This window comes from Brevibacillus nitrificans, assembly GCF_003710965.1.
GTDB classification, from domain to species: domain Bacteria; phylum Bacillota; class Bacilli; order Brevibacillales; family Brevibacillaceae; genus Brevibacillus; species Brevibacillus centrosporus.
Genome location: NZ_RHHU01000003.1, coordinates 1,554,206 through 1,611,876, shown reverse-complemented (window position 1 = coordinate 1,611,876; position 57,671 = coordinate 1,554,206). Strand labels below are relative to the sequence as shown.

General features: G+C 51.2%; 52 protein-coding genes, 1 tRNA gene and 2 pseudogenes (2 of these 55 running past the window's edge). 31 read left to right on the top strand and 24 right to left on the bottom strand.

All coding sequences use genetic code 11. The annotated features are described in order from the left end of the window. The 3 genes and pseudogenes from EDM59_RS09590 to EDM59_RS09580 form a co-directional block, all read left to right on the top strand. Positions 1-992, top strand: partial view of a glycosyltransferase family 2 protein gene (locus EDM59_RS09590; protein WP_122923340.1) — the 3' portion only. It extends 247 nt beyond the left edge of the window; the window shows 992 of its 1,239 coding nt (coding positions 248-1,239); its start codon lies beyond the left edge, outside the window; it ends in the stop codon at positions 990-992. A 172-nt stretch (positions 993-1,164) separates the two neighbouring features. Beyond that, a complete protein-coding gene (gene mnmL / locus EDM59_RS09585) occupies positions 1,165-2,139 on the top strand; it encodes a tRNA modification radical SAM protein MnmL/YtqA (RefSeq protein ID WP_122923339.1) in 975 nt (324 codons plus the stop codon). Between the two features lie 126 nt (positions 2,140-2,265). Then, positions 2,266-3,583, top strand: a pseudogene (locus EDM59_RS09580) (IS3 family transposase). A 67-nt stretch (positions 3,584-3,650) separates the two neighbouring features. Here EDM59_RS09580 and EDM59_RS09575 read toward each other — a convergent pair. Together EDM59_RS09575 and EDM59_RS31750 are read right to left on the bottom strand one after the other, a co-directional pair. Next, positions 3,651-4,382: a glycerophosphodiester phosphodiesterase gene (locus tag EDM59_RS09575; protein WP_122923338.1), complete on the bottom strand. Its 732-nt coding sequence runs from the start codon at positions 4,380-4,382 to the stop codon at positions 3,651-3,653. A gap of 104 nt (positions 4,383-4,486) precedes the next feature. Next, on the bottom strand, positions 4,487-4,567 hold the full coding sequence (locus tag EDM59_RS31750; protein ID WP_092267931.1) for a YjcZ family sporulation protein: 81 nt from the start codon (positions 4,565-4,567) through the stop codon (positions 4,487-4,489). 207 nt (positions 4,568-4,774) lie between these two features. Here EDM59_RS31750 and ablB point away from each other — a divergent pair, with 207 nt between their 5' ends. After that, positions 4,775-5,620, top strand: coding sequence for a putative beta-lysine N-acetyltransferase (ablB, locus tag EDM59_RS09565; RefSeq protein ID WP_122923337.1), 846 nt, complete (start codon positions 4,775-4,777; stop codon positions 5,618-5,620). A 5-nt stretch (positions 5,621-5,625) separates the two neighbouring features. Here the strand turns inward: ablB and EDM59_RS09560 are convergent, their stop codons facing one another. Further along, positions 5,626-7,176, bottom strand: coding sequence for a PucR family transcriptional regulator (locus EDM59_RS09560; protein ID WP_122923336.1), 1,551 nt, complete (start codon positions 7,174-7,176; stop codon positions 5,626-5,628). Positions 7,177-7,315: 139 nt separating this feature from the next. Here EDM59_RS09560 and EDM59_RS09555 point away from each other — a divergent pair, with 139 nt between their 5' ends. The 8 genes from EDM59_RS09555 (at position 7,316) to EDM59_RS09515 (ending at position 16,757) form a co-directional block, all read left to right on the top strand. Then, positions 7,316-8,668, top strand: a complete 1,353-nt coding sequence (locus tag EDM59_RS09555) for an aspartate aminotransferase family protein (RefSeq protein WP_122923434.1) — start codon at positions 7,316-7,318, stop codon at positions 8,666-8,668. 16 nt (positions 8,669-8,684) lie between these two features. Beyond that, positions 8,685-9,377: a 3-oxoacid CoA-transferase subunit A gene (locus EDM59_RS09550; protein WP_122923335.1), complete on the top strand. Its 693-nt coding sequence runs from the start codon at positions 8,685-8,687 to the stop codon at positions 9,375-9,377. Beyond that, the gene (locus EDM59_RS09545) at positions 9,359-10,036 is read left to right on the top strand and encodes a 3-oxoacid CoA-transferase subunit B (RefSeq protein WP_092267934.1); all 678 of its coding nucleotides are present in this window, start codon (positions 9,359-9,361) and stop codon (positions 10,034-10,036) included. Before EDM59_RS09550 ends, EDM59_RS09545 begins: the two co-directional genes overlap by 19 nt. A gap of 56 nt (positions 10,037-10,092) precedes the next feature. After that, positions 10,093-11,376: a peptidase gene (locus EDM59_RS09540; RefSeq protein WP_122923334.1), complete on the top strand. Its 1,284-nt coding sequence runs from the start codon at positions 10,093-10,095 to the stop codon at positions 11,374-11,376. 16 nt (positions 11,377-11,392) lie between these two features. After that, the gene (gene gabT / locus EDM59_RS09535) at positions 11,393-12,751 is read left to right on the top strand and encodes a 4-aminobutyrate--2-oxoglutarate transaminase (protein ID WP_122923333.1); all 1,359 of its coding nucleotides are present in this window, start codon (positions 11,393-11,395) and stop codon (positions 12,749-12,751) included. 19 nt (positions 12,752-12,770) lie between these two features. Further along, positions 12,771-14,189, top strand: coding sequence for an aldehyde dehydrogenase family protein (locus tag EDM59_RS09530; RefSeq protein ID WP_122923332.1), 1,419 nt, complete (start codon positions 12,771-12,773; stop codon positions 14,187-14,189). A 250-nt stretch (positions 14,190-14,439) separates the two neighbouring features. Further along, a tRNA-Ser gene (locus tag EDM59_RS09520) sits at positions 14,440-14,528 on the top strand. Positions 14,529-15,185: 657 nt separating this feature from the next. Beyond that, complete coding sequence (locus EDM59_RS09515; RefSeq protein ID WP_122923330.1) at positions 15,186-16,757, top strand: acyl-CoA synthetase; 1,572 nt, start codon at positions 15,186-15,188, stop codon at positions 16,755-16,757. A gap of 68 nt (positions 16,758-16,825) precedes the next feature. On the opposite strand, the gene EDM59_RS09510 is transcribed toward EDM59_RS09515, so the two are convergent. Next, positions 16,826-18,946, bottom strand: coding sequence for an exo-beta-N-acetylmuramidase NamZ domain-containing protein (locus tag EDM59_RS09510; protein WP_122923329.1), 2,121 nt, complete (start codon positions 18,944-18,946; stop codon positions 16,826-16,828). Between the two features lie 235 nt (positions 18,947-19,181). Between EDM59_RS09510 and EDM59_RS09505 the strand changes: the two genes are divergently transcribed. From EDM59_RS09505 to EDM59_RS09475, 7 genes are all read left to right on the top strand, one after another. Then, on the top strand, positions 19,182-19,964 hold the full coding sequence (locus EDM59_RS09505; protein WP_122923328.1) for a copper amine oxidase N-terminal domain-containing protein: 783 nt from the start codon (positions 19,182-19,184) through the stop codon (positions 19,962-19,964). An 85-nt stretch (positions 19,965-20,049) separates the two neighbouring features. After that, a complete protein-coding gene (locus EDM59_RS09500) occupies positions 20,050-20,673 on the top strand; it encodes a sporulation protein (RefSeq protein WP_122923327.1) in 624 nt (207 codons plus the stop codon). A 122-nt stretch (positions 20,674-20,795) separates the two neighbouring features. Then, positions 20,796-23,996: an AfsR/SARP family transcriptional regulator gene (locus tag EDM59_RS09495; RefSeq protein WP_122923326.1), complete on the top strand. Its 3,201-nt coding sequence runs from the start codon at positions 20,796-20,798 to the stop codon at positions 23,994-23,996. A 138-nt stretch (positions 23,997-24,134) separates the two neighbouring features. Further along, entirely contained in the window at positions 24,135-24,716 is a 582-nt protein-coding gene (locus EDM59_RS09490; protein WP_122923325.1) for a TetR/AcrR family transcriptional regulator, read from the top strand. A gap of 39 nt (positions 24,717-24,755) precedes the next feature. After that, positions 24,756-25,946, top strand: a complete 1,191-nt coding sequence (locus tag EDM59_RS09485) for an HlyD family secretion protein (protein ID WP_122923324.1) — start codon at positions 24,756-24,758, stop codon at positions 25,944-25,946. After that, complete coding sequence (locus EDM59_RS09480; RefSeq protein ID WP_122923323.1) at positions 25,939-27,114, top strand: ABC transporter permease; 1,176 nt, start codon at positions 25,939-25,941, stop codon at positions 27,112-27,114. Before EDM59_RS09485 ends, EDM59_RS09480 begins: the two co-directional genes overlap by 8 nt. A gap of 94 nt (positions 27,115-27,208) precedes the next feature. Beyond that, positions 27,209-27,721 carry a DUF3907 family protein gene (locus EDM59_RS09475; protein ID WP_092267944.1) on the top strand — a complete coding sequence of 171 codons (513 nt, stop codon included), beginning with the start codon at positions 27,209-27,211 and terminating at the stop codon, positions 27,719-27,721. A 114-nt stretch (positions 27,722-27,835) separates the two neighbouring features. Here the strand turns inward: EDM59_RS09475 and EDM59_RS09470 are convergent, their stop codons facing one another. The 7 genes from EDM59_RS09470 to EDM59_RS09440 all read right to left on the bottom strand — a co-directional run bounded on the left by EDM59_RS09470 (position 27,836) and on the right by EDM59_RS09440 (position 34,684). Next, positions 27,836-28,429, bottom strand: coding sequence for an NAD(P)H-dependent oxidoreductase (locus EDM59_RS09470; RefSeq protein ID WP_122923322.1), 594 nt, complete (start codon positions 28,427-28,429; stop codon positions 27,836-27,838). Positions 28,430-28,454: 25 nt separating this feature from the next. Next, positions 28,455-29,852 carry a S8 family peptidase gene (locus EDM59_RS09465; protein WP_246010953.1) on the bottom strand — a complete coding sequence of 466 codons (1,398 nt, stop codon included), beginning with the start codon at positions 29,850-29,852 and terminating at the stop codon, positions 28,455-28,457. A 69-nt stretch (positions 29,853-29,921) separates the two neighbouring features. Next, a complete protein-coding gene (locus tag EDM59_RS09460; RefSeq protein WP_122923321.1) occupies positions 29,922-30,569 on the bottom strand; it encodes a trimeric intracellular cation channel family protein in 648 nt (215 codons plus the stop codon). A 22-nt stretch (positions 30,570-30,591) separates the two neighbouring features. Beyond that, positions 30,592-31,365: a Cof-type HAD-IIB family hydrolase gene (locus EDM59_RS09455; RefSeq protein ID WP_122923320.1), complete on the bottom strand. Its 774-nt coding sequence runs from the start codon at positions 31,363-31,365 to the stop codon at positions 30,592-30,594. 129 nt (positions 31,366-31,494) lie between these two features. Beyond that, on the bottom strand, positions 31,495-32,610 hold the full coding sequence (locus tag EDM59_RS09450; protein ID WP_122923319.1) for an ABC transporter ATP-binding protein: 1,116 nt from the start codon (positions 32,608-32,610) through the stop codon (positions 31,495-31,497). A 110-nt stretch (positions 32,611-32,720) separates the two neighbouring features. Next, positions 32,721-33,740 (bottom strand): PucR family transcriptional regulator, encoded by a 1,020-nt coding sequence (locus EDM59_RS09445; protein WP_122923318.1) that lies wholly within the window; start codon positions 33,738-33,740, stop codon positions 32,721-32,723. Positions 33,741-33,778: 38 nt separating this feature from the next. After that, positions 33,779-34,684, bottom strand: coding sequence for a metallophosphoesterase (locus EDM59_RS09440; protein ID WP_122923317.1), 906 nt, complete (start codon positions 34,682-34,684; stop codon positions 33,779-33,781). Positions 34,685-34,848: 164 nt separating this feature from the next. Between EDM59_RS09440 and acsA the strand changes: the two genes are divergently transcribed. After that, positions 34,849-36,564 (top strand): acetate--CoA ligase, encoded by a 1,716-nt coding sequence (gene acsA, locus EDM59_RS09435; RefSeq protein ID WP_122923316.1) that lies wholly within the window; start codon positions 34,849-34,851, stop codon positions 36,562-36,564. Between the two features lie 52 nt (positions 36,565-36,616). Here the strand turns inward: acsA and EDM59_RS09430 are convergent, their stop codons facing one another. From EDM59_RS09430 to EDM59_RS09420, 3 genes are all read right to left on the bottom strand, one after another. Beyond that, complete coding sequence (locus tag EDM59_RS09430; RefSeq protein WP_122923315.1) at positions 36,617-37,633, bottom strand: cation diffusion facilitator family transporter; 1,017 nt, start codon at positions 37,631-37,633, stop codon at positions 36,617-36,619. Further along, on the bottom strand, positions 37,602-38,717 hold the full coding sequence (locus EDM59_RS09425; protein ID WP_122923314.1) for a flavin-containing monooxygenase: 1,116 nt from the start codon (positions 38,715-38,717) through the stop codon (positions 37,602-37,604). The genes EDM59_RS09430 and EDM59_RS09425 overlap by 32 nt, the downstream gene beginning before the upstream one ends. A gap of 141 nt (positions 38,718-38,858) precedes the next feature. Then, positions 38,859-40,220: a hypothetical protein gene (locus EDM59_RS09420; protein ID WP_122923313.1), complete on the bottom strand. Its 1,362-nt coding sequence runs from the start codon at positions 40,218-40,220 to the stop codon at positions 38,859-38,861. Positions 40,221-40,541: 321 nt separating this feature from the next. Here EDM59_RS09420 and EDM59_RS09415 point away from each other — a divergent pair, with 321 nt between their 5' ends. The 3 genes from EDM59_RS09415 (at position 40,542) to EDM59_RS09405 (ending at position 43,482) form a co-directional block, all read left to right on the top strand. Beyond that, positions 40,542-41,291 (top strand): (2Fe-2S)-binding protein, encoded by a 750-nt coding sequence (locus EDM59_RS09415; protein ID WP_122923312.1) that lies wholly within the window; start codon positions 40,542-40,544, stop codon positions 41,289-41,291. Between the two features lie 161 nt (positions 41,292-41,452). Beyond that, positions 41,453-42,457 carry a permease gene (locus EDM59_RS09410; protein WP_122923311.1) on the top strand — a complete coding sequence of 335 codons (1,005 nt, stop codon included), beginning with the start codon at positions 41,453-41,455 and terminating at the stop codon, positions 42,455-42,457. Positions 42,458-42,468: 11 nt separating this feature from the next. After that, positions 42,469-43,482 carry a TIGR03943 family putative permease subunit gene (locus tag EDM59_RS09405; RefSeq protein ID WP_122923310.1) on the top strand — a complete coding sequence of 338 codons (1,014 nt, stop codon included), beginning with the start codon at positions 42,469-42,471 and terminating at the stop codon, positions 43,480-43,482. 37 nt (positions 43,483-43,519) lie between these two features. Here EDM59_RS09405 and EDM59_RS31675 read toward each other — a convergent pair whose 3' ends face one another. The 8 genes and pseudogenes from EDM59_RS31675 to EDM59_RS09370 form a co-directional block, all read right to left on the bottom strand. After that, complete coding sequence (locus tag EDM59_RS31675) at positions 43,520-44,005, bottom strand: NUDIX hydrolase (protein ID WP_342769196.1); 486 nt, start codon at positions 44,003-44,005, stop codon at positions 43,520-43,522. Positions 44,006-44,125: 120 nt separating this feature from the next. Further along, a pseudogene (locus tag EDM59_RS31670) lies at positions 44,126-44,308 on the bottom strand (NIPSNAP family protein); the annotation flags it as partial. A 135-nt stretch (positions 44,309-44,443) separates the two neighbouring features. Beyond that, on the bottom strand, positions 44,444-45,325 hold the full coding sequence (locus tag EDM59_RS09395; RefSeq protein ID WP_122923309.1) for a metal ABC transporter permease: 882 nt from the start codon (positions 45,323-45,325) through the stop codon (positions 44,444-44,446). After that, entirely contained in the window at positions 45,322-46,674 is a 1,353-nt protein-coding gene (locus tag EDM59_RS09390; RefSeq protein ID WP_122923308.1) for a metal ABC transporter permease, read from the bottom strand. The genes EDM59_RS09395 and EDM59_RS09390 overlap by 4 nt, the downstream gene beginning before the upstream one ends. Beyond that, positions 46,671-47,456, bottom strand: coding sequence for a metal ABC transporter ATP-binding protein (locus EDM59_RS09385; protein ID WP_122923431.1), 786 nt, complete (start codon positions 47,454-47,456; stop codon positions 46,671-46,673). The genes EDM59_RS09390 and EDM59_RS09385 overlap by 4 nt, the downstream gene beginning before the upstream one ends. A gap of 34 nt (positions 47,457-47,490) precedes the next feature. Further along, positions 47,491-48,435, bottom strand: coding sequence for a metal ABC transporter solute-binding protein, Zn/Mn family (locus EDM59_RS09380; protein WP_122923307.1), 945 nt, complete (start codon positions 48,433-48,435; stop codon positions 47,491-47,493). Between the two features lie 205 nt (positions 48,436-48,640). Next, positions 48,641-49,291, bottom strand: a complete 651-nt coding sequence (locus tag EDM59_RS09375; RefSeq protein WP_122923306.1) for a response regulator — start codon at positions 49,289-49,291, stop codon at positions 48,641-48,643. Then, positions 49,288-50,094, bottom strand: coding sequence for a sensor histidine kinase (locus tag EDM59_RS09370; RefSeq protein WP_122923305.1), 807 nt, complete (start codon positions 50,092-50,094; stop codon positions 49,288-49,290). Before EDM59_RS09370 ends, EDM59_RS09375 begins: the two co-directional genes overlap by 4 nt. Before the next feature lie 108 nt (positions 50,095-50,202). On the opposite strand from EDM59_RS09370, the gene thiD reads away from it, so the two are divergent. Further along, positions 50,203-51,000 carry a bifunctional hydroxymethylpyrimidine kinase/phosphomethylpyrimidine kinase gene (gene thiD, locus EDM59_RS09365; protein ID WP_122923304.1) on the top strand — a complete coding sequence of 266 codons (798 nt, stop codon included), beginning with the start codon at positions 50,203-50,205 and terminating at the stop codon, positions 50,998-51,000. A 31-nt stretch (positions 51,001-51,031) separates the two neighbouring features. Here the strand turns inward: thiD and EDM59_RS09360 are convergent, their stop codons facing one another. Together EDM59_RS09360 and EDM59_RS09355 are read right to left on the bottom strand one after the other, a co-directional pair. Continuing rightward, a complete protein-coding gene (locus tag EDM59_RS09360) occupies positions 51,032-52,432 on the bottom strand; it encodes a DUF4179 domain-containing protein (protein WP_122923303.1) in 1,401 nt (466 codons plus the stop codon). Positions 52,433-52,435: 3 nt separating this feature from the next. Next, positions 52,436-52,960: a sigma-70 family RNA polymerase sigma factor gene (locus tag EDM59_RS09355; RefSeq protein WP_122923302.1), complete on the bottom strand. Its 525-nt coding sequence runs from the start codon at positions 52,958-52,960 to the stop codon at positions 52,436-52,438. A 134-nt stretch (positions 52,961-53,094) separates the two neighbouring features. Between EDM59_RS09355 and EDM59_RS09350 the strand changes: the two genes are divergently transcribed. The 7 genes from EDM59_RS09350 to EDM59_RS09320 all read left to right on the top strand — a co-directional run. Beyond that, positions 53,095-53,310, top strand: a complete 216-nt coding sequence (locus EDM59_RS09350) for a hypothetical protein (protein ID WP_122923301.1) — start codon at positions 53,095-53,097, stop codon at positions 53,308-53,310. Positions 53,311-53,392: 82 nt separating this feature from the next. Further along, on the top strand, positions 53,393-54,466 hold the full coding sequence (gene splB / locus EDM59_RS09345; RefSeq protein WP_122923300.1) for a spore photoproduct lyase: 1,074 nt from the start codon (positions 53,393-53,395) through the stop codon (positions 54,464-54,466). Between the two features lie 135 nt (positions 54,467-54,601). Next, the gene (locus EDM59_RS09340) at positions 54,602-55,243 is read left to right on the top strand and encodes a deoxynucleoside kinase (RefSeq protein WP_122923430.1); all 642 of its coding nucleotides are present in this window, start codon (positions 54,602-54,604) and stop codon (positions 55,241-55,243) included. A gap of 45 nt (positions 55,244-55,288) precedes the next feature. Beyond that, positions 55,289-55,975 (top strand): deoxynucleoside kinase, encoded by a 687-nt coding sequence (locus EDM59_RS09335; RefSeq protein WP_092267966.1) that lies wholly within the window; start codon positions 55,289-55,291, stop codon positions 55,973-55,975. Between the two features lie 104 nt (positions 55,976-56,079). Next, positions 56,080-56,832, top strand: coding sequence for a class I SAM-dependent methyltransferase (locus EDM59_RS09330; RefSeq protein WP_122923299.1), 753 nt, complete (start codon positions 56,080-56,082; stop codon positions 56,830-56,832). Positions 56,833-56,936: 104 nt separating this feature from the next. Next, positions 56,937-57,260, top strand: a complete 324-nt coding sequence (locus EDM59_RS09325) for a hypothetical protein (protein ID WP_122923298.1) — start codon at positions 56,937-56,939, stop codon at positions 57,258-57,260. Positions 57,261-57,337: 77 nt separating this feature from the next. Next, positions 57,338-57,671 carry the start of a DUF3109 family protein gene (locus EDM59_RS09320; protein ID WP_246010952.1) on the top strand. 353 nt of this gene lie beyond the right edge of the window, so only the first 334 of its 687 coding nucleotides appear in the window; it begins with the start codon at positions 57,338-57,340; its stop codon lies beyond the right edge, outside the window.

Here is a 57,671-nt window from a genome sequence, read left to right as displayed (position 1 = left end):
TTATTTGTGACAACTGTACAGATAACACTGCGGAAATCAGCCGAGCTCATGGCGCGATTGCGTGCGAGCGATTTGACACATCGAAACGAGGAAAAGGCTTCGGGATTGAGTGGATGCTGGAAAATCTTTGGGCACGACCAGAGCAATACGATGCTGTCGTCATGTTTGACGCGGACAATCTGGTAGAGAAAAATTTCCTGCGCGTCATGAACGATCGTCTTTGCAAAGGGGCAAGAGTCATTCAAGGCTACCTCGATTCGAAAAACCCGTTCGATTCTTGGATTACCCTGTCTTACGCCGTGACCTACTGGTTCACCAACCGGATGTGGCAGCTGGCACGTCATAACCTTGGACTGCCGAACACATTGGGGGGGACAGGACTTTGCATCGAGAGCAGCCTGCTCAAGGAAATGGGCTGGGGTGCTACGAGCTTGACGGAAGACCTGGAGTTCGCCACACGCTGCATTGAACGCGGGATTTACCCGACATGGGCTCATGACACCAAGGTTTGGGATGAAAAGCCGATTGACCTGAAATCCTCCATGCGCCAACGTCTGCGTTGGATGCAAGGCCACTACGATGTCGCTGGACGCTACATTGGTTCCGTTTTGAAAAACGGGATTACCAAAGGACGTTTGGGTATGCTGGACGCTGCATTTTATTTGTTCCAGCCGATGTACGTATTGATTGTAACGTTCATGTCTTTGGTGTTCCTGGGTCGATTCTTTGAAATTGATATGTTGATGCCTGCTGCAAGCATTTTACCTAGCTGGTTAGTATATACCTCGACAGCGGTCTTCTATTTGCTGCCGTTCATGGCTCTATATCTGGAAAAAGTGCCTCTTAAGGGGTATCTGGGAATACTGTGTCTCCCGTTCTTTTTCCTCACCTGGCTCCCGATCATGTTTTACGCCTTCTTCACCAAGAAAAATCAGGTGTGGAGTCATACATCTCACAGTCGTGCGATTCGGATCGAGGAGATCCAGCAATAGCAGCTACACATGCAAAAACCACAGGGCAACCTGTGGTTTTCCTGTTTTACGGGGGTGGCAGTGGTTGCCTCCAGTTGGTATAATAATTGGATCGAGTACCGAATCGTTAAACAGGATGGACGTAAGAGAGTGGCGACTGAAAGCAGCTTCGCCACGAGGAGGGAATACAGCAATGACGCTCGCACCAAAGTGTTGCCATAACGAGTCTCCCTTGATGTGGGGAGATAAACGTTATCATACATGGAACTACCATTTGCGAAATACGTTTCACGAAAAAATCTTCAAGGTGCCGCTGGACGGCGGCTTCAGCTGTCCAAACCGAGATGGAAAGGTCGCGACTGGCGGCTGCACGTTTTGCAGTGCCAGAGGATCGGGAGACTTCGCAGGTGATCGCCGGATGGACCTGGAACGTCAATTTCATGATGTGAAGAATCGCATGCATGAAAAGTGGCCGAACGCCAAGTACCTCGGTTTCTTTCAAGCCTACACCAATACGTACGCGCCTGTGGCTGAGCTGCGCGAGATGTATGAAGTCATCCTCAGGCAGGAGGGGGTTGTAGGGCTATCGATTGCGACACGTCCTGACTGCTTGCCGGACGATGTGGTGGAATATTTGGCTGAATTAAACGAGCGGACGTATTTGTGGGTAGAGCTCGGCTTGCAAACCATTCACGAACATACTGCCCAGCTGATCAACCGTGCGCATGACTACGAGTGCTATCTGCAGGCCGTTGAGAAGCTCCGTAAGCACAACATCCGCATCTGCTCCCACATTATTTATGGACTGCCGGGAGAGACGCATGAAGAGATGATGCAGACGGCAAACGCAGTGGCGCATCTGGATGTGCAGGGAATCAAAATCCATCTGCTGCATCTTCTCCGCAAGACGCCGATGGTAAAGCAGTATGAAGCAGGACTCCTGGAGTTCCTGTCGCAAGAAGAATACACCAAGCTGGTCGTGGATTCGCTGGAGGTCTTGCCGCCAGAGATGATCGTGCACCGCATTACCGGCGATGGCCCTCCAGACCTGCTGATTGGTCCTATGTGGAGCCGAAAGAAATGGGAAGTCCTCAATGGCATCGATGCTGAGTTGAAAAATCGCAACTCGTGGCAAGGGAAATTTTTCGTTCCGCAAACGAACGGATGATAAAGCGACATAGCAAAAGGGAGCCCCGATGAAATAAAATGTACCCTATAGAGTAGACACGTTAAAAAAGTCTACCTATAGGGTACTTTTCTGTATAATTAAGAAAAAATCGGGGTTGGGGAAAGTATGAGCAAGAAGATATTTACGGAAAAAGAGATGAACCAACTAAAGCGAAATTCTCACATCAAATCAGTAAGTGCGAAGTCAATTACTTATACCGATGAATTTAAGCGTATTTTTATTGTTGAATACGAAAAAGGAAAATTTCCAAGACAGATCTTTGAGGAATATGGGTTTGATGTGGATGTAATTGGACCACAGAGAGTGAAGTCATCTGCAGATAGATGGCTTAACGCATACCGCGAAAACGGGTTGCTTGGGTTGCATGACAGTAGAACCGAAAACACTGGACGCCCTCGTGACAAGGAACTGACTCTAGAGGAAAAGTACGCTCGTTTAGAGGCTCAAAACAACTTATTAAAAGCCGAAAATGAACTGTTAAAAAAGATTCGTATAGCAGAAAGGGGGCTGAAGGAAAGCCCGTAGTCCTGCCTCCTGGCCAGAAATATATGCTTATCCGTTCCGTCATTGAAAAGTACCAGCTTAAACATATGGTGCGTTATCTTTGTGAAGTAGCAAGTGTGTCTCGTAGCGGTTATTATAATTATTTCTCGGCTAAGTCGCAGGAACAGAGAAAGAAAAAAGACCAGAAGGATGAAATCGCAAAAGAGATCATCTTAAAAGCCTTCCATTTTAAAGGGCGTAAGAAAGGGGCTCGTCAAATTAAAATGACCTTGGCGGGTCAATTTCAAGTTGTCTTCAATTTGAAGCGTATTCGGAGGATTATGAAGAAATTTGCCATCATTTGTCCCATTCGAAAGGCAAATCCATATAGACGAATGATGAAAGCCACACAGGAGCACCGAGTTGTACCCAACCTTTTAAACCGAAAATTTAAACAAAATATTCCTGGGAAAGTGCTTTTAACGGAGGCAAAGGTCAAAAAGCCTATCTATCCACGATAAAAGATGGTTCGACCAATGAGATCTTGGCCTACCATGTGTCAGACCGTATCACCATGGACTTAGCTACGGATACCCTTCTCAAATTAAAAAAGAATCGAAACTTTAAGAGGGCAAAAGATGCCATGATCCACTCCGACCAGGGAACGCATTATACTCACCCTGACTTTCAGAAATTGGTGAAGAAACTTACATTGTGCCAATCGATGTCAAGACGAGGGAACTGTTGGGATAACGCCCCTCAGGAGTCCTTTTTTGGTTATTTTAAAGACGAAGCCTCGATTAAGAAATGTACGAGTCTTGAAGAATTAAAACGTGAAATTAAGCATTACATGACGTACTACAATCACTATAGATACCAATGGAATTTAAAAAAGATGACCCCCGTTCAATACAGGGATCATCTACTGAGAGCTGCCTAGACTTTTTAAAAGTGTCCTTTACAAAGGGTACATTTTAAAAGGGGGGCTCCCTTTTTGTTACAGCTGGTTACGAACGGGCTCGCAGGATCTTTCGTGCTCGCCCGGGGTAATTGGTGATCAGGCCATCGACACCCATATCGAAGGCATCCTGGATGTCCTTGGAGCTGTTCACGGTCCATCCGAGAACAGTGAGGTCATGCTTGTGGGAATCCTTGACCAGCTGAGCGGATAGCTGATCCATGGGGACATGCAGCTGATCGGCAGCATAGCGCTTGGCGACTTCCCAGGGACGCGGGATCGGACCGACATACAGCAGCCCCGTCGTTTGAGCGGGATCCAGCTGTTTGATGCGCAGCAAGCTGTCGAAGTTAAATGAGGAGATGATGGTGCGGTCTGTCAGGTGATAACGTCGGATCTGCTCAATAACGAGCTCCTCCAGATGTGGCTGATCGGAGAGAAAGTTTTTCAGTTCAATGATAAAGTGGAGGGGCGTATCGGCAAAGGCATGAAAGACCTCGCGCAGCGTAGGAATCCTCGCGCGGGAATAACGGGAGGATGAGCCTCTGTCAGCACGAAATTGTCGAAGCTCTTGCAGAGTATGCCTGCGGACAAGACCACTGCCTGTAGTCGTGCGATCCAGTGTATGGTCGTGAATGACGACGAGTTTATCGTCACGGCTCAATTGCACATCCAGCTCGATGCCGTCAGCTCGACGCCGAACAGCCGCGTAAAAAGACTCCATGGTGTTTTCCGGAAAAAGGCCGGAAGCACCGCGGTGGGCGTAGATGAGGGGATTCACGTGAGCTTCCTCCTTTCAAAGGCAGACTTAAATCCACATACTACCATGATATGTAAAAAGCCCCTCGATACTACCGCGATGAGGGGCGCGACGTAAACAGCGAGCTATCCAATTGCGCTGAGCACGATCACCAGAAGGATGAATAGCACCAGTACCAGAGCGAAGTTGTTGTTTCCAATGCTCATGAAAATCCCCTCCTTCCCTGTCTTTGACTGTTCCTTCTATCATGCTATGAGCGGAAGGTACAAATGGCTCTCATCGAATACCTATCTCAAGACAATAGAAGAGGGAAATGATGCTCCGGCACCGAAGCAGGATTTTATACAGATTGGCAGATGACGCAGATTTTCCGTTTGCTACAATGGATAGAGAACGGAAAGGGGGAGTGCGTCATGGTAAATGTAGAGATCATGCTCGCCTCAGGAGATCTGGTCGTGGACCAGCAAAACCGGCGGGTGAAGCTGCACGTATATGACCCGAATCAGGTCGTGGAGCTTGATCAATGGATGAGAAAGCTAGCGCAAGAGACTGGGGCGACGAAGCTCATTGTCTACGGCAAAAAAGCAGATGTGGAAAAATGGACCGCTTTGGGGTACGCGCTGGAAGGTGTCATCGAAGGCTTTTTTCATGGAGAAAATGCACAAATGCTATCTAGCTTTCTGACGAAGGAGCGGGCCACTTCTGTCGCACCTGAGCTCGCGGAAGAAATCCTTGAACTTAGCCTTGGCAAGCAAGGCAGCGGCGAGGAGAAGGCACTGCCGGCAGGCTATTCCATGCGAGAAGCGGGTGAGGCGGACGCGGAGGAGCTTGCGAAGCTGTATGCACTCGTGTTTGCTACCTATCCGACACCGATGGATGACCCTGTCTATGTCCGTAAAACGATGGAGGAAGGGACTCGATACATGGTCGTCGAGTACGAGGGGAAAATCGCTTGTGCTGCATCAGCGGAAGTGAACGAGCGGATGGGCTCTGCCGAAATGACGGATTGCGCCACTCACCCGGATCACGGGGGAAAAGGACTCCTCCAAGCGTTGTTTGTTGCCCTGGAACGCAAAATGGAGGAATCCGGTATTTACTACTTGTATTCGCTTACCCGCGCGCAATCACCAGGGATGAATGTGACTGCCGCAAAAATGGGCTACACGTATCGCGGGAGATTAATCAACAACTGCACGATATTTTCCGGCTACGAAGATATGAATATTTGGGTGAAGCCACTCCGCCCATCCTGGGAGTAAGAAAGCTAGGGCTGCGCCTGTGAAGGATAGAGCTGTTGCTGGAGACTGCGCGCCATGAGAGCGAGCTGCAGCTGCCAGCGTTGATGCGCATCCTCCAGGTGATAGCCCGTTTTTTCTTCAATCTGGGTGAGGCGGTATTTCAGGGTGTGGCGATGAATATATAAGGCTTGGGACGTTTGAAGTCCGTTGCCGTTCTGCTGCAGGTACACGCTTAATGTCTCCAGCAGCTGCTGATTATGCTTGCTATCGTATCCGATCAGTGGTGCGAGCAAAGGCTTCCATAGCTGCTGCAAAGCCTCTTCACTGCGATGGTAAGGAAACAGAAACTGATAGCCTTGCATGTCACGGTAGCGCAAGATCCCCGGAGGTTTTGCGAGCAGCGGGTACGCCTGCAGGGCAAAGGTGGCTTCCTCAGCTGCAGTAGCTACGTCAGAGAGCTGCTGACGAGGGGTGCTCAAGGCTAAGTGGAGCGAATACTCATGGTGCAGCTGCTCCCAGCGTTGCGCAAATAGCTCCAAAACCTGCAGGCTCGCACGATTGTCGGGGAAAACGAACAGTAAATAATGGGGGCGCTCACGGAGCAGGTAGGAGCGCTGCTGACGATCACACAGCCTGCGCATCAGCATGATGGCACTTTGATGCAGTTCGTAGAGACCAGCATCGTCGCTCACATCTACTTTTAGAGCAGCGACCAAATGTCCACCAGCCAAAGGGTAGCCCAGCATCCGACAGCGGCTTTCCAATTCCGAATGGCTCATTTGCTTGCCATTTAACAACTCCTCTACAAAGTCCCCTTTTAACCGCCATTCCGTTGCAGAAACGGCTCGTTCTTTTACATATTCCAAAGCACAGAGGGTCGAGGCGTGCTGCAGTGCCACATCATCGAGCTCTTTCCATGCATGCAAAGGCTTGACCAGCGAAAGAGTGCCAAAATGCTCGCGATTGGCGCGGATCGGGATCGAGTGGGTGCTACCTTCTCCCGCGGCTTCTTCCCTTTGCTCAGTTGTTCCATGCTGAGTTACCTCAAAGCCCAAGGCATCAACCAGTGATACGACTCCTCCCGTGAGCGTTGCCAATTCGGCTGCGATGGCGGCTAATCCTCCCCGGGAGAGAGCGGCGTCAATCATGCGGTTGTGAATGGCTTGCGAATAAGCCAGAGTCTCGAACTGGCGGTTGATAATAGGCTGCAGGATGGCCTTTGTAATCGTCGAAAAATTGATTTCCGCCGGGATTTCAATGAGGGGCAGCTGCAGCTGGTCGGCCACCTCGATAAAGGCTGCCGGGATTTCTCGCAAATAAAATCCGGTATGAATCGCTACCCCGCTCAGCTTTTGGCTGGCAAGGGATGGGATGAAGGAAGAGAGACGCTCCGTGTTGTCAGCAAGCCCAAAGCCTGTCGTGATGAGAAACTCCCCTTCCTGCAGCCTTGTCGCGTCCTCCAGTACTTCTACTATCGTCACCCAGCGAATGGGGTTGTCCAATCCACCAGCGCCGGCGATCAATCTGGTCTGAACCATATCAGGCAATTGAAGGGCCTCCCGAATGGTAATGCTCATAGTGATCCCTCCGAAAAAGTTCTTTATACAAAATGTACAAAAGATTTTGTCTCTTTTCCATGTTTTTTTGCCAGCTCGTCGGATGGCGCTTGCGCTTCGGTCGGATAGGATGAAGGTAGAGAAAAGCGAGGTGGCGACAATGGAAAGAAGTTATGTCATTAAGCCTGAACTGGGAAAGACCTATCCGGTCATCTCTCATGGGAAAGGGATCTATCTCTACGATAAAGAGGGAAAACAATACATCGATGGATGCAGCGGTGCCGTTACAGCCCTCATCGGCCATGCGGTAGACGAAGTCGTGGATGCCATGTATGAGCAAGCCAAGAGCATTTCCTTCGCGTATCGCTCTCATTTCAGCAGTGATGCTGTTGAGCAGCTGGGGAAAAAGCTGGCGGAGTGGGCACCGGGCTCCCTCAACTGGACGTTCTTCGTCAGCAGTGGTTCTGAAGCGACGGAGACGGCACAAAAAATAGCAATTCAATATTGGCAGGAACAAGGCAATTTCACGAAAAACCGCATCATTTCCCGCTGGATGAGCTATCACGGAATCACGATGGGTGCCTTGTCGATGTCCGGGCATGTGCTGCGCCGCAAACGGTTTGTGCCATTGCTCGAAGACTACCCGGCGATCACGGGGCCGTACCCTTACCGTAAGCCAGAAGGACTCAGCCTGGAAGAATACGGGATGCAATGTGCGAACGAGCTGGAGACAGCCATCCTGCGCGTAGGACCCGAGCAGGTAGCCGCCTTCATCGCTGAGCCGGTTATCGGGGCGACTGCGGGTGCTGTGGTTCCTCCACCGGGGTACTTCCAGCGAATCCGTGAAATTTGTGATAAATACAACGTGCTGTTTATTGCCGATGAGGTCATGACAGGCATGGGACGCACAGGAAAAGCATTTGGGATAGATCACTGGGGCGTAGTGCCTGACATGATTACGATCGGAAAAGGTATGAGCGCAGGATATACGCCGATGGCCGCAACGATCGTGACAGAGGAGATCATTGAAGTCATCCAAAAAGGCAGCGCTTCCATCATGGCGGGACATACGTACAGCGCCAACCCACAGTCCGCAGCCGTATCTTTGGCTGTCCTGAACTATATTGAGAAGAACAATCTGATTGAGAAATCCGCCGAAAACGGTGCTTACCTGCTGCAACGCCTGCAAGGGCTCGCAGACGAGCTGCCTCTAGTCGGAGAGGCCCGCGGGTTGGGTATGCTGTGCGGACTCGAGTTTGTGAAAAACAAGCAGACCAAAGAGACGTTCGCCCTTTCTGAAAACGTGAGCGCGAAGGTAATTGCCAAAGCATTTGAAAAAGGCTTGCTGGTTTATCCGGCAGTTGGAGGAATTGACGGTGTAGCAGGTGATTCGGTCATTCTCGCACCGCCGATTACGATTACCCAAGAAGAAATTGATACACTGATCGGCATTTTAAAAGAGGCGATTGAAGCCGTTTCGCAAGAGCTGCAGCAAAAAGCATTGATCGGATAGAAGGGAGCGCGCATTCATGACTAATCGATTTGAAAAAGTGATTTCCATGGAGGAAGCGCTGACACATTTCCGCGATGGAATGACGCTCATGTCTGGCGGATTCGGTGGGGTGGGCAATCCACCCTCGCTGATCCAGGGCATTTTGGATAAAGGTGTCCGCGATATTACCCTCGTCAGCAATGACACAGCGTTTCCGCACATCGGCATCGGCAAGCTGGTAACAGAGAAGCGGGTCAAAAAGGTGATCGCATCTCACATCGGGTCGAATCCAAATGCGGGCGCCCAGATGACAGCAGGCGAGCTCGAGGTGGAATTTTGCCCTCAGGGTATCCTGGCAGAGCGCGTGCGGGCAGGTGGTGTCGGTTTGGGCGGGATCTTGTCCGATGTCGGAATCGGCACAATCGCGGAAAAGGGAAAGCAAAAGGTCGTCGTGGGAGACAAGGAGTACTTGCTGGAGACGCCGCTCACCGCGGAAGTATCGATCATTCACGCCAAAAAAGCAGATCGCTACGGGAATCTTGTTTATGATACTAGCGCACGAAACTTCAACCCGCTGGTGGCGATGGCAGGAGACATTACGATCGTGGAAGCAGATGAAATCGTCGAGATCGGCGAGCTGTCGCCGGAGGAGATCGTAACACCAGGCGTATTCGTCAACTTTATCGTGCAAAGTGAAGGGGTGAACTGGCAATGGGCGTGGGAGAAGTAAAAGAGACCGAGAGCTACCGAGAGCGGATTGCCCGGCGTGCAGCGTTGGAAGTCGAGGATGGCATGATCATCAACCTCGGTATCGGCATCCCGACGCTGGTTGCTGATTTTATCCCGGCTGATGTGCGCGTGATGTTTCACGCAGAGAACGGCATTTTAGGTACGGGACCTAGCCCAGTAAAGGGTGAGGAAAACCCGATGCTGTGCAATGCTGGCGGATTTCCGGTCACGCTGGCGACTGGAGCTTCCTTTTTTGACAGCGCTACGGCGTTTGCGATCATCCGACGTGGGCTGCTCGATATGACGATCCTCGGAGTATTAGAGGTAAGCCAGAGCGGCGATATCGCCAACTGGATCGTCCCAGGCAAACGCGTTCCTGGTATGGGGGGAGCGATGGAACTGGCACAAAAGGCGAAGAAAGTCATGGTCGTCACTACCCATCTGGATAAAAACGGACGCTCCAAGATCGTCAGGGAGTGCTCGCTGCCACTGACCGCTCGTGGCGCAGCCGATTGGATCATCACCGACATGGCGGTCATGGAGGTCAAGTCAGACGGTCTCTATCTGCGCGAGGTGATGTATCCGTACTGCGTAGCGGATGTGATCGGGGCGACAGAAGCAGAACTGAAAATCGAGGGCGAAGTAGCCGTTTTTCGTTAACGAGATTTTTTTACCATACGGGCAATACCAAATTTCCGCGAGTCAGGAGGAGAACCATGGCAAACTGGCAGACTCTTATTCGGGAGCAGTTGGAAAAGGATCGGGATGAGGCGACAGCACTGCTGCAGGAATGGGTAAAAAATGCGAGCGTACAGGGCGAGGAAGAATCGATCCAAGAAAGCATCGCGAAAACGCTGGCATCGATGGGCTTGGACGTCGATTTGTGGGTGATGGAGGGAGAGGAGCTCCTATCTCACCCGTACTTTGTGTCCCCGCGCACGGTCTTTACAGGCAGTCCAAACGTAGTAGGGGTTTGGAAGGGCGCAGGTGAGGGACGTTCCCTCATTTTAAACGGTCATGTGGACGTAGTACCTGCCGGTGACCGGGCACAGTGGAGCGATGATCCGTTCAGTGGAAAAATTGAGGACGGAAAGCTGTATGGACGCGGAGCAACCGACATGAAAGGGGGAAATCTCTCTTCCCTCTTGGCTATTTCGGTCCTGCAGAAGCTCGGTGTAAAGCTGAAAGGCGACGTTATTTTCCAAAGCGTCGTAGAAGAGGAGAGCGGCGGTGCAGGTACCTTGGCGACCATCCTGCGCGGCTACAAGGCAGATGCGGCACTGATTCCAGAACCCACGAACATGAAGATTTTCCCGAAGCAGCAAGGCTCGATGTGGTTCCGTCTCTCTGTGAAAGGCCGCTCTGCACACGGGGGAACCCGCTACGAAGGCGTGAGTGCCATCGAAAAGAGCCTGGCTGTCGTGCAAGCAATCGGACAGCTGGAAAAAGAACGAAACGATCGTTTGGACGATCCGCTTTATGAGAAACTTCCGATTCCGATCCCGATCAACATCGGGGTCATCGAGGGCGGAAAATGGCCCTCTTCTGTAGCCGATCTCGTTAAGCTCGAAGGACGCATGGGAGTCGCACCAGGAGAGAAGATGGAGGATGCAAAGGCAGAGATGGCCGCTGCATTGAAGCGACTGGCTGAAGTCGATCCTTGGTTTGCCGAGCAGCCGGTGGAGCTGGAGTGGTATGGAGCGCGATGGGTACCGGGCTCCGTAGCGGAAGACCATCCATTAATGAATATTCTGCATCGCCAGTTTGAGGCTGTAACAGGGAAGCGGGCTGTTGTCGAAGCTTCTCCATGGGGAACAGATGGCGGCTTGCTGACGGCGCTCGCCGACACGCCTGCTATCGTCGTAGGCCCTGGAGTTACACAGGTTGCCCATTATCCCAACGAACATATCGTGCTCGACGATGTCTTTACGTGCGCAGAGATCTTTGCACTTGCCCTGATTGAATGGTGCGGCGTTGCCGAACAAAATACCCAGAACTAGAGGGAGAGGGATATACATGAGTCCGATCACCACAAAGTTTATTCAACTGAAAACAGCTGTTCCTGGACCAAAATCGCAGGAGATGCTCGCGAAAAAGGAAGCCAACGTTCCGCGTGGGCCATCCAATACGACCCCAGCGTTCGTTGCCAAAGCGGAAGGCGCACTCTTGACCGATATCGACGGCAACACCTTCATTGACTTTGCTGGGGCGATCGGCTCCATCAATGCTGGTCACTGCCCGCCCGCTGTGGTTGAGGCGCTCAAGGCACAGCTGGATCAATACATACACACATGCTTCCACGTGATGATGTATGAGCCGTATGTCCAGCTAGCAGAAAAGCTCAATCAAATCACGCCGGGCGACCACGCGAAAAAGACCTTCTTCCTCAACAGCGGAGCAGAAGCAGTCGAGAATGCGGTGAAAATTGCGCGCAAATATACAGGACGCAAGGCAATCATCTCGTTCGAGCGCGGCTTCCACGGACGCACGCTGCTGGCGATGTCGCTGACGAGCAAAGTCCGTCCGTACAAATACGAATTCGGGCCGTTTGCTCCTGACACCTACAAAATGACCTACCCGTACTACTACCGTTCTCCATACGATGCATCTCCAGAAGAGACCGATGCAGAGGTATTGCGCCGCTTTGAAGACTTCTTCCTCGCAGAGGTCGCTGCAGACAACGTAGCTGCGATCATCATGGAGCCTGTGCAAGGCGAAGGTGGATTCGTGGTACCATCCAAAACATTTGTCAAAGGCGTCAAGGCGATTTGCGAAAAGTATGGCATTCTCCTGATTGCAGATGAAGTACAAACCGGATTTGGCCGCACTGGTAAAATGTTTGCGATGGAGCACTATGATGTTGTGCCGGATCTCATCACCATGTCCAAGTCCATGGGGGCTGGTATGCCGATCAGTGCGGTGACCGGTCGTGCGGAAATCATGGATGCGCCAAACCCGGGTGAAATCGGTGGTACCTACGGAGGCAGCCCGCTCGGTTGTATCGCTGCGTTGAAAGTCATCGAAATGATGGAGCAAGACGGATTCTTAGATCATGCCAATAAAGTGGGCGACACCATTCTCAAGCGTTTCGAGAAATTCAAACAGCAATTTGCTGAAGTAGGCGATGCTCGCGGACTGGGAGCAATGTGCGCGATCGAGCTTGTGAAGGACAAAGGATCGAAGGAACCGAATAAAGAGCTGACGGCCAAAATCGTGCAGGCGTGCTATCAAAACGGCTTGGTTGTCATGGCAGCAGGTTTGTACAGCAATGTCATTCGTGTACTGTCACCACTGGTCATTTCCGATGAGCAGCTGGAAGAAGGCTTGAACGTACTCGAAAGCGTCCTGGCTGAGCTGTGCACACCTAATCACTAATTGGACGGAGGCGGTTGTTTTGAAGAAAAACTGCTTTATTGGCGGGCAATGGGTAGAAGCTTCTGTGTATGCGCCGTTGTATTCCCCATACAGTGGCGAGGAAATCGCCCAAATACCGCAGGCTGATCCAGAAACGGTGCAAAAGGCGATCGATGCTGCAGAAGAAGCTGCAGCAGTCATGAGACGCATGCCTGCTTATCAGCGGGCGGCGATTTTAGAGAAAATGTCTCTGCTCATGGATGAACGCCTGGAGGAAGCTGCACGGATCATCGCATTGGAAGCGGGTAAGCCGATCAAAACCGCTCGTGGAGAAGTGATTCGGACCATTCAGACGTACAAGTTTGCAGCTGAGGAAGCGAAGCGTATTCACGGCGAAACGCTGCCACTGGATGCCGCGATTGGCGGCGAAGGCAGGCTCGCTTACACCGTGCGAGAGCCACTGGGCGTGATCGGGGCGATTACTCCTTTCAACTTCCCGATGAATCTGGTTGCCCACAAAGTAGGACCAGCGCTTGCTGCAGGAAATGCGGTCGTCTTGAAGCCAGCTTCCCAGACCCCGTTGTCTGCCTTTTTCCTGGCGGAGATCGCTGAGCAGGCGGGTGTCCCTGCAGGCGCTCTGAACGTCGTCACGGGCAGCGGGGCGTCCGTTGGTGACCTCCTGGTGAAAGACCCGCGCGTGAAAGCGTTGACCTTTACCGGAAGCCCAGCCGTTGGGATCGATATCCGGAATCGGGCTGGACTGAAGCGCGTTACATTGGAGCTCGGATCCAACTCCGCAGTGATTATTGATAAAGATGTCAATGTTGACGAAGTAATCCCACGCTGCATTTTCGGAGCCTTTGCTTACTCCGGTCAAGTGTGCATTTCCGTTCAGCGCATTTATGTAGTCAAAGACCGCTTCGAGGAATTCGTAACCAAGTTTGTGGCGGAGACGAAGAAGCTTCGCGGGGGAGATTCCCTGTCGGAAGAGGCAGATTACTCGGCGATGATCAATCCGCGTGAAACAGAGCGGGCAGTGTCCTGGATCGAGGAAGCCAAGCAAAATGGCGCACGCGTGGAATGTGGCGGAGAAGTAGTCGATCGCATGCTCCAGCCAACAGTACTGACAGGAGTTCCTGCAGATGCAAAAGTATCCTGCCAGGAGGTTTTCGGTCCAGTAGTTCTGGTCAATGCAGTCGAGTCTGTCCAGGAGGCAATCCGTCTCGTGAACGATTCGCGTTATGGCTTGCAGGCTGGTTTGTATACGAACAACCTGTCGCTCGCACTGCAGGCAGCAGATGAGCTTCATGTTGGCGGTGTGATGATTAACGATATCCCAACCTTCCGTGTAGATCATATGCCTTATGGCGGCGTCAAGGAAAGCGGTATGGGGCGTGAAGGGGTCAAGTACGCGATCGAAGAGCTCACGGAGCTGAAGCTGGTTGTCGTCAAGAAATAGTAGAAAGCGTAAAAAGCCTGGTTTCCTGTCACAGAAGTGGAGGAGCCAGGCTTTTTTCATGGAGCAAGTCGATATCTGCTAACCAGGGCTGGAACAGAGGTTGGAACAGAGGTTGGAACAGAGGTTGGAACAGAGGTTGGAACAGAGGGGCACACCTAGCTAGGCAGCTGGTAATGCGGCCATCGTTTTCTAGTACTGGGCTCTTGCGCATGGGAAAGCAGCTATGCTATAGTAATACTTGTTGAAACGTGGAGGGATACCGAAGTGGTCATAACGGGGCGGTCTTGAAAACCGTTAGAGTGAAAGCTCACGCGGGTTCGAATCCTGCTCCCTCCGCCATATATAAGCAGATACACGTTCCGTCAAAAGGCGATTTTGAGAGCCTTGCAGATGGGACGTTTTTTTGTTGTCTGACCTTCAAAAATTAGTTCAATCTCCCTAGCTTCCCATTATTTACTTGTGGAACCAACAGTTGACCAGGAGCATAATGGATTTGTAAGGAAATCTAGTACAAACATTGGGGAATATGCGGCGGACTAAACCATGCAGAGAGTCGTCGCTATTTTTTTGCCCATTTTAGGCATTGTTGCCTGCATATGCTTGTAGGCAATAGGGAGAAAATCGTGTATCTTAATGGTATTCACGTAAGTACTCAACGTACTATCCCTTCTCCAACCAGCATGGGTTGGAGCTTTTTTTGCTTTTTATGAGCGGAATTGTTTGGCAAAACCAATGTCACAGCTGATGTGCGTAAGCTTTTTCTGTCGAAAACGCCCGATTGACCGTTATTTTCCTCAAAATCCAGCAAAACCAATGTCGTTGAATAGGTCAGAATGATATATCCTGTACGTAAGGACTCGATTGATTCTTGGGGCCCTGCGGCAGCTTCAAAAATGCAGACGAAGCTGCCGTTTTTTTTATGGAAAACTGTCAGAATATAATTGCAATAAAGAAAACTATAGTATAATACAAGAAATGATGCTAGGAGGCGTGTACATGATCGAAGCCAAAAGGGTAAGGAGAAATACGTTGGGTGATATTCTGCGCCGAAGTCACATGCGTTTTCCTGACAAAAAGGCTTTGCAGTTTGAAGAAGAAGTGTTTACCTATCGCCAGCTTGATGGAATCGTCAATCAAGCTGCGCATGCCTTAATAGAGAAGGGATTGAAAAAGGGAGATCGGGCGGCTGTCTTATCGCGCAATTCAATGGATTTTGTGATTCTCAATTTTGCTTTGGCAAAAGCAGGCGTGATCATGGTCCCCATCAATTTCATGCTGAATAAGGAGGATGTGGCTTTTATCCTAGGACACTCGGAAGTAAGTGCGGTCTTCGCATCTCCTGAGTTCCATGAGCTTGCACAGGGCGCAATGGAACAGTCGGGGCTAGCCATTCGGGTGAAGTCCCTAATCTCCAAGCCGGCAGTACAAGTAGAGGAATGGCTGCCCTTCCGTGCGATGCTGGAAGGCGCTGATCGACAGGAGCCGGAAGTCGATCTCGATGATGAGGATGTTGCCCATATTTTGTACACGAGCGGTACCGAATCCAAGCCAAAAGGGGTCATGCTGACACACAAGAGCATCCTATCCGAATACGTCAGTACTATCATCGAAGGCGATATGAAAGAGGACGACGTAGCCATTCACGCGCTGCCATTATTCCATAGCGCGCAGCTGCACTGCTTTTTAGGGCCATACATATATTTAGGTGGAAGCGGTATCATTCTGGAGCAGGCCACGCCTGCAAGCATGCTGGAAACCGTGGAGACCTTTCAAGCGACACAGCTGTTTTGCCCGCCAACAGTCTGGATCGCGCTTCTGCGTTCTCCTGATTTTGCTTCGCGTAATCTAAGCTCTCTCAAGAAATGCTACTATGGAGCCGCCATCATGCCCGTTGAGGTGTTAAAAGAGCTCAATCAACGACTGCCAAGCGCACAGTTCTACAACTTTTACGGGCAGACAGAGGTGGCACCACTCGCAACGGTGCTCAAGCCCGGAGAGCAGATCCGTAAAGCTGGATCAGCAGGAAAACCTGCACTCAATGTGGAGACCAGGATCGTGGATGACGAAGGAAACGAAGTGCCCCGTGGCAGCATCGGGGAGATCGTACATCGTACCAGTCACGCCATGATCGGCTACTTCCGTGACCCAGAGAAAACGCAGGCTGCTTTCGAGGGAGGCTGGTTCCACAGCGGGGATCTGGGAATCATGGACGACGAAGGATTTATAACGATCGTGGATCGTAAAAAGGATATGATCAAGTCTGGCGGGGAAAATGTAGCCAGCCGGGAAGTGGAAGAGATGATCTATTTGCATCCAAAGGTATCCGAGGTGGCAGTCATCGGCATTCCGCATCCTTACTGGATCGAGGCTGTTACAGCAGTCGTCGTGCCAAAGGCTGGCGAAGCATTGACCGAAGAAGAAATGCTTGCCTTCTGCAAAGAACGGCTCTCGGCGTTTAAAGCACCGAAATATGTCGTCATCGCGGACAACTTGCCGCGCAACCCGAGCGGGAAGATTCTCAAGCGTGAGCTGCGCTTGCGCTATGACGTTCTCGCTTCCCAGCAATAAGAAGATGACCGTATAAAAGAAAACAGCCCGCTCTCGGACGATTGCAACGAGGAGCGGGCTGTTTCGTTCTATTTCACTGTGGATACCGTAGGGTGCTCTGGATGAATGACATCAAAGCGATATCCTTTCGACTTTAAAAAGGTAATGACTTCCGGTAGTGCCTGAGCTGTGGGGGCCTTCGTGCTGGAATCGTGCATCAGGACGACGATTTCTTTTTGGTTCTTCACTTGCTGCTTGATATTGGCGAGAGCTGCTTGAGCGGTGTATTGATTGCTTCGAGCGTCGCCGTTTGTTATATTCCAGTCGATAAAGGTATACTTGCGCTTGTTGGCTTCCGCCTTGATGGACTTCATGACGGGATTCGTCTTATTGTAGAGCTTTGGATCTTGATATTTGAGACTGACTGTGTTGGTACTTCCACCAGGATAGCGGAAGAGAGCGGGCTTGATCCCGGTCGCTTTTTCGATCAGCAGATTTCCTTTTTCCAAGTCAGCAAAGAAGGCTTCCATGCTTTTGTACACGATGCGGTAATCATGGGAGTAAGTATGGCCACCGATCGCATGACCCTCGGCAAGCGTGCGCTTGAGGATGGCTTCGTGACCAGGAACATTGCGTCCTACAATAAAGAAAGTTGCCTTCACATTAAATTTTTTTAAAATATCGAGCACTTGTGGTGTCACCACAGACGGTCCGTCATCGAAAGTCAGGTAAGCGACTTTATCGGCAGCGGCTGGCTTCGCAGGAGGCTTCGGCGCAACTGGCGGTTTGGCAGCAGGCTGCGCAGTCTCTGCGGGCTTTGTCACAGGCGGCTTTGATACAGGCTGTGACGGCTTTGCAGGTGTGGTCGTTCCCCCTGCTGCTGGCTTGGACGGCGCAGGTGAAGTATCGGTTTGCGCAGGCTTAGGCGCCGCAGGTGTAGCCGGATCGGATTGGGCAGGAGGCTGACTCGTTTGGGCTGCAGCCGGTTTGCTCACAATCGGCAAGAGAGGCTGATAGGGCTCCTCCCCATAAATGAGGAAAGGCTTGCGCGTTTCTTGAAAGGTCGTCAGCTGTGTGGAGTAGGACGCTTCTATATCTTGCGGGCTTTTTTCCTGCTCCAGACTTTGACTGATTTTGTCCGTTCCCATGATTTGGGCAAATAGCGGAATTTCATTCGCGCTGGTTTTGGGGACGGGAAAATGACTGAGCTGTCTTGCGTATGCCAAAGCGTACATGCCTGTCTTGGCTGGGTTAAAAAGATGCGGGTCGGTAATCTGCAGGCGAACTCCGCCAGCGGATTCTTTTTCTACAGGGAAGAATAGGACACCGGGCAGGAGACTTGCGTTCAGGAGATCAGCATACTTGCTCGCATCGATTCCTTCAGCTCCTATCCAGGAATAAGAATCTTCCACACGCAGGGCGGTTCCTGCCCCAATGCCGGTAGCCAGGTAACTGTACACAGAGGGTAAAGTCGGCAAATCAGGCGTACTTTGTTTCCAGGCCAGACCCGTTTCCTGGAACAGCATGGATCGAGTATACCCCTTCATAGGGACCACGGTTAGATCAGCGCCGATATTTCGGTTAAAGTATAAAGCAAGCTCACCGATTGTCATGCCATGAGCAAGTGGCAGGATATCAGGGCCAATATAGGAACGATAGGCAGGTTCGAGAACGGGTCCATCGACGATACGCCCTCCAAGGGGATTGGGGCGATCCAGTACGATGACTGGCTTGCCGAGACGCTTCGCGGCAGACATGCAGTCATACAGATTCGTTATGTATGGATTTGTTCGGGCACCGCTATCCTGTACATCTACTAGCAATACATCCAGCTTGTCGAAAACTTCTTTACTAGGCTCGCGATGAGCAGCATTCATGCTGATAACGGGAATGCCGTATACCGGATGTGTGCTGGCTCCTACTTCAGAGGTGATCGGCTGCTTTCCATCCAGACCGTTTTCTGGAGCAAAGAGAGCGACTAGGCTAACAGAGCGATCTCGTCTGAGCAAATCGATGGTGCTGACTCCTTGGCTGTTGATCCCCGTTTGATTGGTGAGGAGCCCCACTTTTTTGCCTTCCAGCAAAGAATGAAATTGCTCGAACAGAACATCACTTCCCAATTGAATGGCAGTAGTGTTCGCAGAGCTTCCGCCAGGCGGAATCATGCAAAAAATGAGTGCGAGGATGAGGAGCGGAATTAATTTTTTCATCGGCATTGCCTCTTTCAAAGGAAAAATTTCGTCGCTGTATGTCCATTGTAACGGTTTTTTGGGGAAAGATGGTTTCATTTTTGTAACAATTTGAAAATAGTTCGAAAGTATCCATTTCTTCCCTGCTTATTTTCATAGAATTCAGCATGAAACATAGAATGATTAGCTTGCAACGGTCTACTTCCTATAGTAGATTAAGAACCGTGTGAATCTTTATTGAAATGGAGTGGACGAAATGCTTAAAAAATTAGCCTCGCTTGTACTGGCTATTGCGCTTGTACCAGTGGCAGCTTTTTCTGCATCCGCAGCTTCTGCGCCAGCTGCCATTAAAGTGGAATACAACCAGAAGGCAATTGTATTTCCTGACCAAAATCCTCTCATTCGAGACAGCCGCACCTTGGTGCCAATCCGGCCAATCGCAGAGAGCCTTGGCTTCGATGTAGAATGGAACGAGCAAACGAGAACGGTAACGATCAACAAAGGGACAAACGATGTCCGACTGGTTGTTTCGCAAAAAATCGCCAAGAAAAATGGACAAACCATCAATTTAGATGTTCCTGCTCAAATCATTAACCAACGAACTATGGTCCCCGTGAGATTTATTGCTGAAGCATTGGATTACAAGGTAGATTGGGCGCAAGCTACACAAACAGTTCTCATTGCAGACTTACACGCGACTCAGCCTGTTTCGACGACTACCGATCAAACGAAGAGCGACGGTACAAAAACAGCAACGCCTGAGAAAACAGGAAACACAACAGATCTGATCGATCGCGCTACCATTAAAGGAAAATCTTTTACGATGTCAACGATTGGTCTTTACTCTGTAACTGGTGAAGTGAAACCTGGCAGCGAAGTCGTTGTGAAAGTAGGAGACACCAACTTCGAAGTGGAAGTGAACGCAGACGGTTCCTTTGAATTTAACAAAGCACAACGAGATGGGGTAAAAACGTATACTCTGACAGCAGAAAAAGACGGAAAAACAGATGTTTACGAAGGAGAATTTACCAGCAAGTAGTAAGGAATTGCCAAGGACTTAGTCATTGATTTGTGAGTAAGAACACCTCCTGCACATCACACTATGGGCAAGGAGGTGTTTTTTGTTGAAACGAATTCAAGTGGGAATCTGCGCTTCCATGATGCTCGCCGGTTTGCTTGCAGGCTGTTCGCCAAACAAAGAACAGGGATCGGAGGATTTGAACGGAAATCAGGCGAAGTACGAATCGTACGGGATCAACTATCGCAATGACAATGCCGGGCTGGATAAAGGCCCAGCGGCGATGATTAGCCAAAAGTACGTACACCAGCGCGAGCCGCATCTCGTTTCCAGGCTGGAAAGACACGCCGAGAAGATACCGGGAGTAGTCGACATCAAAGTGCTGGCGTATAAAGATACACTCCTCGTGGGGGTACTGCCGATCGATACGCCAAAGCCTGATGAGGTCAATCCACACCCCAGCATTCCCTATACGAAAGGCAAGATCATTCGCAACGACAACGGCCACACGGATGCCCTGCAAAAACGGGTAGTGGACAGAATGCGCGTTCGTTTGCAGACCGAATCCCAGTACAATATTATGTACGTGTCCACGACTCGGGCTTTGTACGATCGGATCGCGGATCTGCACGAGCGGATTATCCGGAAAGAGCCGGTGAGCCATGAAGAGTTTCAAGTTTTGATCAACGACATTGGATACACGATCAAGGGCTACAATTTGGTCGACTGACAAAGCACCACCTGGATTGTCCGGGTGGGCTTTTTGGCGTTTGCACTCCCGAGGCAGGAAATACAGCAATAATGGGGAAATAACAAAAGAAGAGAGAAGGAGAACGGCAAGGAGTGCAATGTATGAAAACACCGCAGGTCTCGATCACAAAAATAACCCCTCCCACCCCGAAACCATACGTGCTAAGGCGTCCATCTCTGGCGAAAAAACTTCGTCTGATGGATCACGTTCCGTTTTGCGTCGTGCACGCAGCCACTGGCTACGGAAAGACCATGGCAGTCGCTACGTTTTTGCATGATGCCGCCAGGGAAACGTGCTGGTATTTCTTGTCCGAGGTGGATCAAGAGCTATCCGCATTTCTGTACGGGCTGGTGGAGAGCGTGCGGCGTGTATTGCCTCACTTTGGTGAATCGCTGATGCAAAAGCTGACCGTAGAGACCGAAGCGCTTGAGCCACACCGGTTGGCAGAGTTGTTCGTTCGGGAATGGATGCAGCTGCAGGCGCATTCTGACTACTTTGTTGTTTTAGATGGCTTTCAGTTTATTCCAAAGGACAGCCCAGTTGACATATACGTTCGGAAGCTCGCAGGGCAGCTGCCGCATCGCCTCAAGCTGTTGGTTTTATCTCGAACCCGCGTGACGTGGACGGAGATGGAACTGTGGAAAGCGCGAGGGGAATGCTTGGAACTGGATACAGCTGACCTGACGTTTTCCAGAGATGACAGCGAAGCGTTTTTTCAAGATGAGTATGACGTCTGGCTCTCTGCAGAGGAGTGGAGCCGCGTGGAGCAGGTTTCGCGCGGGTGGGTGCTCTCCCTGCGTTTCTTGGGAGATAAAATGGCGATGGGGACCTCCGTATCCGAAAGCTTACGGGACTTGTCGCGGCTGGTTCACTTGCTGGACGCGGAGGTATGGAGTCAACTGGCAGGCTCCTTGCAGACCTTTTTAATGAAATGCGCAGTGCTGGAACAGTTTGAAGAGGAGGATTGCCGGCAAGTCCTCGGAAATGAAGGAGTAAAGAATCTGAGAGAGGCGCACGATGACAATCTGTTCATTTCCGTGGATGCACAAGGGCGGCATTTCTTCCATCCGCTCTTCCATCGGCTGCTTGCAAGTAAGCTGGCTTCCCATAGTGACCTGTATTTGGAAGTGAACGAAGCGGCTGCCCTTTGGTATCGACGAAAAGGGGAAGACGGGAAAGCCTTCGAGCATTTGCAGCTGGCAGAAAAATGGGACGTGCTGGGAGAGTGGCTCCATCAGGCGTCCGAGCGATTACTGATGGACGGAAAGCTCGATGTTCTGTATCACTGGATCACGCTTTTGCCCGACACGATCAAAGAGGAAAAGCATTGGCTGTGGTTTTATCAGGCCGAGGTAGAACGTTACCGCTGCCACTACGTAAATGCGTTTGGGTCGTACCAGCATTTTATCGACCTAAGCCAGACCAAGCATGATCTAATCGGTCAATGCCGAGGCCTCGAGGGCATGGCACGCGTACACCTCGACAGCGTTCAGGGGGGCGATCGTGCAGAGACCTTGCTGAAGCAGGCGATTGAGCTCCTTCCACCGGCTGAACAAGGGCAGGAAACGGCTCCTAGACTGTACAGGGTGCTTGCCGAGATATACACCAATCGCGGGGATGCCAAACAGGCTGCAGAATGGTATGGAAAAAGCCAGGAGCTGGAGCAGTTGACAGAGGTGGAGCTCGAATCACGACTATTGTTTCGCACCGGGCGATTGCAATCCTCCATCCAACTGCTGGAGAACAAGTCTTTGGACGAGAGAAAGAAGCACCCGAAGCTGACACGTTCGTACCGGGAAACTTCCCTTCTTCTTTCGTTTGTGTACGCCTTGAACGGAGACTGGGAGCGCGGCTGGCAAGCAGCCGAAACGGCGATTGAGCTGGGCAGAGCGGCGAACTCTCCGTTTGTGGAAGCGAACGGCTACGTCCGAAAAGCCCATGCAGCTCTGATCAGTCAGCAGCTCCCAGCGGAAGAAATTCGCCTGCTGTACGAAAAAGGGCTGCGCATGATGGAGGAGCTGCAGTCCACGCGTGGAAAATCGGAAACGCTCCTGGGACTCACATTGCTGTACGGCAGGGAAAAAGCGCTTGATCTCGCCTTGCAATACGGCGAGCGAGGCAAGCAGGAGACGGACGCGATGCGAGACGACTGGCTGAACAGCTTGGTTCGTATGGCGATCGGGATTGCTTATGCGACCTATGGAAAGGACAGAGAGGCTCAGGATGTCTTTTCCGATTGTGTGGAGCGGCTGAGCAAATGCGGTGACAGCTATGGTGTCGTTACCTGTCAGCTGTGGATCAGCTATCTGGCCTATCGCAACAAAGAATGGGACAAATTCGTACCCGCCATGACCCAAGCCCTGTCGCTTATGCAGTCTGGTGAGTATCACTTCTTGCTGAGACGTCCGACGATGCTTACCCCTCAGGACGTCCAGCAGCTGATGCCCGTGCTCATCGAAGCGGAGCGACGTCAAGTATCGCCGGATTACGTTTCGCAGCTGCTGAACGATCTAGGTCTGCAAAACGTGACGTTCCACCCCGGCTACACACTGCGCATACAAACGCTGGGGCAATTCCGTGTATGGCTTGGGGAAAACGAACTGAGCGAAAAAGCATGGCAGCGCGGTACTGCCAAGCTGTTGTTTCAGCTTTTGCTCACCAAACGGCAGCATCTGCTCGCTCGAGAGGAGATTATGAACCGCCTGTGGGCAGACAGTGACGAGGAGTCGGCGATCCGGGACTTCAAGGTTGCTTTAAATGCTTTGAATAAAGCGCTGGAGCCAAACCGAGCAGCGAGAGCCGAAACATTTTTCATCCAAAGGCACGGCAGCTCCTACGGATTTAACCTCGCTTCCGGCTATCACATTGATGTCGAAGAATTCGAGAAGCTCGTCACGCTAGGTTTCGCTGAAGCAGACCCCGTGCAGGCGGCGATTTTGCTGGAAAAAGGGCTTGGGTATTACCAGGGGGATTACCTGCCGGAATGCCGCTACGACGACTGGTGTGTGGAGGAAAGAGAGCGGCTCCAAGCCTTGTTTCTGCGGGGAGCCGAGAGACTGGCTAAAATCAGGCTGGAGGAGAACCGTCTGGAAGGGGTGATCCGCTGGTGCGAGGCCATCCTAAAGGTAGATGACTGCTGGGAGGAAGCCTACCGCCTGCTGATGACAGCCTACTACCGACTGAACAATCGCAAGCAAGCCATACGATGGTACGAAAAATGTGTGGCCAAGCTACAGGAGCAGCTAGGGGTTGCGCCCATGCTCGCTACGCAGGAAACGTATCAAAAAATCATGACCCAGTAAGACCGCCACGACGCGGTCTTTTTTTCATGCAAAAACGAGGGAAGACATAAGACGGGACTCTCTTGACAAAACTAGGAAGGCAAATTACACTGTTTTTGTACTGACCAGTCAGTTCAAAAATGAAAGGGGATGGGAGTGATGGCCTCATCAAAAAAAGATCAGATTGCGCAGGGGGCTTTGACTGCGTTTGCCCAGTACGGCTTCAGTGAAACTTCGATGGACACGATCGCAGAAGTCTCGCAGGTCGCAAAAGGGACGCTGTACTACCACTTTTCCACGAAGGAGGAGCTGTTTTTATACGTCATCGAAAAAGGCGTGAAGATGCTGATTTACCATGTAGACAGTGTCATGCAAAAGGAAGAGCTATCGCTGGAAGATCGCATGATGAGTGTGTTGGATGAGCATCTTCGCTTCTTTTCCGAAAATCAGGAGCTTTGCTTCTTGTTGCTGAGCTTCTTTACGGGTGACGAACAACGAGATCAGTTGGTCGGAGGTCTGTTGACCGGGTATTTTACTACCATGGAAACCTACATGACCGATTTGCAGCAAAAAGGATATATTCGAGCGGATGTGGAGATACGGACTTTGGCTTCGGCTCTGTTTGGCATGATTGGATTCACCGTTTTGCGCAAACAGTTTCGGAAGGAGCCGCTGAACACGGATGCAGTTCGGGAGACGCTGCGGACGATGCTGGCGGGTATCTTGGATAAGCGTTGCTAATCTAAAAGAAATACACATACACAAAAGAGGGGAAAACAGATGAACAAGCGTGCATGGATCGGGGTGGCTGGCTTTGCGGCCGGCATCGCAGTATTGGGAACCGTATTATTTGGACCGGGAGTAGGAAACGTCTCCGGGCAGCGAGCGGATAAAATAGCAGGTGTCATTGAGGGAACCGAAGTCGACTTGTCCTTTAAAATGGGGGGCTCCATCGAACAATTGTCCCTAGCCGAGGGCGATGAGGTCAAGGCAGGACAGCTGGTTGCCACGCTGAACAGTGAGGAGCTTTTGGCAAAGAAAGAACAGGCAGAGGCAGCCTATCATCTGGCGCAGGTAAAGCTGGAGCAGGCGAAAAAGGGAGTGACTTTGACGGATAGCTCGAGCGATGCACAGGTGGATCAGGCGAGCGCGCAAGTAAACTCCGCTGCTGCTCAATTGGCTGCCAACAAAAATGGTGCGCGGTCCGAAGAGGTCGCTCAGCTGAAAGCGAAAGTACAGGCTACAGCTACAGCGAAGCAGATCGCGGCAACCAACCTGGAGCGGATGAAAAAGCTGTTTGCAGAAGGGGCTGTTCCCCAAGTAAAAGTGGAGGAAGCCGACATGCAGTATCAACAAGCGACTGCAGAGAACAAAGCGGCTGTAGAGTCGCTGAATATGGCACAGTCGGGAGCCAGACGCGAGCAGGTAGATGCAGCACAGGCCCAGCTGGACCAGGCGAAAGCGGTGTACAATCAGGCGGTAGCAGCGCGCGGGCAGGTTGGCCTGAAAGAGCTGGATGTGAAATCGGCAGAAGCGGGTGTCCAGCAGGCAAAAGGGGCTTTGGCGGAAATCGAGGCTTATTTGAACAACACGAAGCTGACTGCGCCTGTTGACGGTGTCGTGAAATCGGTAGCGGTGCAAAAAGGCGAATTGGTCGCACAGGGCTTTACCGTGTTGACCATTCAGTCCAAAGCAGATAACTATGTGAAGTTTTACGTGGATGAGTACAGCCTGTCCGCTGTAAAAGCGGGAGATACCGTGAAATTGTATGTACCGGCATTGAAACGGGAAGTGGATGCAAAAGTCGTAACGGTTGCCCCTGCTGCGGATTTTGCGGTGAAAAAAGCGACACAGGAATTAGGGGATCGCGATATTCGTTCCTTCCAGGTAAAACTGATCGTGGATGATCCGCAGCTGCGTCCGGGTCTGACGGTCGAGTGGAATGTTGAAGGGGCTGGTAACGGTGAGTAATTTCTCCCGCCTCTTCTGGACAGAATGGCAAAACCTTTTTACCAATAAAACAATTCGGAACATTATCTTCATCGTTCCGTTGATGTATTTGACCCTGTTTGGCTTTTTGTACAGCGAGAAAAAAGTCATGCATATCCCGACGGTCATGGTCGATGCGGATCAGACCGAGTTGAGTCGGGAACTGTACCGTGCCTTTGAGGTCGATCAGACCTTTCAGATCACCTCGATCGTAGGAACCGAGGAAGAAGCGATGAGCCTGATTGATCGCGGGCAAGCGAACGTCGCCCTGATCATCCCGGCGGAGCTGGAGAAGAACGTCAAGGCAGGGCGGGAAGCTGAGGTACTGACTATTATCGACGGCAGTAACATGATGATATCCAACACGGCTGTACGGACTGCCAGCACGGTAGTCAAGACTGTCTCAGCCGGTACTACACTCAAAAAGCTCGAGGCAAAAGGCGGATGGGGAGAAGAGGGGAAAAACCTCTACACCGGTATCGACTATCGTTATCGGGTTTTATACAACCCGACTTTTAGCTACATGTCCTTTATGGTCTTCGGGCTGGCGGGAACGGTGCTTCAGCAAGTGCTGTTTCTCGGGATTGCGATCTCCGTTACGCAGCAAAAAGAAGCGGGAACCTGGCGCAGCACCATGGAAAATAACAGTTTTTGGGCGATTACAGCAAGCAAGCTCCTTCCTTACTTCTTGGCAGGAACGCTCAATATGTTTATCGGGTTCACGCTCTTGCTGAAGGTTTTCGGGATCCCGTACTACGGAAGCACAGTCAACCTCATGCTCATCGCTAGTGCTTTTAATCTGGCTGTGCTGTCGATCGGCTATGCGATTTCCTTTTTCTCGAAAGACCAGCTGCAAGCTACGCAGACTGCCATGCTCATCGCGGTTCCGTCCTTCATGCTTTCTGGATTTACCTGGCCGTTCATGTCTATGCCAGCCGGAGTAACTGCGATTGGAAAATCTTTACCGCTTACCTATTTTTTACATGGTGTCCGAGAAATTTTAACAAAGGGCCACGGGCTTTCTGCAGTCACTTCCGATCTACTGATTTTATGCTTTATGTCCGTGCTGGGCCTGTTCGCAGCGTATGTCATCTACCTGCTGCAAACGAGGAAAAAGACGGCATCTGCGAGCGAATCAGCGACGGTTTAGGAAGGGGAATGTGGAAAAGAATCTCTTGTGTTGTAAAGAATCTATCCTATATACTTACTTAAAAAAGGCAGATTTTCAACGCAAGGGGGACATTATGTCAGCGACTCATCTGAAACAATTGTGCGAAGAGACGTACACCAAGTTGAAAAAGGTAAGCATGGAAGTGGAACGCTATTTGAACCAGGTGACCTTATCCAGCCTAGTTTCTCAGTCCGGTGACAAAGAAGAGTACGAATCTTACTACCGGACCTATCTTTCTGACCTGCGCCATTTACTTGTATACTGCGAAAATGCGTACGACAGGCTAGGGGTTTCCCTTCGCCGAGCACGGTTCAATGAGGAGTTTGCCGAAGAAGTTTTGTATCAGGTCTACCATACCTGTGTCAATAACTTCTACTACCCCAAAGGCGAGGTCTATGACGAAGACGGTCGCTATTCCTATACCGGACAAGACGCCATTATTTTCCGCAAACAGGTCACCCCTGAGCTGCAGCAACTGACGCTTTCTCTGTCCAAGGTATTTGAGCAAATGCGGGATGATCTGCAATATTACGAAACGGATTATATCACAAAAAAACGGATGCAGAAGGAGCAAGCACAGGCATAGTTGCGAGCTGACTGCAAAAAATGGATAGAGGTTCAGTCATCAACTGAATCTCTATCCATTTCTGTTTGTCTCGCTGGTGCTTGGATCGTTTGAGGCAAAGGGAAGTAGCGGGGCTTACACGCCTACTGGCTGCCGGATGTGCAGCATGCGCTCGTCCACCTGACGAAGCATGTTGCTGAGCGCGCCTTCCTCGATATGGGGGACGGCAGCGAAGTTGTGATAGTCGACATGATAACCGATCATCCCAAGCGTGCCCTCGGCAATTTGTTTTTCGATGACCGCATCCATGCCTGTGGCGACCAATTCTTTTGCTGTTTCTGAGGTCGTGGTAAACACAATGGCCTGCTTGCCCGCGAGCAAACCGACGGGACCTTTGTCCTCGTAATGAAAAGCAAAGCCATCTGTGAAGACGCGGTCGATGTACCCTTTTAAAATCGCCGGAGTCGACCACCACCACACCGGATAGATCATGACGAGCAGATCGGATTCGGTGATGATGGCTTGTTCTTCGAGAATATCGGGGGAAGCCGTACCCTTTTCAACCAGCTTCATATCCTCTGAACGAAATACCGGCTGAAAGTTCATTTTGTACAGATCCCGCAGCTTGTACTCGATATTCTGCTTCTCCAGCGATTGGGTAACGTGGGATAGAATCGAGTGACAAAAGCTGGATTCACCTTCATGGGCAAACAGGATGCAAGCCTTCATTTCTTATCCTCCTCCAAAAGTTTCTTCATTCAAAACCAAAGCGAAGACGCAGCAAAAATTTATTGAGGAGGCCGCCAAAAGTTGGTGGGGCTTGCTCGGATTGGGCTGGCTCCGTATGCAGTTGTCTTAATGTGCGATTGACGTCAATCATCCCGAATCCGTACAGCTGGTCATGTCCAGGTGGGCCCAGATCGAGGGCAGAGCTGCGAATGAGCTCCATCACGTCATGGGATTTCATATCCGGATGAACGGACCGTACGAGCGCTGCCAACGCGGCTACATGTGGACATGCCATGGACGTTCCGGACAGGGAGGCATAGTCGCTGTAGATGTAGGTGCTGGGGATATCGACCCCGGGTGCTGCCACGTCTACATAGTCCCCAAAATTGGAGAAATCGGCGCGTTCCTTCAGGTGATCAACGGCAGCAACGGAAAGCACTTCATCGTAGGCAGCGGGGTAGCTAGGCTGATCAGATGCGTCGTTTCCCGAAGCTGCGACCAGCACGACATTGTTGTCGTAGGCGTACTTGCACGCTTCCTTCAGAGCGGCTGAGGAGGTGTAGTTTCCTACGCTCAGGTTGATGACATCGGCACCGTGATCCGTCGCCCAGTAGATGCCTTGCGCGATATCTACAGCCGAGCCTGAGCCATCAGCACCGATCGCTTTGATCGGCATGAGCTTGCTTTTCCAGGTCATCCCGGCAATGCCGTCCTTGTTGTTTGTTTTGGCCGCAATCACCCCGGAGACATGCGTGCCGTGACCATTGTCATCCTGCGGCTTATTGCTGCCGTCAAGTACGTTGTAGCCCTCTACGAGCTTGCCTTCAAACTCTGGGTGCTCCATGTCCACTCCTGTATCGACAACAGCAACAATGACGTCACTGCTGCCCTCGCTGACATCCCAACTTTGTTCCATTCCAATCAGCGAGAGGTTCCACTGGTACTCCGTATAGTAGGGATCGTTCGGCGTTCTGTTCGGAAGCAACAGAAAGTTTGGCTCCGCAAAAACGGAGTCCGGATGCTCGGCCAGCTTCTTCATCAATTGCTTGGTAGTGAGGCTGCGTGATTTGATGATGATGAATTTGTCAAAGTCCCGTTTGATTTTGGCATCGAGGGAGGCGACCATTTTGTCTATCGTTTTCTGATCAGGGCGCGGTGAAAAGCGAACAACGACTTCATGCTCGATATAATGGCTCCGATCGCGAGGGTTGTGGTGCAGCGTCTGAATGTGGCTGCGCTTCTCCAAGCCTCGGCGTATGTCTTTTACTTGTTCGATGTAGTTGATCCTCGGGATACTGGCATTCAGTGAAGTGACCCGAGGATGGGGCTCGCGCATTTCCTGCTCCGCATTTTGCTGCATGCGATAGGGAACGACGACGAGTCCGACCAAAGCGACCGCGACGACAATCGGGGCAAAGCGCAAAAAAATCACTCCCTCATGTGCTTATGGATATAGCCTGCACACCGAGAGAGTGATTATGAAGGTAAAAGCTTACATTCGATTGTTTAAAGGTCGTGGAGCAGAAGAGGGGGTGGGTGTGGGACGCAAAGAGCGGCGTGGAAGCTTCCAGCCCCGATAGACAGAAACCATTCTGCACACGATGATAGCAGAGAACAGTGCATACAGCTCGGGAATAGATGTCGCCCATTTTAAGCCGACCGCGACACCAGCCACCATGGCCCAAACCGCATAGATTTCTTCCTTGAACACGAGAGGCTTACGTCCTGCAAGCACATCGCGGATAATCCCGCCGCCGATACCGGTCAAAACAGCAGCGACGATCGTTGCGCTGAGGGGATAATTCATTTGAGTTGCATACATCGCCCCCTGAATCGCAAAAGCGGAAAGCCCGACAGCATCGAAAAACAGTCCCCATCGGTTCCAATAGCCAATATATTTGTGGGGGAGGACAAAGACGATGAGCATAGATACGAGTGCGATGGTAAACAAGGTGCCTTGATTCCAAAAAGCAGTAAGCGGGATACCGAGCAAGATGTTGCGCAAAATCCCTCCACCAAATGCGGTAGCCATCCCCAAGACGATGACGCCGAGAAGATCGTATTCTTCCTCCATCGCGATGACAGCGCCGCTGATCACGAATGCGACCGTTCCAATAATATTAAACCATTCCCAAGACATGCTTTTTCCTACATCCTTCCTACTAAATCAGCCCTAGTTGTAATAATCCATGATGAATGCCGTCCTCATCGACGTGACGGGTAATGCGGTTTGCATATGGTTTGAGCTCCTCGTGGGCATTCCCCATCGCGATTCCCATTCCGACGTAGGCGAGCATCTCTTTGTCGTTCAGTCCGTCACCAAACGCGACAGCTTCGTCCGGGCTGTAGCCAAAATGGCGCAGGGCCGCTTCAATGCCTTTTGCCTTTGAGCCGTTTGGCGGCAAGACGTCCAGAACTTGCTTGTGCCAGCGTACATAGGAAACCTCGTGGAAACGATCGACATACGGCTCCTCTTCATCCGCATTGCAATAAAGAAATGCTTGGTAAATAGGTGCTTCCGCCCAGTAGCGGTGACGATGAGACGGAGCAGGCAGGCGCAAGGAATCAAACGATTCGATGACGTACGGATGATCGCTGACGTTTGCATAGCAGCTGTCAGCACTGAGGAACACCATGGGATGCTGATTTCCGTCTGCCATTCCCTCAAGCTTCGCCAAAGTCTCTGTAGAAAAAGGTGTGTGTGCGATCACGTTGCCTTTACTTACCACATAAGAGCCGTTAAAGCTGACAAAGGTATCGATGCCCAGCTGATTGGCGATCTTTGACAAGTGATAAGGCGAACGCCCCGTGGCGATGGCGATCTGGACGCCTTTTTCCTTCAGGCGCTGTACGGCTTCGATGGTTGCTGCAGGTATGGCATGCTTCGTATTAAGCAGGGTACCGTCAATGTCAAAAAAGACAATTTTATACGCCATTTTCTTTCCTCTCCACTCTTTCTCTGTATAATCCAAGAATCAGGAAAATCGTGCCTGATCCAAAAGATTTGATCGTAAAAAATAGAAAAGGGAATGTCGGAAAAAAGACATTCCACCTTCACTTTGCTATTAGAATACAGCCAGTTCCGTCTCGCTGTCAAATACATGGCATTTGGACAAATCCATTCCCAGTTTTACCTTCATTCGGGGCTTCAGGCCTTCTCTGGCATCTACGCGAGCAACCATTTGTGTCTGGGCTATATTATGGAAATAAACGTACAGCTCCGAGCCCATATTCTCGACGACATCCACATCTGCTTCGAGGAAGCTGTCAAATGGATTCGCTTCGATAAATTGCGCGTCACTGTACAGGTCTTCGGGGCGGATGCCGAAAATGACGCTTTTGTTGACATAGCCTCGCTCACGCAGTTGTTTGGCCTTGTCTGTCGGGAAGGTCACGATCAGCTGATCTGACTCGAAAAATAGCTGGCCCTCTCGTTCGAAGACGCTGCCTTTTACGAAGTTCATCGCTGGGGAGCCGATGAAGCTGGCGACAAACAGATTTAGCGGATGATTGTAAATTTCAGTCGGTGTCGCTACCTGTTGGATGAGTCCATCTTTCATGACAACGATGCGGTCTCCCATCGTCATGGCCTCTGTCTGATCGTGAGTTACGTAGATGATCGTTGTGTTCAGGCGCTGGTGGAGCTTCAAAATTTCCGTGCGCATCTGAACCCGCAGCTTGGCATCCAGGTTGGACAGCGGTTCATCCATGAGAAAAACCTGTGGCTCACGCACGATTGCACGGCCCAATGCGACCCGCTGGCGTTGACCACCAGACAGCGCTTTTGGCTTGCGGTCGAGCAAGTGGGAAATATCGAGGATCCGTGCAGCTTCCTGAATGCGTGCATCGATATCCGATTTGGAAAATTTGCGCAGCTTCAGCCCGAAAGCCATGTTCTCGTACACATTCATGTGAGGATAGAGGGCATAGCTTTGGAAGACCATGGCGATATCCCGATCTTTTGGGGCGACATCGTTGACGCGTTTTTCTCCGATGTACATATCGCCTTCCGATATTTCCTCCAGACCCGCAATCATGCGCAGGGTCGTCGATTTCCCGCAGCCTGACGGACCGACGAGGACGAGGAATTCCCGATCCTGAATTTCCAGATGAAAGTCATCTACTGCGGTTACGTTGTTGCCGTATTTTTTGTAAATGTGGTTTAAGGTTACTTTTGCCATAGTCGTGGATACCCCCCAAGCAGCGTGAAGACAATCATGGATGAGGTTCTACTACAAGGGTACCAAGTCAAGACAGATGGCTCTACGGTAAAATTGTACGAATTGTTTGGTCAATTTTGCCGAAAGAGCAGCAATAGCTGGAAAAGGATGGCATGTGGAAACTGTCGCGGGTCGAGTCCCGTTTGTTCTGTCAGCTTGTCCAAGCGGTAGAGAAGGGTATTGCGGTGCACATACAGCTGGCGGGCCGTATCGCTGATATTCCACTGGCACTGAAACAGCGTCTCCAGCGTCTCGATCTGTTCTGCGCTCAAGGTATGAGCGGTGATGGAGGGAGGAAGGCTGCGCAAAAGCTCGAGTCTCGTCTCGGGTGGCAAGGCAGCTGCCCATTGCTCTAACGGATATTGCCAGGAGCCGGCAACCATGGTCCGAGGACGAAAAGCGGTCAACGCGTGGGACAGGGAGAGAAGCTCTTGCAGCGCTTTTCCGAGCAAAACGGGCGTCGAGATCGTTCGGCTGACCAAAAGGCGGACATGCTCCATCTGCTCGGTCGAGACGAGATCATGCAGCCCGGATGCCCACTCCAGTAACTCTTCCGGATCGTTTTGATTTCCAAGGATGGAGATGGGGACGAGAAGCAAATAATAGGAGCGACCCAGCGGGATTCCAAGAAAAGAGGAATCCTCTCCTTTGAAAAAGTCTTGGAGCAAGGGCTGGAGGGTTTGCCACTCAAAGACGCTCTCCCATCTGGAGTGCTCCATGAGAAAAACAGCGCGCGGCTCACGCCAGGACCAAAGCTGTTCGAGGCGGGCTGGGGGAGAGATCGGTGAGCCATGACAAATGCTATGTAACCAGGCGGAGACCTGATTGATTACAGATCCGCCCGTTCGAGTGGCTTGCGGGGTGAAAAAAAGACGGAGCATTGCCCTGGCAGATACATGCCACGAGAGACTTTCAATGAAAAGAAGCCAAACCGCTCCCGAGTCATCCTCTGCAATGGCCGAAAGCTCCCACCCGCGCTCTTGGTGCTCAAGCAGGAGCTGGTCGACTGATACACGAGAGGTCTGAACGCAAATAATAGGCAAACCCGTTTCTTGACGAATCTGTTCAGCGTAGTTCATCCATTGTTCCATGCAAGCGCCCTCTCCTCGCCTTTTTCTTGCATTATACCTCAGTCAAGGGCGAGCGTGGCAGAAGCTTCCTGCATAGAAGTGGCGAAGGGTGCATTTTGTCCGTGGGGGAAATAGGCTGAGCCCGCCATGGTGTGCAGGGTGATTTCCGGCCGCGAACGCAAGCGGATATTAAGCCCAGTCTGCCCCAGACCTTCACTGATGTAAAAAGGGCGCCCATCCACGTGATGCAGCCCCACTACCATGTTCAGCTTAGGCAGCTTGCCCATTTTCGCGAGGTGAAACGGACGCGGCCAGTGAATCTGCCCTCCGTGGAAGTGACCGGAAAGCAAGTAGTCGTACGAGTAATTCTTCATGTGCAGGACCACGTTTGGATCATGGGTGAGCACCAGTCTTGCCCCTGTCATGGGTACGTGCTCAAAAGACTTGCCTAGCTTGCTGTGTCCTGTTGAGAAGTTGTCTACTCCGATGATGTGCAGGGGGTTTCCGCGATGGGAAATCGTTACATGCTGGTTGATGAGTACCTTGCAGCCGATGCGCTCAAGCTCCGTTTTCAGGAGGGCGAGCTTGGAGGCTGGCAGTACGTAATCGTGATTGCCGAAAACGACGTAGGTGCCGAGGGCAGGTTGCAGCGTCATCACCGTTTTCACATAGTGAATCGCCTTCGGAATGTTTTTTTGACGGTCTAACAGATCTCCGGTGATCGCAATGAGATCGAGCTGACGATCGGAAAAATCCTCGACGACTCTGGATGCTTCCACAGAGATATTTTCCATGTGCAAATCAGACAAGTGCAAGATAGACAACGGCTCCCAATCCGCGGGATCAGGGAGTCTGCGGGAAGGCTGAAGCGGGACGGATACATATTTGGTATGAACGTCAAATGTATTGCGGTAAGCGCGAATGAATAACAGGGCGATAGCTACGGCAAGGAACAACCATATCATTTCCGGATGCCATCTCCTTCTTGGGTGTGAGTACCGCTCATTATACTAGATTTGTACGAGCTTCGAATAAGTAGGTTACTGGCAGAAGGAATTTACAAAGAAGTGCAGAAATATTATGAAAGTTGAATGAAAAAGAATCCATTGGAGTCTAGGAGAGTGAAAGTATGAACGTGGAAAAAATTCCGGCTACGGAAGGTCGGTTTAATCTGAGTAATTACGACGAAGTCTACGCGAACTTTGATTGGGCTGAAGTGGAAAAACAATTCTCTTGGCACGAGACAGGGAAAGTAAACATGGCGTACGAAGCCATTGACCGCCATGTACTGACTGATCGTAAAGACAAAACCGCTCTCATATACAGTGATCTGACCCGGGATGAAACGTACACGTATGCACAGCTTAGCGAGCTGTCCAATAAATTCGGGAACGTCCTGCGCGGGCTGGGAATTGCAAAAGGAGACCGCGTATTCGTCTTCATGCCTCGTACGCCAGAGCTTTATGTAAGCGTTTTAGGGACGTTAAAAGTGGGCGCAATCGTAGGGCCGCTGTTCGAGGCGTTCATGGAAGCAGCTGTGCGCGATCGTCTGGAAAACAGTGAAGCTGTTGCGATCATCACCACACCTGCGCTGCTGCCTCGTGTTCCGGTGAACGAACTGCCTGCTTTGAAGCACGTGATCGTGGTAGGCTCCAAAGACGAACTGGCAGAAGGACAAATCAGCTTCGAAGCAGCGATGGCCGAAGCCTCCTCCGATTTTGAAATCGAGTGGGTCGACCGTGAAGACGGAATGATCCTGCATTATACGTCTGGATCTACGGGGAAACCCAAAGGTGTCTTGCACGTACACAATGCCATGATCCAGCACTATCAAACAGGAAAATGGGTACTGGACCTGCAGGAGGACGACATCTACTGGTGCACAGCCGATCCAGGCTGGGTAACGGGTACTGCCTACGGGATTTTTGCCCCTTGGCTGAATGGTGTGACAAACGTAGTCCGCGGCGGACGTTTCACACCGGAATCCTGGTACGAAACGGTAGAAAAGTACAAAGTCAGCGTCTGGTACAGCGCACCGACTTCCTTCCGCATGCTGATGGGAGCAGGGGATGAGCTGGTCAAAAAATACGATTTCTCCAACCTGCGTCACGTTTTGAGCGTCGGCGAACCGCTCAATCCAGAGGTTGTGTATTGGGGCATGCGCGTATTCAACCATCGCATTCACGATACATGGTGGATGACGGAGACAGGTGGCCAGTTGATCTGTAACTACAAATCCATGGCGATCAAGCCTGGCTCGATGGGCAAACCGATTCCGGGAGTCTACGCATCCATCATCGACGACCAAGGCAATGAGCTGCCGCCAAACCGCATGGGGAATCTGGCTGTCAAAGTCGGCTGGCCAGCGATGATGCGTCAAATCTGGAACAATCCTGCGAAATATCAGGAGTACTTCCATATCCCGGGCTGGTACGTTTCTGGCGACTCTGCCTACAAGGATGAAGAAGGCTACTTCTGGTTCCAAGGACGTATCGATGACGTGATCAATACATCGGGTGAGCGCGTCGGTCCGTTTGAGGTAGAAAGCAAGCTGGTCGAGCATCCAGCTGTAGCGGAGGCAGGTGTGATCGGGAAACCGGACCCTGTTCGTGGAGAGATCATCAAAGCGTTCATCGCGCTCCGTGCCGGTTATGAGCCTACCGATGAACTGATGGAAGAAATCCGCAAGTTTGTGAAGGAAGGTCTGGCTGCGCATGCCGCGCCGCGTGAGATCGAATTCCGCGACAAGCTGCCGAAGACGCGCTCCGGTAAAATCATGCGCCGCGTCTTGAAAGCATGGGAGCTGGGCTTGCCGACTGGCGACCTGTCTACGATGGAAGACTAATAACAGAACAAGCAAAAACCATCTCCTATCAACAGGGAGATGGTTTTTTTCGCTAATGCTCGTGCTTCGCTTTTTCATGGGAATGATCGTGTCCCTGACAGATATGCGCGTGACTGAGCGCTTCATGGTCCTCCTGATGAGAGCCTTCTTCACAATGCAGTCGGTCGTGCTGGACCGAAGAATTTTCGATTTGGATCGTCGCGTGGGTGATCCCAAAATCATGCTCCAATACCTGGAGGGCCTGTGCCAGTATCGGATAGCTAGGCAAATCGTCCGCTGCGATCAAATGGCAGGTGAGGGATTCGAAGCCGGAAGTAACGGTCCACACATGCAAGTCATGTACAGCAGTGACACCTTCCAGCTGCTGCAGCCTTCCTGCGATCTCGGTGGTGTCAAGTCGGCTCGGCGCTCCTTCCAGCAGGATATGGACGGATTCCTTTGTAACCCGCCAAGCGCTGAGCATGATGAGGATGGCGACGACGACACTGATCAGGGGATCGGCGATATACCAGCCAAATGCCCACATCAAAATTCCGCCAAGAATGGCGCCGATGGAACCCAGCATGTCACCGAGGACGTGCAGATAGGCGCTTCTGACATTCATATTTTCCTTGTAGTCTCCACGCATGAGGACAAAGGCAGCTGCGACGTTCGCCAACAGCCCGACAGTGGCAATGATAATCATGGTTCCACTGGCGACCTCAGGTGGTGCAAGCAGGCGCTGGTAGGCCTCCCAGATGATGATCAGGGAAATCACGACGAGCGTGACACCGTTGATCAAGGCAGCCAAAATTTCAAAGCGGTGCATCCCAAACGTCTTCTGGGCAGATGGTGGGCGCGAAGCAAAGTGGAGGGCAATCAAGCTCAGCAAAAGAGCCGAGGCGTCGCTGAGCATATGGCCTGCATCGGAAAGGAGCGCCAAGCTGTTCGTGAAGAAGCCTCCGATAATTTCTACAATCAAAAACAACGTGATGATGCAGAGGGATACAAGCAAAGCCTTTTTGCTGGCACCTCTGCCATGGTGATGGTGACTATGATCATGAGAGTGATCGTGATGGTGGTGTCCCATACATCGTGCCTCCTATAGAAACAGTTTCCGAGCGAAGAAAGTCTACGATTTCGTTTGTCAGCATAGCCGCGTCATGACCAACGCCGCCCATCAAGGCAGACTGCCGATTGCGCTGCCACGGCAATCCCAGAAAAAACAGTCCGGAAACTGGGGAGACGCCTTTTTGATGGAAAGGGCGGCCTAGCTCGTTGCAAGCACCGAGTACGTCCAGCCATGTATAGTTGGGGCGATAGCCCGTTGCCCAAATGATCGTGGAAAAGTCAGCGGTGCTGCCATCTTCAAAAACAGCGGTACAGCCTGACAGGGACACGGTTCGTGGTGCTATTTTTAGTTTGCCTGCACGTTGCAGCTGCCCAAGCTCCTTTTTGTATCCGAAAATGGGGTCAGGCAATGAGCGGTACAGCCTTCCGAGCCGGGAAGAGGATGGAGCAGTAAGCAAGCCCAGTGAGCGTAGGTAATAAAAAATAGTTTTACCCAAAATGGAAAGCGGCAGATGGGTTCGTGACTGCCCGATGGATAAAAAAACGGAATGCTTTTGCGCCAGCTCGGTCGCGATTTGGATGCCTGAATTGCCTCCGCCAACAACAAGTACGGTGCCTGGGTCCACCTGCTGCCCATTTCGAAAGGTGGCCGTATGCCATTGCGCGATCTCCTTCCCAACGTGGCTATGCAGAGAAGGCCAATAGGGCTCTTGAAAAGGACCAGTCGCGACAACTACCGACCGTGCACGAAAAATCTGCTCCTGCGTGTGCACCAGATAGCTCCTTCCCTGGTTTTCCACGCGCAGGACTTCAACACCAAGCCGGATAGGGAATGAATGGTAGCGGGCATACATTTCCAAATAATGAGCCGCTTCATTTTTGTCTGGAAATCCATGTCGATCTCCGGGAAAGGGGAGTCCGGGCAAGTCATTAAAAGCACGTGGAGTGAAAAGAATCAAAGAGTCGTAGCGTTCGCGCCAGCTTGTACCGACACGTATATTTTTTTCCAGAATGACAAAGGAAAGCTTATGTCGTTGAAGGTAGTACCCGATGGATAACCCCGCTTGGCCTGCGCCAATCACGATCACGTCGTAGTCAGTCATGTGTATCTCCTCTTTCTTGACTGTCTTTCCCTAAATCATACCAGATACAATATAATATTCAAGTGATCATTTGAATGTTTTCGGACAACAAAAAAAGCCGTCTCGCAAAAGAAAACGGCTTTTCAAAATGAAAGTGAAAAACTAGCTAGCGGTACGAGAATAAGCACGATGTGGCGATAGATCTCCCCGATGCCGAACATACAGTGGTCCCCAAGAAGGGTTGGCATCGTGCATCGTTTTCAGCAAGGCCGTCATACGGGAAAAGGCATCGGAAATGGGGACTTCACCCGCAATGGATGCCGTGACCGCAGCAGCGACGACATGTGCGGCATACATGCCTGAAACGACGCAATCGTGAACAGCTTGTGATTCGGACAAATGTGTGCGGATATCCCGAACGATTTTTTCATCGTGATTCTGCCAGTTTTGAATTTGGCCGAGGGCATGTCCTTCCAGACTATTTAATCGTGCATTGGTAATGGTGCGAGCGACAATCGCCGCTGACTTTTTGGCAGTCTCTACATCTAGGGAGGTCCTTCCGAGAAGAATTCCTGAGTGGTCTTTATCTGTTTCTTCCTGTAAGGCTTCCGCCCACTCGGCGGCATTGTCGAACTGGAGGAGGCGAACGGTCTCGGCGGCTAGGTAGCCTCGCAGAATATCTGCTGGGTGAGGATCGTTTTGTGGACCCGTGTTGCGCAAAGTGGGTACTCCCGTGTACGCCTTGTTCAATCCGCGGAAATAGCCGATCAAACCGATGCCTGCGGCCGGGCCTGTATTTAAAATGCCGAGGACATCCGAGGCGGTCTCATCGATACGTAGCGCCCAGTAGTTGGCTAAAGTAGAATGGGACAGCTCATCAGCCAAAGCGTCGTAAACATGATGCTGCAGCTCGGCGAGCAATCCTTTGTCTGCGTGCAGGATGTCATGTCCGGCTGTTTCGTGGCCAAGCGCTGACCACGCCAACAAACCATGCCGAGCATTGGCCGGAGGGAGGTTGACAATTCCTGTTTTGATGTCAAAGTGGGCGGCAGCTTCAGCCGTCCAGGTATAGGGTCCAAACTGGGGGCGTCCCCATTTCACGAGAGGAGCGATCAGGCTTTCATCCGGTGGCTTGATTCCTTTCCTGTCTTCCTCACTTAAAAAGCCGTCGTACAAATCGCTGACTACTTCCTGAAAGGCATCAGTTGCTTCACGTTCGTACGCTTCACTGTTTTGGAGAATGGCGTGAGCAATATCAAAAAACAACCCGGCCTCCCGTTCTTTTCGAGGATCGCGGTTAAGCATGCTGTTGAATCCAGCCTCGGAAAGCTTGTCCACGGCTAGCATAAACGGTTCATAAACATGTACGCGATAAAGCGGCGGGAGGGTGTCGGCAGCATCTTGCAAACGCCCGTACAGAGAGTGGTACTCGGCAGGATCTGCTGGACCTGTGTTTTCGTCCATGGCAGCGGACGTGACGTCGTCCATGCAGGCTAACAGATGGCGGAAATCAGGATGGTTCATGCGTGACGCCTCCATTCGTCTAGAGAGTAGGTGCTCCGGACACGGTTACGTCAAATCATGTGAGCGGCTTTTTGGGGGACCCACCTCCTTTCCAGATGGACGAGAGTTGGTACTTCTATTATAAAGGGTTGGAACTGGAATAAAAAGGATGGGAGTATAGGTGATTGGAAGCAATTCTTGCTAGCATGATGTAGGGCGCTTGTCCCGTAGTGAGACAATCGAAACACAAAAAACTGGGAATCTTTTCATAGCGTGCTGTCTTCGGTACAATGAAAGTGAGAATAAGAATTATTATCACATGATGCGGAAGGTCGTGCTTACATGAATCGGGAATGGTCAATGTATTTAGCAAAACAATACGGCATCTCTATCGAAGACGATCTTTCGCAGACAAAAGGTGAGTATCGGGTACAGGATCTGATCGACCAGAAGCTGCAAATGAGGGAGTTTTTAGAAGAGCAGAGCAGTCAAATGAATCATGCAGCGTTAGCTGTCACGGGCACGCTGTTTGCCAAGCGTTATTCAGTCCTTAGCATGGGGTTGTTCGATGCGCTTATCCGCTATCAGATTATTTTGGATACCTCGCCTCAGCATACGTTTATTACGCGCAAAGATGGAGGGGAAATGGGGATTGTTCTTCCTCGAACGGCGGTAAAGCTGTTGAGCGAGCTATCAGACGATGAAGTCGAGGTCTTCCTGTCTTCTTTTGTGTACAAGCACCTGACTCCGTTGTTTCAGCGGGTGTCCGAGGTGTCGAGAACCAAGATGACACATCTGTTTTCGCAGATTTCCTATAACACCGCACAGAAGGCTTTGCAGCTGAAAATGGACATTCCCGAAAAAGCGTTGCAGATCGATGGGCAATGGAAGGCATTACTAGAGGGTCCCGCTAGCTGTGACCGAACGAAAAAGAGTCCACTTGCCATGGAGTTTCGCCTCTATCACCCGTCAGATGGAAGCAGTCCCTATTATATCCGCAAGCACTGTTGTCTCGCTTACATCGTACGTGGCGGCGATAAGAGCCGGGCTTGTGATTCATGTCCGCTGCTTACGGACGAGGAAAGAGACTGATTACGGCTGACGACTCACGGCAGCTATGCGAAAGAACCCGTTTCATGCCCAAGTGGAGGTAGGGAAGTGGAGGAAGCGGGGGAGCAAAGAAAATGGTTGTATGTTTGTCCCGAAATGAATATAATTCGAAATAATTACGATTTAGAAAGGGGAAGTTCGAGTTGCTTACGAAGCTGCGCCATTTTTTCCTGGAGATTATTGGTGCACTTATTCTGGGCCTGGGAGCCGTCTGGTTGACCACGATCGGCAAAAAGGACTGGTTTGCTGGTGGGCAATGGGAATGGTCTCCGCGTTGGCTGGACGTCAAAACGTTTTTTCTGAGTATCGTCTTGGAAGCCATCCCGTTTGTTTTGCTCGGGGTATTCTTTTCTGCTTTCATCCAGACGTTCGTCACAGAAGAGCAGGTTCGGCGCTGGACCCCCAAGCATCCGCTGATAGCGCTCCCCTTTGGAGCATTGCTTGGATTTTTATTCCCGGTCTGCGAATGTGCCATCATACCCGTTGTGCGTCGATTGATTCAAAAAGGCATGCCGCTGCATGTAGGGATCACATTTTTACTAGCGGGCCCCATCGTCAATCCAGTCGTTATGTCCTCTACATACATTGCGTTTACCAGACAGCCCGATATGGCGTTCCATCGAGCGGCAGCAGCTTTTGTCGTTGCGATCTTGATAGGTGCACTCGTCTATCTGTTTGTGCGTAAAAATCCGTTGCGTCTAGGCATGGAGTCGCAAATCCGTCACGAGGCGGCGCATTCAGAAGCGATCAGAGGGAAGCTGTCTGCCACATTTGGCCACGCCATCGATGAATTTTTTGACATGGGGAAATATTTGCTGCTGGGTGCCTTTATCAGCGCCATTCTTCAAGTGTACGTAAGCAGGGAGACGCTAGTAGAGGTCGGACAGGCGCCGTATGCTTCCCATCTGGTCATGATGGGTATGGCGTATCTCTTTTCTTTATGCTCCGAGGCAGACGCCTTTATCGCCGCGTCCTTTTCCCAGTCCTTTCATAGTGGGTCCCTGTTAGCGTTTCTTGTCTTTGGTCCCATGCTCGATATGAAAACGACACTCATGCTTCTTGGATCATTTCGCTTCGGATTCGTGGTAAAACTGGTAGCGGCCGTTACCATACTCGTATTTGCCGTCACGGTATTCTGGCCCATTTAGGAGGGATGAAGGTGAATCAAGCAGCAGTGAAACGTCACTATTTTTTGCGCAGCCTCATTCTCATCGGATTTACTTTGTTATTGGCACAGCTAGTCGCAACTGATAGGCTGAACCACTACCTGGCTCCTCGTTTGCACGTATTCAGCTACGTGACGCTGGCCATTTTGATTCTGCTGACATTGGTCAGTCTGCGCCAGGCGTATCTGGGAGTAAACGCGTATGAGTGCGATTGCGAGGATGCGCACAAGCTGCCGCGCACTTGGTGGCGCTCCGCACTCGTTTACGGGATGTTTGCATTGCCGCTGGTGATGGGCTTTCTGATGCCGGATCAAATCCTGGGAAGTGACGTCGCCGAAAAAAGAGGGATTACGCTGCTAAGCAATGATGTGAGGAAGCTGGCAGAGGTAATGGGTTCAGGAAATACAGCCGCAAAGAATGAGACGGCGGTACCCCCAGCTGTTTCCGAGCCACAGTTGAAAGCGCAGCTACCTGCAAACAAAGAAGCGGATCAAGCGCCATCCTCCGTGGGGGACACGCCTGTAAATGCTCCAAAGCTGACGGACGATCAGATTCGTCAAAAGTTTTCAAACACGGGGTTTGGAGACTTTTATACCGACTTGGCCGTTGCGTTGTATAAACAGCCCGTCATCCAGCTGAACGACAAGGTATTTTTAGATGGATTGACGACGATGGAGCTGTACGCAAAGGATTTTGCGGGAAAAGAGATTGAGACATTTGGATTCGTTTATCGGCAGCCCGATTTTACCTCCCAACAATTTGTAGTCGCCCGTTTTTCCGTTACATGCTGCACAGCAGATGCCAGCGTGTTTGGCGTGCTGGTGGAAGACGAGCAGGCGAGCAAATGGGCAAAGGACAGCTGGGTAAAGGTACGAGGTAAGCTGGAGGCAAGAAGTGTGGACGGATATGACATGCTAGTCCTTCGGGCGAACAAAGTCGAGCAAGCGAAGGCGCCTAAAGATCCGTATGTGTATTACAATTATGATCTACCTGAATCGAACGGATGAGCGTACACAACCCATTCAGCTGACCGCGCCTACCGAGTCAGCTGAATTCTTTTTTTGCTTCATAACGCGAGAGAAGCTCATAAGGCCGCAGGCGAAAAGCTTCATAAGGCAAGTAGCTTGGCTCTCGTGCATCGAGCAATCTACTCCTGAGATGGGGGCGGGTAATCCAGGCTTCCGCATTTTCTTTTGTAATGTGCTTGAATACGACCTCTGAGGTCTCGCCTTCAGCTGGCTGCAGCTCTCCACTGAGATACTCGCCACGGAAAACGACACAGAGAATGCCTGAGGTGACATTTTGGTAGATGCCTGTGATCCCGATCAGGCGTACCGTCGCACCGGTTTCCTCCGCAATTTCGCGATGCAGAGCTTCTTCGAGGGTTTCGCCTTCCTCGACTTGCCCACCGGGCATTTCGAGTGTGTCAGGGCGATGCAAATTGCGAACCAGTAATACTTCCCCATCCTGATTGGTGATGAAACCGCTGACGGCGGTAATGTGCCGAGGAGCCTGGGATCCTTTTTGCAAATCCGTAGTAGATGTCAAAAAGTCTTGAGTGAAGTCCAGATACAGCTCGCCTAACTCTTGGCGCTTGTTCCTTGCCTTGGTGTGCAGGTCACTCTGTTTGATCATTCGCTCGATTTGTTCGTAGTGCTCCATGCTGTCGTATTCCCATATGGCAACGATCTCGTCTTTGGACTCATTGACCCAGCGTCCTACCAATCTGGCACCATGCTGAATTTGGTTCGGGTACAGATACATGTGAAAAAAGTCGGTAAAAACCTCTAGCTGCTCTGGCCTGATACGATACGTTTTTCTGCGGTAGATCATGTAGGTATCCCTCATCTCCCATGAATTACCTTTTACTTCCATAAGGGGAACGTGAAATCCTCCAGGCAGTCAAACCATAGTGCGTGACACAAAAACGCTGACGCTCTTTTTTGAACGTCAGCGTTTCCTCTTTTTTTATGCTTCGCCGATGTGAATCTTTTTTCTCGCCACCATCTTGCTGATCATGCCGTGGCGAGGGGAGAACAGGAAAGCCAGGAAAAAGAGTAGCCCAGCTACCGCTGTCATCGCGCCTGCAATCGAACTGTCCAGCCAGGAGGCGAAAAAGTAGCCAAGGATGGCGGAGAGGACGCCGACTGCCATGCTGATAAAGAGCATGATGTGGAGACGATCTGTTAGCAGATAGGCCGTGGCGCTTGGGACCACCAGCATCGCGACGACCAGAATCGCGCCAACACTTTCGAAGGCAGCGACTGTCGTCAGGGAGACAAGTGTCATCAGGAGATAGTGGAAAAGGACAACGGGAATCCCGATGGCAGCAGCGAGTGCAGGGTCAAAAGCGCACAGCTTGAATTGCTTGAAAAACAATCCGATGATGAGAAGGCTGAACAAAAACACGCCTCCTACCCCCCACAGGGCACGCGGTCCCATGTCCATTCCGCCAAACTGCCAGGTATCCCATGGAACATAGGCAATCTCCCCGTATAAAACGCAATCCAGATCTAGATCGACCTGCTGGGTGTACAGGGAAACCAACACGACCCCGACAGAGAAGAGGGCGGTAAAGGTAACGCCTATGGCAGCGTCTGATTTGACCCCGCTTTGATGCAGCATCTGAACGATGAAGACCGTGATCAAGCCAATGATGGCAGCCCCCATGAGCATAGGCAGGATTTCCCGGCTTCCGCTGAAAAGGAAGGCGAGTACGATACCAGGGAGGATGGCATGGCTGATCGCATCACCGAGCATAGCCATTCGGCGCAAGATGAGGAAGCAGCCGAGAAACCCGCAAGAGGCGGCCACGAGGGACCCGGTTAGAATGATCCAGAACGAGTTCATAGCGAGAGCCCCCCTTGTTTCGAAGGGTGAAGAAGGTGAGAAACGCTGTGATGATCGGACAGCCTCGGCGTCAAATCGTAGGCGCTCAGCTGCGCGAGCATGAGTGAAAGCGTTTCGTCCGTCAGCTGAGGGGCCAATTCCTCTTGGTTTACGTCAATCTCTAGGTTGTTGTATTGGTTCTGGTTCATATGATACAAATCCCAAAGTCGCTGATTCAGCACGAGACGGTGAGCTTCTTTCAGTCCTTCAGCCGTGAAAGTCCACAGGGTTTCCACTTCCGTACGGGAACGCTCTGAGACGAACGATAGCTTTTGTAAATCGTACAGAGCTTTGCGAACGGCTGTAGCACGCTTTCCGCATTTCTGTGCCAGCTGCTCCGCTCCAAAACCGTGATAAACACTGGTAGGGCGGCTTTTTGTCTGTTCCTCCAAACGCTCGTACAATGCTTGCATGACATCCTCGCGCAGGACTTTTTTACGCATGCGCAAGAAACGAGCCATCCGGGCGAGTACGCCACGGCGAGGGGAGAACAAAAGGGAAAACAGGAAGAAGGCGGTAGCGGATAGCACAATGGTCGGCCCTGTAGGCAAATTTTCCTGCTGGGTACTGATCAAGGTTCCAAGAACGCCGCTCAGGGCTCCAAAGAAACCGGCCAGCACGACCATTTTGCTGAGCTTATCTGTCCAATAGCGGGCTGTGACAGCAGGAGCAATCAGCATGGCGGCTACCAGCACGACCCCAACGGCTTGCAGGCCAATGACGACAGACATGAGCAGCATCAGCATGAGCAGACCATCGAGCAAGCCCATAGGGAAGCCCAATCCTCGCCCAAAGCCGGGGTCAAAGGAGAGCAGGGTAAACTCTTTGAACAAAAGGGCAGTGATGACAATAAGGACAGCTGCAACGAGCATGATCGTAATGACATCGGTAAAAACAAGAGAAGCTGCCTGCCCAAACAGAAACTTATCCAGACCGCTTTGATTTCCGCTAGCGCTGTGCTGGATGTGAGTCAAGAGCACGATCCCGACCCCGAAAAAGACAGAGAGGGTGAGGGCCAGAGAGGTGTCTTCCTTGATTCGTGTATGGCGCGAAATGGCCGTGATGCAATAGGTGGCTAAAAGTCCAGCCACACCCGCTCCGATCAGAAAGAGACCAATGGACTTGGACCCTGTGAGCAAATAGACGAGGCAAACCCCAGGCAAAGCGGCATGGGCGAGGGCATCGCCTACCAGAGACCGCCCTCGCAGGAAAGCAAAGCAACCGAGAACGCCGCTGCTAATCCCGAGCAAAACGCAACCCATGAGTACCCACTGTGTATTGGGATCCTGCAATGCAAGCCAAATATTCATTGCGTGGATGCCTCCTCCGTTTCAGCAGAGCCAGTCAGCAGTACCTGATTGCCCAGGACATGCAGACGGCCACCATAGGTCTTCTGCAAATTTTCAGGGGTAAAGGCCTCATGGGTGGGGCCAGCCGCGATCACACGTCGATTGAGCAGGATGGTCCAGTCAAAATACTCTTCCACTGTTTGCAGGTCATGATGGACGACGAGAACGGTTTTTTTCTGCTGCTTTAGCTCGTTGAGGAGCTGAATGATGGCTCTTTCGGTAGCAGCATCTACACCAGCGAACGGTTCATCCATGAAGTACAATTGTGCCTCCTGTGCCAATGCGCGCGCCAGAAATACTCGCTGCTGCTGACCGCCGGATAGCTGGCTGATTTGCCGGTTTGCGTAGTCTGCCATTCCTACCTTTGACAGGCACTCCAAGGCAAAGTCGCGGTCAGCTTTTCCAGGGCGACGAAACCAGCCCAGTCTTCCGTATCTCCCCATCAAAACGACATCCAGTGCATCCGTGGGGAAATCCCAATCCACGGATTCACGCTGAGGGACGTATCCGACTAGCTTGCGCTGCTGCTTGTAAGGCTTCCCGTATATCTCGGTTTCACCTGAAGCGATGGGGATCAGACCTTGCACCGCTTTGATAAATGTGGATTTTCCCGCACCGTTTGGCCCGATAATGCCAATGAGCTTACCCTCGGGCACTTCTATGTGCACGCTTCTGAGCACAGGCTTCTTCTGATAGGCAACCGTCAAGTCTTGGACCACCAAGGGAGCTCTTTGCGATGTCATTGTCATATCCAAACCCTTCCTTTCTCTGCGTTGTCTATTTCAACGCCCCAACGATTGTATCGACGTTGTGCTTCACCATACCCAGGTAATTGCCCTCTGGAGTTCCTGGCGCTCCCATGGCATCCGAGAACAATTCACCGCCGATCGAGACTGAGTGGTTTTTGGCGGCAGCCCCTTGAACGACTGCTTCGATCGAGCGTTTCGGGACAGAAGACTCGACGAAGACGGCTTTGATTCGGCGATCGACGAGGGTATCCACGAGCTGCTGTACATCTTTGAGTCCATACTCGGATGCGGTACTAATGCCTTGCAAGCCCAGTACCTCTACTTCATAGGCGCGGCCAAAATATTGGAAGGCATCATGAGCTGTGACCAGTACCCGCTGTTCTTTCGGGATGGAAGCCAGCTGCGCTTTTGCATAGGCATCGAGCTCCTTTAGCTCTGCCAAATACTTTTCAGCATTCGCCGAATAATCAGCTTGGTTGGCGGCGTCAAATGCGATCAGATCATCCCGGACCTGTTCGACCGCTTTCATCCACAAGGAGACGTCGAACCAGACGTGAGGGTCAGGATTATCAGGGGAAGCGGGATCAGCCAGCAAATCTTCCTTTGTCAATTTGGCAGTAACGGGATTCACTGGTTTTGTCTTTCCGATTTTCTCGAAGATTTCGACCATTTTTCCTTCGAGGTGCAGTCCAGAGTAAAAGATGATATCGGCTTGATCGATTCGTTTGATGTCGCCTTCTGATGCTTTGTACAAATGCGGGTCGACGCCTGCGCCCATCAGCTGAGTCACTTCGACGTGCTCACCACCCACTTGCTTGACGATGTCAGCGACCATGCCAGTCGTTGCCGTAACCTTCCAGGCACCGTTTCCTTCCTGAGGTGAAGTACTCCCCGAGCAACCGGCAAATACGAGCGAAGTACCCATAATGACACTCAACAGCCCTTTTTTCCAACGTGTAAAGTATGTAGACATCAAGTTTGTCTCCCTTCAATTCTTTTTGGTTTGTGCATGAATGTTTCCCTAGGGCAACTTTAGCACATAATGATTCCTTAATGCAACAGTATTCGCTTATTACAAAAATGTTTCCTTTGTGCAAGATTGTAGGCGGCGAATCTGCTGTTTTTGTGAATCAGCATATGCAAAAGGCAGGTGAGTGTGTCACCTGCCCATTTAGCTCCTATTCGCGTGCGATGAGATGATGCCTGACAGCGAAAGCGGCGAGCTGTACCCGGTTTGCTAGCTGAAGCTTGTCCAAAATGTTTTTTACATGATTTTTTACCGTATTTTCCGCGATGATGAGTGTCTCGCTGATTTCTCGATTGGTTTTCCCTGCTCCGACGTACATCACGATTTCTCGCTCACGAGGGGTGAGGATCTCGGGGCCTGTGCCAGTTGGTTGATCTTCTTGACGGAAGCGGTGGAGGAGCCGGTTTGCCATTTCACGGGACAGCTCGCTGTCTTCTCCCAGTAAAGCATGCAAGTAATTGATCCAGTCATCTGGCTCCAGATTTTTTAGCAAATACCCCTGCGCGCCAAACTGGATCGCAGTGATCAGGTCGCCGACGTCATCGGAAACACTTAAAATGACGACTTTAATGTGGGGATACGCTTTTTTGACTTCGCGCGTGGCCTCCAGCCCGCTCCACTTTGGCATATTGATATCCATCAGCACGAGATCCGGCTGCAGCTCTCCGCATAAGTGGAAAGCCTGCTCGCCGTTTTCAGCCTCGCCGATCACTTCAAAAGAAGGGTCAGGGTCGAGCAGACTACGTATGGCGGATCGTGCCATCGGATGGTCGTCTGCTATTAAAACTCGATAGCCGTTCATTTGGCAAAACCTCCAGTGTGAGATGTCAAGGTAATGATGGTGCCGCCACTCGAACGTGTGCAAATATCCAGTGAGGCTTGCAGCTGCCTCGCGCGGTCCTTCATCATGGACAAGCCGTATTTCTTTGAGGTTTCACTGAGCCCAGACATGCCGATACCATCATCCTCGATGGCAAGTGTCCAGCCCCGCGGTTCGTTTGTCGTGAGCTGAATCCAGGCGTGCTTGGCTTGCGCATGCTTCCGGATGTTGGCAAAGGCTTCCTGGATGATCCCAAAAAGCTGAACCTCCTCAGCTGGTGTATAGAAGTTTTCCTTGATTTGCAGCTGCGGGGTAACGTCGACACCGGATAGCGCACTCCATTGCGTCAGCCATTTTTCAAGGCGCTGCTCCAGGCTGCCTTCCTCCGGGAGAGAGCGCAGGTTAAAAATAGCTTGGCGCACATGATTGTCTATGGCGGAAACGGCGACGCGAGCATCGTCGAGCTGGCCCTGCTTCAATTTGACATTCAAAAAAAACAGAGATTGGGCAATCCCGTCGTGCAGCTCGCGAGCGAGACGTTCTCTTTCCTCGTAAACGGCTCGTCGGGCTTGTTCTTCCACGATTTTCGCGTTCATTCGCTCAATGGTTCGAAACATCCAGGTGGCAAACAAAAAGGACAGGAGCAGAGTCAGCAGGGTGATATATACGTTGCCAGTCTCCATGGACATATAGGGCAGCAAAAAGTCATGCCGGACAAACTCAAAGCCACCAATGATGATGGTGGGGATCAGAACAGTCAACCAGTAAAAAATGCGGTAGCTCATTGTGGCAATCCCTTCCTTACCTGTAGCAATCAATCCTAGTATACCGAAGCAGGCGGCTGGATGATATACTCGGTATCAGAGCAAGCGTCAGGAGCAGGAGGGAGAACATTGGGCAAAATAGCAACAGCGTTAACGATAGCAGGTTCCGACAGCGGTGGAGGTGCAGGAATTCAGGCGGATCTGAAGACCTTTCATCAGCTGGGCGTGTATGGAATGAGTGCGATAACAGCCGTAACGGCTCAAAATACATTAGGGGTAGCAGGCGTCTATCCACTTTCTGTGGAAGCCGTATCCCTGCAAATTCGCGAAGTCCTGCGCGATATTGGAGCGGATGCAGCCAAGACAGGGATGCTGTTTGATGCCGCCATCATTTCGGCCGTGGCAGAGGAAGTGAAAGCATTCGGTATACAAAAGCTGGTGGTCGATCCTGTCATGGTGGCAAAAGGCGGCGCCAAGCTATTGCTTGATGAAGCGATCGTCGCCTTGCAAAAGCATTTGCTGCCGGTATCCGAAGTCGTGACGCCGAATCTGCCAGAGGCGGAGTGCTTGACAGGCATGCAAATTCGCACACCAGAGGACATGCGAGAGGGCGCCCGAGCGATTCACGCACTCGGTGTACGGAATGTGCTGATGAAAGGCGGGCATTTGGAGGGAGACGTCGTCGTCGATATGCTGTTCGATGGACAGGCTTTTTACGAGATCTCCCATGAGCGGGTGCAGACGCGACATACGCATGGGACAGGCTGCACCTTTTCGGCGGCACTGACCGCTGAGCTGGCGAAAGGCACGCCATTGGTAACGGCCGTAGAGAAGGCGAACCGCTTTATCTTTGAAGCCATCAAAACCGCTCCACAGCTGGGGGGAGGGCATGGTCCGACAAACCATTGGGCTGTGATCGATGAATAGAAAAGAGAGCCCTTTTGGGGGGCTCTCTTTTTCATTGGCCGGTAATCGGCATGGAAAATCCAGTGGAGAGTCGGGAGGTATAATCCTCCAGCGTGAAGCGGTACTCTTGTGGAGCGCCTTTGTCGGTTGTGCGCTTATAGAGAATGCTGCTGTTTTGCAGATACCCCTTATTTGGCTCTTCGGCAGGACGGGATGAAGTGGAGCCACTGACGTACTCATATTGATTTCCGCGATCATCCGTCAGATCATTCCCGACCGAAAGCATTCGATTCTCGTCTTGACTTCCCACCTGAAGGGAGAGGTCGATGCCCACAACGTCTTGATTTTGCCGAATGGCGGACAGAGTGAGACGGGAGTCGGGTGCTTTGATCAGTTTGCCTGTTTTGGCATCAATGACGACTTGCAGCTTGTGTTTGTCCAGAGCACGGATCCCGTCTGCTTTCAGCATAAGCTGTTTGGGCTGTTCAAAATAAACGCTCTCCAGGTTGTAGGTGACGCCGGTTTCCCCATCTGGGGTGGAGACAATCCCGTTGCCCCAGAACGAGTACGTCCGTCCTTTTTCATCCTCCAGCCGCAGCTGGTCAAATCCGAATAGGCGCTTGGAATTGGCTGGATCAAACTGAATAGACACCTCGGTCTGGGTAGGGTAAACGACGATCTTGGTAATGGTAAATTGCTGGTCATCTACGGTAACCTTCTGATTAAGCGGATAAACGGTTTCTTTTAGCGACTCGTACTTGCTTTTATCGATCGGAAAGGAAACTTGAAAGGGCGTATCCAGCTGCTTCTGATCTACGGTAAGGGTAACGTTTGCAACCAGTGCATCCGGAATGTGGGTCGTATCCTGCCAATAAACATCCAGACGATTTTGTTCCAGGCTGGATCCGCTTTCTTCGTTATCTCCCCGTGACGACCAGGAGTATCCGGCAGTCGTTTGCTCACCGTTCTGGTTGTAAAATTTGACTTGATTCAGCTCCACATGATGACCAGGCTGCTCGTGGCGAATGGTATAAAAAAGCAGCATGCGCTTTTGATCCATCAGAACCTGATCAACCGTAAAGCGGACACCATCATGCTCAGCGCTGGCTCCAATAGGCTGTATCATGTTGTGCTCTGCGGCCATCTGCAGGCCTTTGTCATCCCGTATAAGCTCAACCAGCTTCTCCATGCCAGGCAAGTGGCTGACATACGCGGCTACTGCAGGTGAGAGACGAATGGAAAAGAACAGCCCGAGCAGGATAAGGCTAGCGATTCCACTGGTTGCCCAGCGAAACCGAGAGCGGCGTTGTCTTTGCGCAAGCTGCTGCTTTGCCTGTTGCATGCCCAACTGGATGGACAAGTCGATGTTCTCAGGAACGGGGATGCTCTCCACCCTCTGTTTGTCTTGCCACAATTCCTGCTCCAGCTGTTCCCACGATTGATCCTTTTGCATTGCCTACCACTCCTTTCCCAGATCGTGCCGAAGCATGTTTAGCCCCTTGTGCAGCCACGTCTTGATCGTGCCTTCTGGCTGACCGAGGACCGCGGCAATTTCCCGAATCGTCAAATCCTCGAAATATTTCAGAATGACAACGTGGCGGTAGAGGGGAGTGAGCTTGGCGAGAGCTTCTTCCAAATGGAGACGGATAGCGGCTTGGTCTGATTCCCCGATGTTCTCTCCTGCTTCCGTTTCTGGCTGCGTGGAGCGCAGGATCAGGCGTTTCTTTCGTCTTTGTTCATCCGTACAGATATGAATCACGATGCGCGTCAGCCAGGTAGACACATAAGCAGGATGCTTTACCTGTGACAGCTTGAGATAGGCTCTGCAGGTCGCTTCTTGTATGGCTTCTAGAGCATCCGTCTCATTTCGCAGGAACGCATAGGCGACTTTGTACAGTTTATCCTTGTGGAGCCTCATAAGTTGGTAAAAAGCCTCGTCATTACCGCTCCGGGCTTCTTTTACCAGATGTTCGAGATTCACGTTCACCCCTCCTAATCGATTAGACGCGCGAGGAGGGCAAACGGTTTTCCTAAAATCAAAACATTGCGCTTCAGATGAGAACCGAACGCCCAGCTAGCGCTTACTTTATAGAAAGAAAAGGTGAGGCGAAGTGAATGTGGTGGATCAAATGGGTGACGATTCATGAGTCGTATGGATTGCCGCGAGTAGCGCAGGAGTGCCGCAGATATTTGGAAAGTCAGGGCATCCGTGTGCGGATTTATTTCAAGCAAACGAAACGAGCCGGACATGTATACATGCTGCAAGTGCCAGCCGATCAAGAAGAGCTAGCGCGGATCTGTTTACAGGCTTTTAAAGACGCCATGCAATAGCGGGATGATAAGGAAGACTGCCAGCTGCCCCCTGTCGACCCCAGCAAAGGACGGGTCATACTAGTAGGAGGGGGAGTGAGACATGGCCACCAGCGTGATGGAACCACCGAAGCAGACGGCAGCAAAAAGCGCGCAGCTCTTCGTCCCGGACTACGTATTCGTCGAGCCGCATGCCTTGGATTATCCGCTCGGGCGGGAGCTGTACGAGCGCTTTTCCCGGGAAGGCATCCCGATTCAAATGACAACCAGTCACAATCAGGTGCGTGGGATCCCAGGGGAGACAGATTTGGAAAAATACCGCAATGCCAAGCGAACGCTTGTGATCGGCGTACGGAAAACGCTCAAATTTGAAACCTCCAAACCATCAGCTGAGTATGCGATTCCACTCGCAACAGGCTGCGCGGCCCATTGCCATTATTGTTATTTGAATACAAACGTGGGGACCAAGCCGTACATTCGTGTTTATGTCAATACGGACGATATCCTTGCGCAGGCGCAAAAGTACATCCTGGAACGGCCAGGGGAAATCACTCGCTTTGAAGCAGCCTGTACATCGGATCCCGTCAGCATTGAGCATATTACCGGGAATCTGAAGCGAGCCATCGAGTTTATGGGCACTCAAGAATTTGGCAGACTTCGATTCGTTACGAAATTTCATCATGTGGATTCGTTGCTGGATGCGAAGCACAACAAGCACACCCGGTTTCGTTTCAGTATGAACGCCGATTATGTGATCAAAAACTTTGAACCCGGTACGTCCACCTTTGCACAGCGAATCGAGGCGGCAGGCAAAGTGGCGAGGGCAGGCTATCCACTTGGTTTTATTTTGGCGCCTTTATACTGGTTTGATGGCTGGGAAGCGGGCTATACCGACTTGCTGGAGAGACTGCGCAGCCAGCTCGTGCCGGAGGCTTTGGAGGATCTGACGTTTGAGCTCATTTCGCACCGATTTACCAAGATCGCGAAAAATCTGATTCTGCAGCGCTACCCCAAAACAAAGCTGGAAATGAACGAAGAGGAACGTAAATACAAATGGGGCAAGTACGGAAAAGGAAAATACGTGTACCCGGATGTGCAGGCGAAGGCTTTGCAGGTTCATCTGGAAAACGAAATCAGCCGCTTGTTCCCACGTGCAAAAATAGAATATTTTACCTAGCGAAAAAAGGAAAAGCTGCCAGAAAAAATGGCGGTTTTTTTCTTTTTAGACATCAAACGAATTTTTTCGACAAAAGATTATGTGCGTGCTACAATATGGAGTGCTCTCATTTTCGTGAAAGGAAACGAAGGATACATGAAGTCCATATTGATTACGGTTGAGGGGCCCATTGGAATCGGCAAAACATCCCTATCGAGGGAATTGAGCCGTGCGTTTCAGCTGGAGCTGCTCGAAGAGATCGTTTACGAAAATCCATTTTTGGGCAAATTTTATGAAAACATTGCAGAGTGGAGTTTTCAGCTCGAAATGTTTTTCTTGTGCAACCGGTACAAGCAGCTTCAAGATATTCATTCCCAGTATTTGAACAAAGGGACTTCTGTCGTTGCCGATTACAATATTTTTAAAAATACAATTTTTGCAAAACGTACGCTGACTGGAGATAACCTGCCCAAGTATCTCAAGATCTATGATATTTTGACCGAGGATTTACCACAGGCAGATCTGGTCATTTATTTGACGGCCTCTATCGATACGGTCATGAAACGAATTGCCTTGCGTGACCGGGAGATCGAAAGAAGCATGGACGTCACGTACATGGAAAATCTGATTGCAGATTACAACGAATTTATGGAAGCATTTGAAAAACATCACCCTGACACACCCGTCATTAAGTTCAACTGTGATGATTTGGACTTTGTGCATCGTCCTGAAGATTTGCGCAAAGTTCTGGAGGCGATTGCTCCTCGCGTTTTGGAGCTGCAGGCGAAGCAGGGGTAAAAAGGGACGAGCTATAGCGAGAACTGTGAATAAGGAGTTGCGTACATGTCTAGGTTTCAAAACAGCCAAATCCGAGAAAAATACGGAATACCAAATAACGCGGTCATCACAATCGGGGGAACGGTCGGCGTAGGCAAGTCGACTTTCACACATGCACTTGCCGATCAGCTAGGCTTTCGTGTGTCTGTTGAAAAAGTGGACAACAACCCGTATTTGAGCCGCTACTATGGTGATTTGTCGCGTTGGGGCTTTCATTTGCAAGTCTTTTTCTTGGCTGAGCGCTTCAAGGAGCAAAAGCGGATGTTTGATTACGGCGGCGGGTTTGTCCAGGATCGCTCGATTTATGAAGACACGGGCATTTTTGCTCGCATGCTGTACGAGCAAGGAAACATGACGGAAGAGGACTATCGTACGTATACGGAGCTATTTGAAGCGATGGTCATGACCCCTTACTTCCCGCATCCGGATGTCTTGATTTACTTGGAAGGAAGCTTTGACGACATCATCGACCGCGTGAAAGAACGAGGACGTCCGATGGAGCAGCAGACACCGGTCGATTATTGGCAGGACTTGTTTGGCCGTTATGAAAAATGGATCAGCTCGTTCAATGCCTGTCCAATCCTGCGTGTCAACATCAATGAATACGACGTCGTGGATGACCCTGCCTCGGTGGAGAGCATCATCGCTCGCGTTGCGGAAAAAATTCGTCTCGGACGAGAGACTCGTTTATAAGAGAGTGTGGATCCCCCCTTTGCGGCTATGGGCTGAGAAAGGGGGTTTTTGTTCTGCGCTGGCGAGGCATAATACACGTACTCTTCCCATAAAGGAGCGCAGACATGGCAGAAGAATGGTTTGAGCGCAGCTTTCAAGAAGATTACATGCTGGTGTACCGGCATCGGGATGATTCCACAGCCGACTCGGAGGTTGTCAATCTCTTGAGGCATTTGCCAATCCGAGATTCGGGGCGAGTGCTTGATCTTTGCTGTGGCAACGGGCGTCATTCAAGAGCGCTGGCTCGCCGGGGCTATGAAGTTGTCGGAGTCGACCTGTCTGCCGTACTCCTCAAGCAGGCAGCAGAACAAAACAGTGATCCGCATCTGACATACGAGCGTTATGACATGCGCTATCTGCCGTTTCACGACGAATTCGATATCGTGGTCAATCTGTTTACAAGCTTTGGTTACTTCTCCACGGATCAGGAAAACGCGATAGTCGTTCATAATATGGCACAGGCATTGAAAGCAGGGGGAGAAGTGGTCATCGACTACCTGAGTCCTAACCATGTAGTAGAGAATCTGGTGCCTTACTCGGAAAAAGAGGAAGATGGCGTACGGATTCAAGAAGAGCGTTGGGTGGAAGATGGCTTCGTCAAAAAACGAATTCTCATTCATGATCCTACGGCATCCGATCCTCGGGAATATGTGGAGCAGGTGCGCTTGTTCACAGCGGAGCAGATGATCGAAATGCTTCAGATGGCGGGATTTTCTCCAATCCAGATATTTGGAAACTACGCGTTTGAGCCATTCCATGCTGCAAATTCTGAGCGAATGATTTTCTACGCTATCAAGCAGCCGGTTCTGATTCACTAAAGGGCTGCCCAGCCTGCCGCTTCGATGCTGGAAGCGGTATTTCTTTTGGCATTCTGCGGCTAGTTTGATATGATGGGCAGTAACATCACATCGGAGGGATGAAAATGGATATCCAACAACACGAGCGTTTGCTCCGTCTTTTGACAGACGAATTCGAGAATAAAATGGCAACAGTCACGTTTACACAGTGGGACACAGACAGCGAGGATGAGGAAGAAGAAACCCGGTTTACGGGCAAGCTCGTTGGCTACAAGCTGACCGATAATGAATTTGAAGAGAAAGATTTGCTGCTGCTGTTTGCAGATGAAGAAGCGGAATCGGTTGAAATCTTGATGGAAATTCCAGGGGAAGAAGTCGATCTGGCTACTTTCGAAAATGGACGCCTCGCCATTTTTGGTACAGAAGCGGAAGTTGTTCTGGAAAAATGAGACCGCAGCAACGATACAGATACGTGGGTACGCCAGACCCTATGACGCAAAAAGAGGCGTATCAATGCGAGAAATACATGAAGAAAAATCGGGATAGTTTGGTGAGAGCCGGAGAGTATCTGGTGGATGTGCCTGCGCTGTTGTCCTTGTTTCACCTGGATTGCTGGAATTGTCGTGTCGTGCACGGCGAAACCTGTTGTGAAGGGGGACAGCCGTACGCCGTGCAAAAACAGCAGATGTCGATCTTGGAAGAGGAACTGGCTTTGGTCGCTGCACAGTTGGGGGAAGAAAAGGAACGCACTCACTGGATGGAATACGGGATCTGGGATATTACGCAGCCACCCGGCACGATTCGCATGCGACATGGAAACTGCCTGTTTTATCAGGAGCTGGATGGCAGACGTGGATGTG

Bases quoted from the DNA above. Each gene is read 5' to 3' on its own strand.
- mnmL (WP_122923339.1), top strand. From the start codon at position 1,165: ATGACGCTCGCACCAAAGTGTTGCCATAACGAGTCTCCCTTGATGTGG.
- EDM59_RS31750 (WP_092267931.1), bottom strand. From the start codon at position 4,567: ATGAGCATTGGAAACAACAACTTCGCTCTGGTACTGGTGCTATTCATC.
- ablB (WP_122923337.1), top strand. From the start codon at position 4,775: ATGGTAAATGTAGAGATCATGCTCGCCTCAGGAGATCTGGTCGTGGAC.
- EDM59_RS09560 (WP_122923336.1), bottom strand. From the start codon at position 7,176: ATGAGCATTACCATTCGGGAGGCCCTTCAATTGCCTGATATGGTTCAG.
- EDM59_RS09555 (WP_122923434.1), top strand. From the start codon at position 7,316: ATGGAAAGAAGTTATGTCATTAAGCCTGAACTGGGAAAGACCTATCCG.
- EDM59_RS09550 (WP_122923335.1), top strand. From the start codon at position 8,685: ATGACTAATCGATTTGAAAAAGTGATTTCCATGGAGGAAGCGCTGACA.
- EDM59_RS09545 (WP_092267934.1), top strand. From the start codon at position 9,359: ATGGGCGTGGGAGAAGTAAAAGAGACCGAGAGCTACCGAGAGCGGATT.
- EDM59_RS09540 (WP_122923334.1), top strand. From the start codon at position 10,093: ATGGCAAACTGGCAGACTCTTATTCGGGAGCAGTTGGAAAAGGATCGG.
- gabT (WP_122923333.1), top strand. From the start codon at position 11,393: ATGAGTCCGATCACCACAAAGTTTATTCAACTGAAAACAGCTGTTCCT.
- EDM59_RS09515 (WP_122923330.1), top strand. From the start codon at position 15,186: ATGATCGAAGCCAAAAGGGTAAGGAGAAATACGTTGGGTGATATTCTG.
- EDM59_RS09510 (WP_122923329.1), bottom strand. From the start codon at position 18,946: ATGAAAAAATTAATTCCGCTCCTCATCCTCGCACTCATTTTTTGCATG.
- EDM59_RS09505 (WP_122923328.1), top strand. From the start codon at position 19,182: ATGCTTAAAAAATTAGCCTCGCTTGTACTGGCTATTGCGCTTGTACCA.
- EDM59_RS09495 (WP_122923326.1), top strand. From the start codon at position 20,796: ATGAAAACACCGCAGGTCTCGATCACAAAAATAACCCCTCCCACCCCG.
- EDM59_RS09490 (WP_122923325.1), top strand. From the start codon at position 24,135: ATGGCCTCATCAAAAAAAGATCAGATTGCGCAGGGGGCTTTGACTGCG.
- EDM59_RS09485 (WP_122923324.1), top strand. From the start codon at position 24,756: ATGAACAAGCGTGCATGGATCGGGGTGGCTGGCTTTGCGGCCGGCATC.
- EDM59_RS09475 (WP_092267944.1), top strand. From the start codon at position 27,209: ATGTCAGCGACTCATCTGAAACAATTGTGCGAAGAGACGTACACCAAG.
- EDM59_RS09470 (WP_122923322.1), bottom strand. From the start codon at position 28,429: ATGAAGGCTTGCATCCTGTTTGCCCATGAAGGTGAATCCAGCTTTTGT.
- EDM59_RS09460 (WP_122923321.1), bottom strand. From the start codon at position 30,569: ATGTCTTGGGAATGGTTTAATATTATTGGAACGGTCGCATTCGTGATC.
- EDM59_RS09455 (WP_122923320.1), bottom strand. From the start codon at position 31,365: ATGGCGTATAAAATTGTCTTTTTTGACATTGACGGTACCCTGCTTAAT.
- EDM59_RS09450 (WP_122923319.1), bottom strand. From the start codon at position 32,610: ATGGCAAAAGTAACCTTAAACCACATTTACAAAAAATACGGCAACAAC.
- EDM59_RS09445 (WP_122923318.1), bottom strand. From the start codon at position 33,740: ATGGAACAATGGATGAACTACGCTGAACAGATTCGTCAAGAAACGGGT.
- EDM59_RS09440 (WP_122923317.1), bottom strand. From the start codon at position 34,684: ATGATATGGTTGTTCCTTGCCGTAGCTATCGCCCTGTTATTCATTCGC.
- acsA (WP_122923316.1), top strand. From the start codon at position 34,849: ATGAACGTGGAAAAAATTCCGGCTACGGAAGGTCGGTTTAATCTGAGT.
- EDM59_RS09430 (WP_122923315.1), bottom strand. From the start codon at position 37,633: ATGGGACACCACCATCACGATCACTCTCATGATCATAGTCACCATCAC.
- EDM59_RS09425 (WP_122923314.1), bottom strand. From the start codon at position 38,717: ATGACTGACTACGACGTGATCGTGATTGGCGCAGGCCAAGCGGGGTTA.
- EDM59_RS09420 (WP_122923313.1), bottom strand. From the start codon at position 40,220: ATGAACCATCCTGATTTCCGCCATCTGTTAGCCTGCATGGACGACGTC.
- EDM59_RS09415 (WP_122923312.1), top strand. From the start codon at position 40,542: ATGAATCGGGAATGGTCAATGTATTTAGCAAAACAATACGGCATCTCT.
- EDM59_RS09395 (WP_122923309.1), bottom strand. From the start codon at position 45,325: ATGAACTCGTTCTGGATCATTCTAACCGGGTCCCTCGTGGCCGCCTCT.
- EDM59_RS09390 (WP_122923308.1), bottom strand. From the start codon at position 46,674: ATGAATATTTGGCTTGCATTGCAGGATCCCAATACACAGTGGGTACTC.
- EDM59_RS09385 (WP_122923431.1), bottom strand. From the start codon at position 47,456: ATGACATCGCAAAGAGCTCCCTTGGTGGTCCAAGACTTGACGGTTGCC.
- EDM59_RS09380 (WP_122923307.1), bottom strand. From the start codon at position 48,435: ATGTCTACATACTTTACACGTTGGAAAAAAGGGCTGTTGAGTGTCATT.
- EDM59_RS09375 (WP_122923306.1), bottom strand. From the start codon at position 49,291: ATGAACGGCTATCGAGTTTTAATAGCAGACGACCATCCGATGGCACGA.
- EDM59_RS09370 (WP_122923305.1), bottom strand. From the start codon at position 50,094: ATGAGCTACCGCATTTTTTACTGGTTGACTGTTCTGATCCCCACCATC.
- EDM59_RS09360 (WP_122923303.1), bottom strand. From the start codon at position 52,432: ATGCAAAAGGATCAATCGTGGGAACAGCTGGAGCAGGAATTGTGGCAA.
- EDM59_RS09350 (WP_122923301.1), top strand. From the start codon at position 53,095: ATGTGGTGGATCAAATGGGTGACGATTCATGAGTCGTATGGATTGCCG.
- splB (WP_122923300.1), top strand. From the start codon at position 53,393: ATGGCCACCAGCGTGATGGAACCACCGAAGCAGACGGCAGCAAAAAGC.
- EDM59_RS09340 (WP_122923430.1), top strand. From the start codon at position 54,602: ATGAAGTCCATATTGATTACGGTTGAGGGGCCCATTGGAATCGGCAAA.
- EDM59_RS09335 (WP_092267966.1), top strand. From the start codon at position 55,289: ATGTCTAGGTTTCAAAACAGCCAAATCCGAGAAAAATACGGAATACCA.
- EDM59_RS09330 (WP_122923299.1), top strand. From the start codon at position 56,080: ATGGCAGAAGAATGGTTTGAGCGCAGCTTTCAAGAAGATTACATGCTG.
- EDM59_RS09325 (WP_122923298.1), top strand. From the start codon at position 56,937: ATGGATATCCAACAACACGAGCGTTTGCTCCGTCTTTTGACAGACGAA.